The following is a 57,671-nucleotide window of genomic DNA, read 5'->3' as shown; positions in this document are numbered from 1 at the left end:
TAGGAAAGCACCATTGACCGAGAATCCTTCAATTGTTTCGAAGCAACCTGAGTTTGAGCTTCCAATTGTTTTATAATATTTTTATTTTCAGTCGCAGAATAGTACAGGTAATATTTATTGTATTGATTATCGCCACTCTTTGATTCTTCAATCTGAGTGATATCACGATCAAAAATGCATTTTTAATTGTTTTTTCGACTTGCGTTTCAAAATTTGTTTGTTCTTCTCCATACACTTGACTCATTAGGTACTTATACGTGACACCCACTACTAACGTAAGAATCAATGCACAGAATATAGCTATTAACAGTAATTTTTTTCTCATAGTATTTCCTCTCTTTCGTTGTTCTATAGGGTATGACGAAAGAACAGGTCAATTAGTTTCATTTATTAGCAAGTTTTTATCAATCGTGAACTTTCTTAATCGTGATTCCTTTATCTCCATAATGTTGCTGTCTAAATTCATTAGCGAAAAATAGTAACTTCCAAATTATTCGTTTTTTCCTATCTTTTCCTTTAAGGTTTAGCTTTGACATCAGACCTTTACGTTTTCCCTTAACTATGTCATTAGACAATAGCGTTAGTTCTTAATCTTAATACTTGCGGAAAACAAAAAAAGGCTTCAAAAAATTTTTTTTGAAGCCTTTTTTAAGATAATTTGTATTTATGCAAACTCTATGACACATTGAATACGATAGAATTCTTCTTTTCTACACTTAGATCATAACCACAGATTTCTTTGAAATATGTCTTGATTTGTTTGATATTTCCTTTAACTATTGGTGGCATGACGCTTAGTTTCTCTTTTAATTCTTTGTTCGTCATGGCTTGACTTTCTTTTGAATGAACCAGGATCATACACGAACTATTCATCTTTTTTCGAACCAATCTAGCCGTCTTATTAATAAATGGCAGAAAAAGGAAAAAAGAAATTTCTCTTTTAATTATCAGGAATAGCATTCAATTCCCATATCAGGGTTGTGGAATAGCTTGTGGCTTCAGGATTTGAACCTTTCGGTACGTTGAGCGTAACACTTTCCCTTGCTGTATGCTCATCTCCAAAACGATAGATCCATGTGCCTGTTCCTTCAGTATCTTCTGCACGAATCAGTGCTCGCTTGTTTCCTGGTACCAACGTTAACGGGTTGGCTGTCTGTAAAGAAGGGGTATCGCCACCTTGAGCGGTCACTAATTGTTGATTTGAGAAAGTAATACTCGCACCTGTAAGCTGTTGATTTTTTAATCCTTCAAATTGTTTCGTCTGGGTAACCGATAGCTGCCAGCCATTACGCTCAGTAGCTGATCGACGATCGCTGATCTGAACATAGTTAGGACGCTCTTCCATCTCATTTACAGTTCCGTCTTCATTCAATAAACGTTGTGGTTGCGCGTAATAGGTTTGGTCATGAACTGAGATAGGTTGCGAGCCAAAGTTAAAGGAGGAAATGAAGTCAATACTCAGAAGCCCTTGATTTTCTGGCAGCTCTGGTTTATTTTCTGGGCTCACTTCTATTTCAGGATCCAATGGATCTACTGGTGGCATGGAGCCTTGTAAGATATAAACGAGCCAATAATTTTGTTGCTCTCGAGTAAATACCGTATTCAATAATTGATTGTCTCTTTCAAATAAAAACTTGTAGTTTTCTATTTCTTTAATCGTTACTTCTAGCTCCTCATTCACATAACCAATGATTGTATCAGATGGCGAAATAACTGTCCCGGCATCATCAATGTAATGAATTGTCACCTCGGACTCAGCACGATTAAAAAAGTAAGTAACATTCCGACGCTCAGCCTCTGGTTTTATGGTATTGTTTGTTTCATCGAAATAAAGTGCATCTGTCTCAACATGAATATAGTCATAACCAAGAAGGTACGGTTCATCATCAATCCCTGAATTTGGATTAAGAACTGCCTCTGATTTAAAAGGAATTTCTAACAATTGACTAGGTATTATTTCTTCATTTGTAGCTGCATCACGATAACTGACTTCAACTTCTCCTGTCCCTATTACATAGTCCATCTGTTCAAATATAAAGCTATGAACATTGTTTCTTGCACCTGTACTTCCTGAGATTAAAAAAGATAATGCAGTAGTATCGATTCCTTGCCAATCGGATATATCTCGTTCCCAGGTTTCTCCTTTATAGTTAATACGGAAAATGTTTGCTTCTTCACTTGGCAGATACTCAATGACTATATCATCGTAAGCGCCATTCAATGTACCTGTTCGCTTTGCTGGAGCATCGCTTCCCATATAAGTAGTCAATAAACCATTCGTCTCATGATAAACGTATCCAGCAAAAGGAGCCCCACCTAAAGCAGCCGGATCTCTAGCTGCACCCGCTCCCTGAGTTGTATTAAAATTTGAATCCAATTTGAATCCAAAGCCTCCTGTTAGGCCAGCAATCCCCATACCGTTTCCACTATTTCCAACAGCAGAATTTTCAGATCTATGGAAACCAAAAGCCATACCATCTGCACCATTCGTATTAGAACCAATATTTGCCTTCCCTGTCAAAACAAATGGATAATTTACACTTAATTTTTCCTTCAATGTAACATTTCCAACTTGATTATTACTAGCTGTAGTTAAGGTTACTTCCCCTGTTTCTGAATCATACGTTGCAGAACCCTGTAAGTCAAAATGCTGCAAAAAATTATCTTTTGTGACGGTAGCATTTGAACTGTATTCATTATCTAAACTTTGCGATGGCTGCTCCTTCATTTGATTCTCTTCTATTGCATTCTCTTTCGCTTCCAGATCCGCTTGTACTGTTTGAGCATCATCAGAAGCTTCTATTCCTTCAGTAGGGTTCTCCACATTACTATCTTCTTGTTCACTGATTTCAAGATAAGCCGTTGCTCCTCCCACAGACAGTTCATAGCGTCCTGCTTGTTCAAATACTAAAGGAAGAACAAACGTATTTTGCGCCCGTTTTGACTGAACCAGCCATTCCTGAGACTGCTCTATCTGTTCGACTGATCCCCCTGCCGGTAACTGCTCGTTGATAAGCGTTGCTTCTTCAGGTAAAAATACTCGTGCCTCTGAAACTTCTTGATCAGAAAAGAAGGTTACTTGTATGGGTTCTTCTACCGTCCCTTGCATCCGCGCCTGAGTAAAGAAAAAGCGCGCATCACTAGCCTGTTCTTCTTTTTGAAGGTTTTTCATGGATGGGTGTTCTACCTGTTTTTGTTCCTCAGTGTCCATCGTTGTCTCAGCGTAGACCATGCCAATCGATAGAATTAATGCTTGCATCATTAGAATAGACGCCCCTAATAGAAGCAGCGGTCTTCTTAATCTCGTGGTCATTCCATTCACTCCTTTTTACTACTCTTGTTCGCTTCTGTTTGCTTTCTTTTTTTGAATAAGTAGATAAAGAATGACCCCCAGTAAAAGAACAAGTAAAATGATTGCGCCAATCATCCACCAATTCATACTTGAATCAATGGTCACATCTGCTTGATTCAATGCCCTGGCTTCATCTGCTTTAATTGTGAAGGGTCTCTCCCATACCCACTCATCTTCACCAGATATTGCTCTTAATTTCAATACATAGTCGCCACTTTGAAAGCGATCGCCTTCTAACGAGATTGGAAAATCAAAATTAGAATTAGGCGCCATTTGCATCATTTCTTCACTCGCTTCATAAAGAACCTCGTTTTCTCCTGCTCGTTGTACTGTCGCTTCCACCGCTATTCGATTGACAAAGGTAGGCGTGAAGTTTTGGATCGTTGCACTAATCACATTCCGATAATTCAACTGATCTGCAAAAACAGCTAATAAATCGAGATCCGGTTGAACTGAATCCCGAGAATTGCTGACAACAATCCCAATCACATAGGCAAATTCATTTTTGATCGCTACGCCTTCTTCATTGATTGCCGTTTCTTCTTGCTCCTCTTTGACTTCCGAAATCCGTAGACCTCCCGCTAAAAATCCCTCAAACGATTCTTCTGGCATATGTAAAGGAACACTAATTGTTTGGGTTTCATTTCCTGCCAGTTCAATGACGCCAGATGAGTCAATCAATTCGTCCAATGAATAAGTAAGGCTACTATCTGGTTCTTGGGCATCTTTTCCGTACTCAACGACTCCATGAACATTGGTATACGCTGTATGAGGGGTTACTTGCACTTGAATTGGGTCACTACTAACATTTTGCAGTTTCAATGCTAAGGTTTCTGTTGCTCCAGCTGCTAGATTCAAATCGAAATAACTATTTGATCCTTCTACCTGGCTTTCAGGAAATTCAGGCGTGACATAAAATGACAGTGTTTCCTCCGCTTGAGCTACTGATGGAAAAATTCCAAAAAGAAGAAAAAGAAGCGTAAGTACCCACCAAGAGGCTCTTTGAGAACGATGAGCTAAAGTTGTTTGTTTCAAGGTTACGTCTCCTTTCTTAGAAAAACAGCGTCACAATTTTACTGTGACGCTGCCGAGAGTTTCAAAACAAATGGTTACAAGGCTTTTATAGTTCGTCTCCAGGTGTTAAGTTTAATTCCCAAGTTAGCGTTGACGTATACGTTGTCGCATCTTTGGCTGTTGAACCTGGAATCGACAATTGTATTGCGTTGTTTTCTACAACGTCTGTCTCAGGATTAAAGTCCTCTGCTTCAAATTGGGCAGTCAAGTCTGCTTGGTCTCCCCAGATAACTGAAGAAGCTCCTGCACCTTGTCCTTGTGCCGCAGTCATCACTGAACGCGCTGCACCATTAGGAAGTAATGTTAGTCCAGCCTGGTGCACTGTAGGTTCGTTATCAGTATTGCTACCTTCATAATTTAACTGAGCATTAGCAAAGGTGATTTGCGCTCCCGTTAGAATTTTATTTTGTGCTTCTGGAGCTTCAAAATCACTTAAGCTCACTTTTAGATCCCATCCAGCATTGGTTCCACGAACGTCTTGTACTTGAGCAAAACTAATATATGGAACGTCAGTAGGCCCACCTTCTTCTGGATTAGCGAGTTCAGCAGTCTCTGCAACCATATTATATGTTTGATCTTGGTTGGAGATGACCTGAGTACCAAAGTTCATTGTAGGTGCCTGTACGATAGACAATGGACCTGTAACTGGATCGATAATTGGTGGAATAATCACATCCGGATCAGGTACAGGAGGGATGACTTCCAGATCACCGTCTTCATCCGCTGTAAACTGGATTTGACCTTCGGTTGTTACTTCTCTCATTTCATCGGCAAAAACAGAAGCTGCTCCTCCTGCTAAAATAGTAGTTGATAGTGCGGCAATTGTTGCTAAACGAATAAATTTCATTTGGTTATTCCTGCTTTCTTATTGTTTTAGATTTTTATTATGATTTCTTTTTTGTTTCCATAAGAGGAAGACGAAACTGATTAGAAAAACGCCTAGCCAAGCGTGCCATGAATGTCCTATTTCGTTTGTTTGTGGCAACGTACCATCTGGTTTGGCCACTTCGGTAATTGGTGATCTGACAATAGTTTCGGGCGGCGCTGGATCAGGTGTACCAATGGGTTCATAGACACCAGTAAATCCAATGGTCCCATTTGTTTCAACTTGCTGGACTTCTGCAGCGTTTACCAACGGTAATGATAAAACTGAGAGTATTCCCATAAATATTATCCACCTTTTTGTTTTCTCAATCATGATCCTCCCCTTTGTTGTATCTCAAAATTCTTCGTTTTTGGGTTGACGACAAAAAAAGACATTCGATCGGATCGAATGTCTTGGAAAGTTATTAGATTAGGTTTTCTATTTTAGAGAATACATAACAAATATCTATTCTAAAAAACGAAGGTTTTTGATACTTTTATTTGTAAGTTTGTATGCATACCTTTTTCTTACATGATTAAGGTTACCTGATTTTTTGGTCAAATTGGAATCAACATTTTCATAGACAGATGAAATAAATGAAAAAAACACTCGTTAATACTTTTAACGAGTGTACGGAGATTAGAGAAATGGTTTTCGATACGGATCAATTTTTCTTTCCAGATTCCGCCAGTCATGCTCATCTGGGACAGCTTTCAATAACAAGTAATCTGTTTCAATAATATAGTCTAAGAGGTACCGATTATAGTTTGTGACAATCAAATCAATATGATCGGCATTTAATATTTCTTGTGTCAGATGTTGCAATGGCAAAAAGGTCAACGTGTGCTTTGTCCCAAACTGTTGCATTGCACGAGTTCGAATCTGTTGGCAGATGAAGTGATCACCTTCTAGAAGAAAATAAATTCTTTTTGTCGGTGAATAAAAATCAAAAATCAAATCACTGTAGATCGTTAAACTCACACAAATATCTTCAAGATATGGCGCAGCCAAAAAGTCTTTTCTTTGATGCTTCTTTAAAAATCGTAAATTCCGTTGATAGTTTTCATTGTCAGAACGCATGAGAGATTCTTTGATGTCCTGTGCCTCTTTGTTCAATGCAGGAGCTAACGCATAGTTCACTTTTCTAGACAAAAAGAAGGATTGCAAGAAAATTTTTATCTTGGCATAGCTCTCATTTGTGAGCTCAAACTCTTGTAAGTAAGCCTCCGTAAGTTTGGCAATTTCTGATCCTTGATGAAACTGCTGGTAGAACTTTTCCTCCGATGCTTCTCGATCTAAGGTACGTTTACAAATAGTAACTAAATAAATCCATGCAAATTCTTCCTTCGCTAGTTCTACGCCGTAAAGCTTGTTGATTCCGTCTTTTAAAGAATACAGGAGGGAGAAGCTATTTCCTTTGTAGGCTAATTCAATCAAGTATTTCGGGACTGTTATCGGAAAACCAAGGCTCGCCCGTTTGATTGCAATAAAAAAAGTATAGTAAAAAGCAGCTGGTGTTGTTCCAGAGCCAATATCATATTGTCCTAGTTTGTTGTTTAACTGGGTTAAGACCAACTCATGCAATGCGGGGTCGGGAACAAGGGTATGGGCAGTATCAATCCCTTCGTAATAAAAGTCTTTGAAGAATTTCCGTAAATCCGCTTCGCTCCCTTCAATTGTCAATGGATTCGACACCCATTTTAACCGATAGCTGCTCAATATTTTGTTCGATTGACCCAACAACCGTCGAAACGTGCTCTCAGAAAAATGATAATGATGGGCCAACTCGTCAATATCCATCAATTCCCCTTGAAAAATATGACCGATGATTTCAAATAAACACTCATTTTCTAGCAAATCTTGTTTCTTTTCTTGGTACACGGAAGGTTTTTTCTCTTCAAAAAGAAAGCCACTATTCCCCGAAATTAGGGTGATACAATCACCAAAATAGTCTTTCACATACTTGAGATCATTTGCAATTGTGCGTTGTGTGACTTGCATCTTTTCTGCCATTTCACCAATTGTAAATAAACGATCTCGTTCCATCACACTCAAAACTCGAAATAAGCGCTTAGTTGTGCGATTACTGATAAATGCTAACTGTAAGTCTCTCATATTCTCCGCCTCATATCTCACTACGTCTTTTGTCTAGATGTTACATACATAACACAACAACAAAAAATGAGCAACACACGGCTCTTAACCACTTCATAAAAAAATAAGCTGCTTCTAAACACAAAAAGGCTCAAACGCTCTTATGCTTTTCCATTATTATCTATTTGCTTACAAAACATTCTAATCTCCTTAGCGATGGTGGAGAAGAGGAATGCTCTCGAGCTTCTTTCATTGCAAAAATCTCCTATAAATGGTTTAATGGTTTAAACTTTTAAACCATACAGGAGAGACAATTATGATAGATTATGCCAATCTGCAACAAGATTTTTCTGAATTAAGTGATTTTTTAATCGCGCTAGGTGACAAAAAAAGACAAGCTATCATCATTCGGTTGCTAGAAGAGGAAAATTGTGCTGGCTTACAGGTCACTTCCTTATTAGAGGCCACCAATTTATCTAGACCCGCCATTTCACATCATTTGAAAATCTTGAAAGAAGCCAAAATCGTGAATTTCAGGCAAGAAGGAACAAAAAATTATTACTATCTCGATCATGAGCAAACAGAAATAAAAAAACTCCAATCCTTTTTAACGAAAGTCATTCACATTATGAACGAGAGGGACCATTCATGAAGAAAGTATTAGTTGTTGAAACAAACATTCAAAAATATGCTGGCACGAACGAGGCTACCGGACTTTGGTTAGGAGAAAGTGCCGAGTTTCTAGATGAGGTCTATCAACAAGGGGTTGACGTTGATTTCGTAAGTCCATTAGGAGGCTTTGTTCCTCTAGATCCAAGAAGCATGAAATATATAGATCAAGCCATTATGAACATTTATCTGGAAGAAAATTTCATTCAAAACGGCTTGATTCAAACGAAAAAACCCGCAGAAGTAAATCCAAATGACTACCATGCGATTTATTTTACCGGAGGGCATGGTGTCATGTGGGATTTTCCTGATAATAAAGAGCTTCAAGAACTCGCTTTAGCTATTTATGAAAACAATGGGTATATTTTATCTGTTTGCCACGGAATCGCTGGTTTACTAAATATAAAAGATAGAGAAGGAAGCTTTTTGATTTCTGGAAAAAAAATCACAGGATTTACGAAAACCGAAGAATTTCTCGCCGGGAAAATGAACAAAGTTCCTTTCTTTAATCAAACCGCCGCAGAAGAAAGAAACGCTCAATTCAAAAAAAGACGCTTTTATAAAGCATTTGCCCTAAAAGATGGGCGGATCATCACTGGCCAAAATCCTTTTTCTGTACGTGCTGTAGCAAAACTATATCTTGAGGAGGTACAGTCATGCAAACAATTTTAGGAAGCAATGGACAAATCGGCTATGAACTAGCAAAAGAACTATACAAAAATTACACAAATGAGCTTCGGCTAGTTAGCCGGAAGCCTCAAAAAATCAATCCTACAGATCAGATCGTTTCCGCAGATTTGATGGACTTTTCGCAAACGAAAAAAGCGATTGAACATAGTGAGATTGTTTACTTCACTGTTGGGTTACCGATGGATGCGGAGCTGTGGGAAACCAATTTTATGAAAATCACAGAAAATGTCATTCGCGCTTGCCAAGAAGCACAGAGCAAACTGGTTTTTTTTGATAATACTTATATGTATCCAAAGGATCGTACACCCCAAAAGGAAGACACGCCATTTTCTCCAGCAGGCAGGAAGTCCCTCGTACGCTCTAAAATGGCTCAATTGGTTTTATCCGAGATGGAAAGTGGCCGTTTAGATGCGGTGATTTGTCGAGCCCCAGAGTTTTACGGCCCTGGCAAGACCCAGAGCATTACTAATACACTCGTCTTAAACAATATAGTCCACAATGCTCCCGTCAAAATACCTGTCAATAAGGACACTTTACGCACACTTATATGGACACCTGATGCTAGCCGAGCAATGGCCCTTATCGGAAATACGCCTAGTGCCTATAGCCAAACTTGGCATTTGCCCTGTGATACACCTCATAGTTTCCAAGACATGATCGATCTCGCCGAAAAAATTGAAGACAAACCATTGAAATACCGCGTCATTCCTTTGTGGCAATTTAAACTTGCTAAGCTATTCAGTAAAAACGCGCGCGAACTAAGTGAGTTATTACCTAGATACACGGTGGATAATCTTTTTGTCTCTGATAAATTCAAAAAGGCATTCCCTCATTTTAAGATCACAACGTTTGAAGAAGGCATTAGGCAGGTACTTGTTGAGAATAGGGCAGGATGACTGACAACACTTTATTAACCCCAATGAAGAGAATGACTGATGAGAAGCTACCCAGCTTTTAGTAAATCAAATTCAAAGGATGTTCGCGTTTGTAGAAAGTTGAATCTTTACCGTTAGCAAAACCGTTCATTACACCGTCACTATTATTAATAAAAAGGATATTCATCCCACCCAAACACAATTAGCACAGGAATATAGAAAGCCAATTAGGCGTAGGCCTAATTGGCTTTAATAAGACATTCTGTTTCCTTTTTCTTTGCTCGGGCTAATAGAAAAAAAACAAGCACTAAGAAGTAATTTTGAGGCAGCTAGACAACAATATAACTGAAGACGAGAACGAAAGAAAAAATTCTTATTTGCGACATTCGATTACGCAAAAAATATATATGAACATCTATTATTAGCCATCCTTTTTTCTAACTCACATTTTAGTTAACCTTTTTATCTATCCCAACTGCTATAAAAACTCTCTCACACGTTCTTTAACATGCTGCTATTGTTCCAACTTCTTTATTGCTAAAGCTAAGCAGCCGATCAAACCTGCATCGTCAGCAAGCATTGGAGTTAGTAAGTATTCTTCAAGAGCAGGGGTATCCACATAGGAACCCATTTTTTCTTTAAACGCTTGGCGAATCAACTCGAGTAGTTGCGGCTGTTTCATTACACCCCCACCTAAAATTATTACTTCCGGTGCATATAGTAACGTTGTGTTATACACACACTGAGCAAGATAATCTGCCTCAATCGCCCAATAAGGATGATCAAATGAAATGGTCTGGGCTTTTCTTCCAAAGCGTTTTTCAATCGCGGGGCCTGAGGCTAACCCTTCCAAACAATCATGATGAAAAGGACAGATTCCTTCAAATTGATCTTCATTATGACGTTGTAAGAGCATATGTCCCATTTCAGGATGACTGAAACCTGTGACTATTTTTCCATCGACTACAGCACCACCACCAACACCAGTACCAACGGTGTAATAAAGAACACTATTTTTACCTTTTCCATACCCTGCCATATATTCTCCATAACAAGCAGCATTTACATCGGTAGTCCAATAGATGGGAACCGACAAGGCGTTTTCCAAAGCTCCTACAAAATGATAATTTTGCCAAGCTACCTTCGGAGTGTTGGTGATATATCCGTAAGTTCTTGATTCGATTTGAATATCAATTGGCCCAAATGCTCCTACACCAATTGATGCGATATTTCCTTTGTACTTATCAAAGAAATCAAACACTTGCTTCATCGTTTCTTCTGGTGTTGTGGTAGGAAAACTTTTCCGTTCTATCACTTGTAATTGTTCATTACCAATCCCACAGACAAACTTTGTTCCACCAGCTTCAATTCCACCATATAACATTTTATCTACACCTTTCATTCACTTATCTTCAAAAAAAGAAACGTATTTGCACTAAGCAAAATCGTTTCTCACTAAAGGTTTCGTTGTGCCACCTTCGCCAAATTCAATCGGCAATACGGTACGTTTTTCTACTGTCTCTCCATTAATGACAGCAATTAATTTTGCCACTGCCACTTCCGCCATTTGCTTTGTAGGTTGGGCAATTGTTGAGACGAGATAAGGGTCTCCTTCTGTCATCTTTTGACCATCAAATCCGATAACTTGGACATCCTCTGGTACGTTTTTCCCTATTTTTTCAAGCATACCAATGACAGCTAATGCCATCGGATCGTTGATCGTAAAAATCCCATCGATATCAGGATTCTCTAACAAAAAATTTGTTACACGTTCTGAGAGATGGTCTAAAGGTTCTAACATATCTAACGCTTTATAGGAAATCCCCAGTTGACGGCACTCGATCTCAAAATATTTTCGACGACTCTTCGTTTCATTCGGTGTTTCTTGGTACCCACCGATATATGCTACATTCTGACATCCTCGGCGATAAAGTTCATTTGCAGCCAAACGTCCACCGGCCGCATTGTCAGCGGTCACATAAATCACCTCTTCAGTGAAATAACGGTCAATACTAACAAAAGGCAGATTACTCGAAATGTATTCATCGATATCTGAATAAGTAATTCCAATGATGCCGTCTACTTTATTTTGGCTGACCATCTGGATATATTCTTGTTCTTTTTCACTATTCCCACTGGAGTTACACAAATAAAGCTTGTAGTTTTGTCTTTCTAATGCTGTTTCTACATGGTAGGCAAATTCGCCAAAAAATGGATGCCATACAGTGGGTAGAATCAAAGCAACCGTATTCGTATGCTTCATCTTTAACCCCCGGGCATAAAAATCTGGTTGATAGTTTAACTCTGTCATTGCTGCTTCAACTTTTTCTCTAGTAGAAGCTTTAACAGAGCCGTTATTCAATACCCGGGAAACAGTTCCTACTCCGACACCTGCTAATTTTGCGACATCTTTCATTGTTGCTTTCATAGTTGATCCCTCACATTTCTGCACAAGTTTAGTATAATGAATTTTGTCATAAATTACTAATTTTTTCAAAATACTAATAGCAAAGCCATGGGAAATCTAGCTATCTGTTCTTTTCTAAAAATATTATCCTTCAAAACCTATTAAATAATTGATACACCGCCTAAGCAATCAAACATTTATTTCACACTCGCTGTTTCAAAAGCTTGAATACGACTTTCTCCAATCGAATGAAACAAGATATCTCGAGCTTTTTCCAGCTCATAGAAAGTAGCCGTCATAACTTCTAAACCATTAATAAAGACTTCAACTGATGAGGTATCTCTAAAAATCTCAAGAACGAGCTGATTATCAATCAAAGGTACTTCAACTTTTCGGACATTCAGAGATTCTTCTTCCGCCCCTGTAAGCTCTCTTCCTAGTTTCTGACGATCCAATTCAAAAACCTGTTTAGCAGTGTCATAAGTTAGTTTGAGACAATCCGTCTTAGACCGCAGTAATTCAATTGTAAAAACTTCTGCTTTCTCCAAATCTGCGACTAGATGTAAATATGAAGAATCCGACAGTGCGTTTCGAAATACGACTGATGTGTCAGTCACTGCGATATTTTCACTGCCTTGTTGATAAACTAAATGACTATATACAGTTGAGATGGGTTTTTGTACCAATCGATTTTTTTTCACTCTTAACTCTCGGGGCAAACTCATAGAGCCTGCCCAAAGATGGCCTAACTCATGTGTAGGCAATGTACGATCCCACATCTGCATCCAAGCAATCATCACCCGTCCACCATTAGGATCTGTTGTTGTTTGTGGTGCATAAAAATCCATTCCAAAATCCATTTCATGGAAATTATCAACTATCATCTGACCTGTTTCCCAGTCTACCTCACCAATACAAGCCATGGTAGAACTGATATTATGATATTCCAGTCCGTTCTTCTTGATTTGTATCGGTGACATGATTAAGACATCTCGTCCGTCTAAATGGAATAAATCAGGACATTCCCACATTATTCCTTGCTCTGAAGTCCCTTCTAGCAACACAGAGTAAAAGTGCCAAGTATACAAATCTGACGATTGAAACATCACTATTCTACCAGTAGACTGTGTAGATTTAGTAGCTACTACCATATAGTAAGCATCGTTGTGAACAATTACTTTAGGATCACGAAATTCTTGTATCAGCCCATTTTCACCTAGCTGTTTTTCTGCTACCACAGGATTACCACTGTATTTGCTAAAATGAATACCATCTTCAGAGACCGCCAAACATTGATGCTGATGGCTAATACCATCAATTTCTTGGCACCCTGTATAAAATAAATATAGTTTTCCGTCTCTTTCAATTGCACTTCCTGAGAAACACCCGCCACTATCATAAGGTTGATCTGGGGCTAACGCTACTGGTAGATCTTCCCAATGGACCAAATCACTACTGCGCGCATGTCCCCAATGCATAGGCCCCCATCGACTATCGTAAGGATAGTATTGATAGAAGAGATGGTAATGCCCTTTGTAATATATAAACCCATTGGGGTCATTTATCCACCCGACGGGTGCGGAAAAATGATAGTTTTGTCGATACTGAGGGTTAACTTTTCCTCGCATCATTTCAATAAATCGATTTGCTTTATCCAAAATCGCCGTTTCTTCTACTAACACTTATTGTGCTCCCTTCAAAAAATTATCATAGCCAGTTTGTTTTATTTGAATCCATTCTTCCAAACCTACACGTTCCAATTCAGCAAGGTATTCTTCCCATTCTTCATCGATTTTACCGCCGGTGATCCACTCTGCTCTTTTGCGATAGATGTAATCCCACATATCTGTTTCAATTTTTGCTAATCGATCTGTTTCTTCTTTTTCTAAAAAGACACGTGGATAGATATTGTCTTCTGTAATATATGGCAAATACGTGTCATGCATCAAATCTAAACGCCACTTCGCATCATCTGGCATAGTAGTGACTGTGCCGTAATAAGAATCAAGAACTGCTAATGGTCCTCCAGCTTCGGTCTTTTGTCTTAGTTCCCCCGGTGCTGTCCCCTCTAAAGGCAAATGTTTTAACATACCATCCTTTAATTCAAAAATATTCGCCTGTGCTTCATCACCGTAGGTTCCCCAGTTATTTTGGACAGACTGTAACGGTTCATACATTTTATCTATCCACCTAGCTGTAAGTTCCAAGTTTTTATTCGCACTAGTAATTACGAAACGATCTCTTGAGAAACCCATGCCATTCGTACGAGTAACGTGTTTCGTTCCATCTGGTCCCGCTAAGACTGGCAAGACGTCATAACTATCATCTGCACCCGTGATATTTGCTTTATCCCAAGTAAAGTACACGCCATACTTATGTTCTTTCCCTTTGGCAACATAAGTATTCCAATCTTGTTCGAAAGCCTCTTTATCAATAAGACCTTTATTATTCATTTCATTGAAATATTTGATGGCTTCTTTATACCCTTCTTTGTTAGCAGTAAATTGTACCTGGCCATCGTTATCAACGACTAAGTGGTCATCATTATCACCTAGACCGAATGCCCCCATTAAAAATTTTAAGTCTTCGTTTCCTCCATTGTTAATAAAGCTAAAAGGAATTTCATCTGCTTCACCATTACCATTTGGATCTTGCGTCTTGAAAGCCTCCAACACAGTCATCAACTGATCAGTGGTTTGCGGCATTTCAAGACCCAAATTATCCAACCACTCCTTGTTGATCCAAGCCATCCCATTTACTGTATGAATCGACTCTTTTCCTTCGCCTAATTCTTCAATCCAAGGCATAGAGTAAATGTGACCATCAGGTGCAGTAGACATTTGTCGGTATTCGGGGTTTTCATCAAAAATTTTCTTCAGATTTGGCATATATTCTTCGATCAAGTCTTCAATCGGTACAATAACGCCACTTTCCGCCCAGTTTAATAAATCATAGTCACCTGCAGCGGCGTTGAAGATGGCATCTGGTAAATCCCCACTAGCGATATCCAAATTTCTTTTTTCGGCAAAATCACTACTGTAGTTTGTCCAATCAATATGGAGATTGGTCTCTTCTTCTAATCGTTGGAAAATCAATTTGTCATTAGGATCATTGGGAGCCAAAGGGGCACTTTGAGACATCATTTTTAAAGATACTTTTTCTTTCAATGGAAAAGAGACATTTTCTAGTTCATAATCAGGGCTTGATTTACTCTTTTCTTTTGAGCCTCCACAAGCCCCCAAAATTAGTACGGAAGTAAAAACGATTGGCAGCATCCATTTTGCTTTCATCTTAAAATCTCCTTTATAATTTTTATTCATACAAATAGTGAACAATACTTACCCTTTAACAGAACCAACTAAAACACCTTTATCAAAATATTTTTGGAAGAAAGGATACATTATGATTAATGGCAGACTAGAAATGACGATCGTTGCGTATTTGATCAACTCAGCAATTTGTTTCATTTCTGCCATGGCAGTATTGGCTCCCACCATGTCTTGTGAAGGTTGGTTTTGGATCAAAATATTTCTTAATACGAGTTGCAACGGCTGTAAGTCGGGATCTTTGATGTAAATCATGGCATCAAAATATGAGTTCCATTGCCCAACAAAGGCATATAAAAACAATACGAACATAATTGGTTTAGCTAATGGAAGCATGACTTTGAACAGTATTTGCAAGTCATTGGCGCCATCGATAGTAGCAGCTTCAGAAAGTTCTTTTGGCAAAGCACTAAAATAGGTACGGGCTAAGATAATATTCCACACATTTATAGCACCTGGTACGATAATCGCCCATACACTATCTAACATGCCCAAGTTCTTTACCAATAAATAGGTAGGTATCAAGCCGCCACCCACGAACATTGTAATGACAAAAAAAGTCATAATAATCTTTTTCCCCGCCAAGTTAGGTCGAGACAAAGGATACGCAGTGATCATCGTAATAAATACAGTCAATAAGCTGAAGCTAAAAGAGTAAAACAACGAATTTACAAAACCGCGTAAAATGGAATCATCTGCAAATACCCGTTGATATCCTTGTATTGTCCAATCTTTCGGATTGAAGCTTATACCTTTATTGATCAAAGTAGCTGGGTCCATAAAAGAAGCTACCAGTACATAAATCAGCGGAACAATGGTGATGACGACTAAAAAAGTTACAATCACTCGATTCAACCATAAGATTTGACGGTCGATTTTTGATAAAGCACTATTCATAATTTTCTCCTTTCATTACAAGCCTTGACCATCGTTTAGCCGCTTGGTTATATTGTTGACAATCAGTAATAAAACGACATTAATAATCATATTGAACAGACCAACAGCAGCAGAGTAGGCATAATCACCTGATTGCAAGCCGACTTTGTATACATAAGTGGAAATGATTTCTGATGCAGGGATGTTCATTGAAGTTTGCATCAAGTAGGCTTTTTCATATCCTACATTCATAATACCGCCGGCGGCCAAGATGAAGCTGATCACCATCACAGGCCTCAATGCAGGCAAATCGATATGCCAAATCTTTTGTAAAATATTTGCCCCATCGATATTTGCTGCCTCATATAAATCGGTACTGACTCCCGCCAGTGTTGCGGTGTAAAGAATGGAGGACCAGCCGATTCCTTGCCAAATTCCCGATAAAATATAAATCGTTCTGAAATAAGCTGGATTAGACATGAACATAATTGGTTGCCCCGTAACCTTTTCTACTAACCCATTAATAGGTCCATTTGCGGATAGGAACAAAAACAGCATCCCCACGATAATAACTACTGAGATAAAATTCGGCGCATATAGAATCAACTGGATTTTCTGTTTTATTTTTTTATTGATAATTTGATTCAAGCTCAGTGCTAAAATAATTGGTGGAAAAAAACCTAACAATAAACCATAAATGCTAATTTTTAATGTGTTGCTCAGCAAAAGCGTAAAATTTGGTGAACTGATAAATTCCCTAAAGTGATCTAGTCCTACCCAAGGACTTTCCAAAATTCCTAGCATAGGATTATAGTCTTTAAATGCAATCACAGCACCGTACATTGGCACATACTTAAAGATAAACGTCATGATGATACCTGGTAAGAGCAACACGTACATCCACTTATCACGCCGCAACTGTTTCTTTAATTTTTCCCACTTCGAGATATTTTTTTTATCCCGTTGTACCGCCCTTATCTCACCACCTGGTCCCAATGTCTTTTCCAATTCAATCTCCTCCCAATACATTTTAGAAACGTTTCCATTTTCGTCTAAAAAAATAAAAATTTAACGAAGATGCATTTTGGAAACGTTCCCACTATTTTCGTTTATAGATTACCATAGCCATTTTTTTAAGTCAATATTTTTTTGTAATTATTCTTTCACCCACACTAAGCTTCCTTCAATTCATTTATGGTTTTCGAAAATTGTTAAAAAATAAGGATCTCGATTATTTCATTAATCCTATTTTTCTCTACTTTTCTAGCATTCTTCTTTTATGAGTTTACTTATCACAACTCGCATCCTCTAATCTCTTTTCTACCAATCATTCACTATTTAACCGTTCCAATCGGAAGATTATCTGGTTAATTATTTAAAAATAGCTCGGATTCACATTTATTTTTTGCTTTTTAACTAACTAAAAGCGAAAAGATAAGAGTTAGATATGTAAATGTATATAAGGTTAGGAGCTGGTAGATGAGCTTTTTAGGGGAATCTCGGAAAACTAAAGATATTCAAAAAAATTGTGAATTTACTCCAAATCAATACAAAGCTTTTCTTTCAAGTAATCAAGTTTTCTATAGAGACGCTTGCGCTTTCCTCCTATAGCAGCCCCATACTTAGTCAATCTCAATATACAGCCACATAATACTTTTGCATATGAATAATCTGTGATTAGATAACGAAGTACTTGTTTTCGTATCATTTCAGATTAGTATTAAAAGAAAGATTCGGTCTAAAATTTCTCAGGTTTTCTATTGAACGAACTTTTTGTGTTGGACCATTTTCTACGCAAGGACAAAAAAAATTCATCAACAAAGTGAACATCTTTGTGCCATAACTCCTAATATAACAACAAAAAAGAAGTGAATCTCAAAAATTATTTTACAATTTTTGAGTTCGCTTCTTTTAATAAACTTCCAGCAACATAACAATAGACTAAAGCCGAACCTTCTCTATTTGTACTCTGGCAAATAACCTGCATGGGCTTCAATTAATTCGTCCACTAGGCAAGTAATTGCTTCTATCGAGAGTTCTGAAGAAAGATGCGGATCTAGGTAAGCTGCTTGATAGATTTTCGACCGGTTCAATGTCAATGCAGCTTCGACTGTTAATTCTTGTACGTTGATGTTTGTTCGATTTAACGCTGCTAACTGGGTAGGCAGTTGACCTACATAGGTTGGTTGAATGCCGTTCTTGTCCACTAAACAGGGGACTTCGACACAGCAGTCTTCAGGAAGATTGGTTATGAGTCCTTTATTCAAAACATTCCCTGCGATAACAGAAGGAGTATCAGTCACAATTGAATCCATAATGTATGACGCATATTCATTACTGCGAGTATGGGTTAATTCCCCATTCATAACAATACTTTCCCTCATCTGATTCCAGTCACTAATTTGATTTTCACAGCGGCGCAAATACTCATCTAGTGGAATATCGAAACTATCGATTAATTCCGGGTACAATTTTTTAATAAAGTAGGGATGATATTCTGCATTGTGTTCACTGGATTCTGTGATGTAATAGCCAAAACGTTTCATCAGTTCAAAACGCACCGAATCTTGATGAGGATGTGGTTTTGCTGCTGCTAGTTCTCTGACTGTTGGATAAAAATCTTTCCCGTCTTTTGTCAATTCCAGTAAAAAAGCCATATGGTTGATCCCGGCGATCTTCCACTGAAATTCATCAGCATTATATTGTTCTGAAATCCCCAGTTGTTTAAACAATTCTGACACACAAACTTGCACACTATGACAGAGTCCAACAGCTTTAATCTTCGTTCCTTTCAAAACACCCATCGTCAACATCGCCATTGGATTGGTGTAATTTAATAACCAAGCTTGAGGGCAGACCTCCTCCATTTCTCTTGCAAACTCTAGCATCACTGGCAATGTCCGTAGGGTGCGGAAAATCCCACCGATCCCCATGGTATCACCAATGGTTTGTCTTAGACCGTATTTTTGGGGAATCTCAAAATCAATCACTGTAGATGGCTGGTAGCCACCCACTTGGATTGCATTGATGACAAAATCTGCACCGGTTAAAGCTTCTTTGCGATTCTGATAGGTTCGGATTTTTGCCCGATCATGATTGGCATTTTTATTGATCGTTCTCAACATCAGCTCCGATTCTCTAAGCCGCTGTTCATTGATATCGTATAACGCAATATCAGCCTCAGATAAACTTGGGGTCAGCATCGCATCCCCCAACACATTTTTTGCAAATATTGTACTTCCTGCACCAATAAATGTAATTTTAACCATATACTTGCTCCTCTCAATCTCTTTCATATTTTCTCGAAAAATCCATCTTCTATTTTCCTATTGATAACATTTACTCCATCGATTGTTTGTCTATTTTCATCTGTAGCAAGACATAATTTTTCAACACTAGATACATTGATACACTTCCAGAAAAGAACAACAGAAACATCGGAAAAAGAAACCCTATACACGCTATGAAAATAAGCAAAGCCAAGACCTTGGCTGTTTGAACTGGAAATGCCAGTGCAAAGCATCCTGCCGAAAAAAAGGTCTGACACATCGATCTTCCCCAATAAACACTGATAGGAAACACATAGACAAGCATGGCTAAAGTACCAATAATCGCTAATAGTATGGGAATGCGTAGACCGATAAACAGCGGCTCTTCGGAGGTTAGAACTATGTGAAAATTGATCCCTAAGCTGCCGAGAATCAACCAACAGATGAATCCTAACTTATTGCTACGAAAAAATATTTTTTATTAGCAACTAAAGAAATCCTGTACTGTCCATTCGGTTTCACCATCAACGATGAAGCTCTTTAACAGAATGAAGCTAGTCATCGTAGCTGGAAAAAATCCAAAGAGACCAACCCCTAAAAGGGTAGACCCTAACCAGAGAATGTTGAGGTACGCAAATTTCATTATCCACTCTAGATACTGTGCCAGTTGATTGATTTTCACTTATTAATCATCCTTTTTTATCTATCCCTTGATCCCTGTCAATGTGATTCCTTCGATAATATAGCGTTGGGCAAACAAATAGACCAGAATAATTGGAATCACCGAAATCGTGGCACCTGCCATCATGTAAGACCAATTTGTCACATAGAGTCCTTTAAAGTTATTTAGCAACAAAGGAACCGTGAATTTTTCAGGCGTTGAAAGATAAATCAATGCATCCATGAAGTTATTGTACGTGCCCATAAAGATAAAGATCGTCATGGCTGCAAGCGCCGGTTTGATCAATGGTAATATGACACTCCAATAAATACGCGGGATGCTCGCACCATCCATCACTGCCGCCTCTTCTAATTCTTTGGGGATTCCTCGAATAAATTGTCTCAATAAAAAAACTGCAAACGCGTTAAATAAAGCACCAGGAATGATCAATGGCAAATGCGTGTTTAACCAACCTAACTTGTCCATAATCAAATACAATGGAATCATGGTGACTTGCTTAGGAATCATCATTGTCGCTAAAAATAGCAGAAACAGAGCCTCGGAGCCCTTAAATTTCAACTTTGCAAAAGCATAAGCAGCCATCGATCCAGTGAAAAGCTGACTAACAACGACGATGATCGTAATGTAGAAGCTGTTCCAATAGGCGCGACCAAAAGGCATCGCTTGCAATGAATCGAGGTAATTTTGCCAGACAATCGGATTCGGGAACCAAACAGGTGGTATTGCAAAAATCTGTGTCATATTTTTTAAGGAACTGCCGATCGTCCAGAGAAAAGGAAAGACCATCAAAAAAGAACCGATTGCTAGTAATCCGTGTAAGCACAATTTGCCTACGCTAATTTTCTTATTCTTCATAATGAACCCACCTTTTTTGCGCATAAAATTGAATCAATGTAAGAACCAAAATCGCTACAAACAGGATAACCGCGCCTGCTGCACTTGACCCAAAGCGAAAATCAATAAAGGCCTGCTGATAAATGTGATAAACAAGTGTATAACTGGCTTTCCCCGGACCACCTCGAGTAAGAACAAATGCTTGGTCAAACACTTGAAACGAACTAATAATCGCCATAATGGATAGAAAGAATGTGGTTGGTGAAAGCATCGGTAAAGTGATTTTAAAAAATTGCTGCAACTTACTGGCACCATCCATTTCTGCTGCTTCATAATAGGATTTGGAGATATTTTGAATACCTGCTAAAAAAATCACCATATTGTAACCTAGCTGCCACCAGATACTTAACATAGCGATAGACAGCATCACGATCCGAGTATCCGTCAACCAATTAGGTCCTTGGATACCGATCATCCCTAATACCTGATTCAATATCCCAATATCACCATTTAAAATCCACATCCACATGACGGACACAGAGACTGAGCTTGTCACAACCGGCATGAAGAAGAACAATCGATACACATTTTTTCCAGTACGTTTATTCAAAACGACCGCTAATACCAGCGCCAGACACAGACCGATCGGAACAGTGAATAAGGTATAGAGTAACGTATTGTATGTTGCTGTCCAAAAATCAGGATTGGCAAATTGATTGACATAATTCTGAATCCCTACAAACGTCCGAGCACCAAACCCATCCCATGACATGAAGCTCAAGCCAATTGCTATTGCCACTGGAATCAGAGAAAAAATGATGAGCCCCACTAATTGTGGCGTTAGAAATAACCAGGCCCATTTTGTTGTGCTTTTCCTCATCCTACCACCTCCTCATATAATAAGTATTGCTATGGTTGATTGGCTTCGATCAATTCATTGGCTGTGTTTTCCAAGCGTACTACAGCTTCATCAAGATCTAACTGCCCTAAGAAGAGTAGATCCAGAATACTTTCTAATTGATCACTTAGTCCTGGAACCAATCCTGTTTATCTTCTACTTTACCGATATCTCTGGCATCGATTAAATAGTTGGCATGCTCAGGTATCGTGGCATTTTCAATGATGTCATCTGCTGTCGTCACAGAAGGAACAGCATTCCCCTCATCTTCTAATCGATCCCGTTGTCCTTGCTCCGAAGTATAATAGGATAGAAAGCGCAACGCTTCTTCCTTATTTTTTGAATGATCACCTACTGCTAAATACGCGGTTGCAATAAAGCTAGGTTCGATTTGTTCACCTGTGTTAGTAGGATATGGAATGTAATCAAATTCTAATGCCTCATTTTCGCTGAACATTGGTGTAAACCACCGTCCCGCTGACACAAAGGCTGTTTGGTTGGACATAAACATGGCATCCCCACCTTGCCCTTCTGGCAAAGCCCCTGCATAGGTAAAATTCCCGTCAACTACATTTTTCGTCAAATAAGCAAAGGTTTCTATTCCTCGTTCATTTTCAGGTAAAATAAACGAACCATCGTCCCCATACATTTCTCCATCATTTGACCACAACCAACTGAAGTAGTGATGTGCACCATTTTCTAGGACATGACCATATTTTCCATTAGCAGTGACCGTCTCATTTATCTTTTGGAAATTATCCCAAGTCCAATTTCCAGATTCATATAACTTTTGCGGTTCGTTAGGATCAAGTCCTGCTTCTTCTAGCACCTTTTTGTTGTAATACAACAACATCGGATTCGAATCGACAGAAACACCGTAGATTTGCTCTTCTCTTCGAGCAGGACCCCAAATTCCTGAGGCAAAGTCATCAACTTTGACGTAGCTATCCTCTGATTCCAAGAAATCTGTTAATTCAATCAATCGTCCCGTCGCAATAAGTTGCGCCATTTGTACCTCCCCTACATAAAATAAGTCAGGAGCTTGACTTCCTTGCAACTGCGTGAGTAATTGCTGCGCATACGTATCACCAGGAGCAGGAATAAGTTCGATGGATACGTTTTCATTTCGTTTCATATAGGCATCAATCGCTCGCTGGTATACTTCTTGTTCTGCGGGATTTCCCCAGGCTGTCATGGTTAGCGAAATTTTTCCTTCGTTACTGCCAGACTCCCCTTGATTTGATTCATTGGAACAAGCCGATAGAAACAGGATACTGACAAAACAAACTACCCCTAGTAAACAAAATCTTTTTCTCACATAAATTCCTCCTTATAATTGTTTGGTTGAAAATCAACTAAAGCCTAAGCCTTTCTCGCAAACTTTGTCTGGAAATCAAGTGGTAACGTTTATAAAATTCCTCCTTTCTCTTTCACTTACTATGATCGATCAAAGTTTTATCATTGGTGCTGTTAGGAAAGTCTTAGGTGTGTGATGAAACTCTTGTCCAGTTCATGACTATGAGCATACCCTATTGAACTTTATCTTAATCATGAAGTTCCTTGGTAAGTTTAAAGATTAGTGTTGTATATGGACTTGCATTATCTGATTGATTTGACAACTAATGATAAAAAAGTAACTGGCAACAGCTGATTCCCATGGAAATAGATTGATCGAATGTATTTCTCAGCACATAGTCTCATTTCCATTTTTCAACCTATAACAGATTTAATCAAAATAGTATCTATTTTGTATACAATTCATCTTATCACAACAAAATAGATATTTAAACACTAAAATCTATTTTATATACAAAACATACCTATTTTGTATTCTGTGATACGCTTTTATAAAATAGGTATGAGAGGTGCAGAATTTATGTCCAAGCAAGAGAACTTATACGAATCCTCAAGAATAGGGGAAAATGTGGTTAATCTCAGAGAAAGTAAAAATTATTCTCAAGCGCATCTGGCAAAGCTAATGAACCTTAATAAAAATGTTCTCGGCAGAATTGAACGAGGCGAGCGACCGTTAAGAGATACCGAGATTTTAAAACTAGCAGAAATATTTCATGTGTCTACAGATTTAATTCTTGATAATCAAACCGAAGCTATCCCTGATTTACAAAAGAATTTCTTAGACTATCGAAATAGCAGTCAAAAAGATATTTATAAACAAATGTCGAAGTTTCTTGATTTTCTAAAAAAAGAACCTAACTTAACCTTCTCAGGAAAAGTACTTTCTAGTGAAGAGCGAAAGAACATCACTACGGCGTTTGAAGTGACGAGTCGTTTGATTAGTGAACAGTTATCTCGAAAATAGGATAGCAGTATCGTTGCATAAGACAATTTGAGAAGATTTTGAAAGAAGTAAGATGCCAATACATAAAAAAATAAGAAGTACTCAAGGATATTTCTTTTTCTTGAGTACTTCTTATTTATATATATGGTTGGGTTTCTTGTTACTTTTTTCATATTGAATTCATGCTTAAAGAAGTTTGGCGATTGACAAGAAATCCTAGTAATAAGGAGAGATACTACTTGAATTTTAATAGATATCCCTTATTGTTCTGATATAAAAAACAAAAAAGACACTTTCCAAAAGTCGAAAGTGTCTCTAATCTTTAATTGAATGGTACTCGATTTCTGAGAAATCTCCATCACATACTGTATTCGTAAGCGAATAAATTCGCAACGACCCCAATTAACGTTTTGAAAACTATGAAACCTTAAGAGATTTTTTAAGACCTGGTTGGATTTGCTAGAAATTAAATGATGTTCAAAACATTTGAAAGTAATGGTGTCAATTTTATAAAATACTGCGAGCTGAAACTGCAATTGAATAGAAATTTTTCCCTTAATGTTAATTTTAAAGTAGATAGAAAAATTTTAATTTAATTACTTTTTTTAAATAATGGAGTACTAGAATCAGGTGTTACTATGGGTGGTATAACTTTTATACTTAACGGCATAGAGAAATCTACTCCAGTTAGAATAGCCTCACCTTCTCCTAAAACAGGAAGATAAGCTAGAATGTCTGAATTGGCAGAGGAACAAGATTGCCTTATAGCTTCTTTATCATTGTAATTAATTAAGCGATGAACTAAAAAAGTACCCATCTGAGATAAAGTTCCTACTGGGATATCCCTTGGCATTTGTGTAGATATACAGAGAAATAGTCCATATTTCCTACTTTCCTTTGCAATTTGATCAAAAGCAGTCAAGCTAGCTGATTGAAAATAGTCATCAACGATCACTTTATTCAAAAATTGATGAGCTTCATCTAAAACAAGTACAATAGGATTCTCTTTAAACTTTTGATTTCTTGCTAGTTTTAAAAGATATTTCCCAATTGCATTTGCTAAGATTTCTCGTGCTTGAAATTCATAACCTAAACCCTCAAATCCTATTCTAAGAACAAAATTTTTCTGCTGTTCATCAGAAAGAAATCCTTCAATAATCTCAATCAGGTTAGCTTCTTTTTCCTGAGTATCATTAAAATCAAAAGATCGATCATATATCTTCGTAGTTACCAGATTAGTTATTCTAGAAGATAGTCCGTAACAAAAATTGGCATCACGTTCACTAATTGGGCCAAAAAGCTTGCTGTCACTATTATCTGTTGGATAGATACACTCATAGATAATTTGTTTGCTTAATTTTTTTATATTGATATTGATATCTTCTGACTCAATTACTTCAAAATTTTGTAATTGATATCTCTCAAAACTTTTTATTATCTTTTTCGATTTCTTAAGATGTCCAGATTCAATGTCAATAAAATCCTTTATCTGATCTCTAGTACTTGGCTTGTCAATTTTATCTTGATATATTTTTACTATTTTCAATGAACGTATTGCCTCAAGTAGCTTAGGTTTTTGTACACCCTCAGATGGTTTAATTAAAAAGAATAAATCCTCTTTTGTTAGATTTCTATATGGAAAAAAGCACTTTTTCCTATAGCAACAGATTGCACACTTTTTTTTATAGCCGCATACTCTCCAGTAGGATCTAACAAAATGACTTTAGACTTGTTATTGATCATACTTTCAATTAATTTTGCGATAGTCCAGCTTTTTCCCCCACCAGTTGTTCCCACTACTGCACAATGACGATTAAATAATGCCTGTTGACTCACACAAACCTCAGTTTCTGAATTAGATGTTAAATGGCCTAATCTAATATATGGAACATCCAAATCATTTTTTTGCCCAAATTTCATTACATATTTTTGAATAAAACTACTTGGACAAACAAAAACTTTAGCTCCTATATTAGGAAAAGCATTCAAAGTGTGTTGCGCATTTCCACTAAAATAATCAAAAGAAAGTAAAATTTCTACTTTAGCAGTTGGATGAAAATCCGAATTTTGAAATGATTTTTCCGATAACGTCAGTCTCTCTTTTTCAGGTAAGTCAATTTCTGAAATTTTGCCAATAAATCCAGCATTCTCTGCTTCAATAGTAACAAAATTTCCTACTAACCCACCATTAAATTCTTCTCCAGAAAAAATCGTTTTATTAAGCAAAGTAGAAGATGGGAAATGAACCTTGACAAATTGAGGACTTACGTGGCTAATATATCCAATAAAATAGTTATTATCAAATGGATTTTTTTCATTCATCCGAACTCCCCCATTTAGCCGATGAGTAAATTTCAGAATACGGATAACTATCTACAAATTCCTCAAATGTTTGCTTAGTCAATATTACATTCCCGGTTTGAGATACTTCTTTTTTTAAATCTTCATATTGATCCTCAGCATCTATATTCGGAGCTACGAATACTATTGTTATACTCGAGTTAACACTTAATGCTTCATAAATCATGGCATTAATATGTGCATCTCCACAACTATATCCAACAATTATAAGTAGTGTATTCTTGGCTCTAGTTTCTTGCTGAAATCTGCTCATCATTTCAAAAAAAGGCTGTTGATAGGAACTTTCATACTTATTAGAGCTTGGATAAATCATAAGTGGGTCTTCGGATTCATCGCTAATAATTACTTCATTGTTTTTAGCTAACCAATTTACTGAGCCATGGGGTTTATAAACATGAACTACATTCGGAACAAAGTTATCCTCCAAAACATTTTTATTAGTTATTCTAGTTACCACATCTAAATCAAAATTTGTTCCTTTGAATTTTCGAGGAAAATTAAAAGAAAAGCCATCAATAATCATAAATCCATTCTTTTCAGCTGCTTGTTCAAATAACGTATCATAGTTCAACGTAAACACTTTTGGTCTTGCATACTTAGTTTTCTTTGCTGCTAGCTTTCTTAAGAATTTGCGATGTGCGCTATTCTTTGGTAACTTAAGTGTGCAACTTTCTTTTACCATATTTCTAAGTTGCTTTATAAATTCCTCTACGTCTGTATCTCCAGTAACATATTGATATAATTGAGCATGTGTAAGAAGGAATTCTAAGTTAGTAGTTTCATTTTTAGGTTTAAACTCCTTGAAATTTATTTTATTACAAAAATCTTGCAAATGAGAATAACCGAATTTATTTACCGCTTCTTCCCATAAACCCGACATTAATTTTCCTTTTTTATCACCAATTCCAACTCCAAAAGAACTTCCTGCACCAGTCAAAACGATTGTATTTTCATATTGACGTTTTAAGTGTTTCTGCAAGGCTTCACCTCTCAACCTGATAGCGACTTGCTCCCAAGTTTCATTGTCCTTTTTTTCTTCATTAGAAATTTTTTTACCGTTTACTTTAACATATTCTTCAGTGAACTCAATATCATTATTGTATTCAATATATATTTTCTCGCTCAACAACACACCTCCATTTTGTCATTTTAAAATAAGATTCGTATTTTCTTATTCTAAAATAATGACTTTCGTTATAGTTTCATTTGTAACAAAATCTATCTGACCCAACGGAATTCCAAACCATTCTCTTGGAACTATTATTCGACCATTTATTCCAACTTTCACAACATCTAATTTAAATTCTTTTAATATTTTATAAACAGTATTATCAAATTTTGCTAAATCTACATTGAAATCATGGTACTTAGTTATGCAAATTTCTGTTAAACATTTCAAGAAAGTGATTCATATTTTTAGAAATCCTTCATCCACAATTTTTTGTTTAATCACATCATTTTCTTTTAGCCAACCATGGAAAGTATTTTGTTTCAGCTTATATCTCTTTTTTATTTAGTGTATCTTCATTTACAATTTTGAAGCTTCTCCTTCTTTTCTTACCTAGTTTAATCAAAAGTAATTATAATTTGTTATATTAGTATAGTTAAAATTTATTCAATATCTTCGAATTGCTTTATAGTTTTTTTGTAGCACTCCTCTTTGAATATATCAAATGTTCTATATAACATTTGTTTTGCACTTTTACTGTTTATTTTATCCTTGCATTTTATATTAATAAACTTAAACACAAATTCCGACTGAGGTTCTGGTAATGGTTGACCACGCTTAGTTGGGAATTCAATCTCTACTATACATTCACCAGAATTAGATCTAGTTTTAAATTTATAATTTATCTTCAAAAGAGATATTACTAAAGAAGGATGGTATGTATTATCTTTTAATATATCTGTTTCATGAAGTGCCTTTCCTTCAAATTTCATGTTAGATACTCTATCTTCCATCCATTTAAAATCTCTCGGTAATTTTTCTTCCACTTCTGAATCTAAAGATATTTCAATGTTGGTGATTTCATCAAAAGTAAATGTATCTCCAATGTCTAAACTATCATCAACAAAATTCAGCAAAAAATTGATTCGAGAACTGTTTGTAAAATCTCCAAATTTTATTCCTATCCCTTTCTCATCTTCTATAAATGATTCTTCTTTTAGAACAGAAGCTACCTTTTTTATTAAAAGAGCATTTAATTCCCTAGTTTCTTCAGCTGAATGCTCACTAGAAATCATTAAACTGTTTTCGTCTTTATTTAAGCAAATATCCAATGAAGCTTCATGAATACTGACCTGATCAAACCAATCCTTAGTTAAATCTGTTCGCCTAATTTTATAAGACATATGAAGCTGATTATTATTGTTTTCATACCTATTAAACTTATTTATATCAAGGATTTCATAGTTTTCGAGCTCCCACTTTTTTAGGTCTGCCATTTCTATTTCATTTAGTTTTGGAACTATTTTAATGAGGTTATTATCAGTAGTATAAACATAATTTTTACTTTTTCTTTTTGGAATAGCTTCTTTATTCTTTTGTTTTTCTTTCAACTCTTCAAACTCTTTTGGTGAAAGTAAAGATGTTAAGAGCAACGGCAAAGTCTCATCCTTATTATAAGAACTTACAAATATCCCTTTCTGAGCCAGTGTATTTTTTAAATCACTTGGCGTTAAAACTTTTGATGATGCAACTAAAGGTTTCAAAGTATTCCCAAACGGAAGTATTGTCTCAACATTTTGCATTTCATCACTCATCTTAATTCCTCCCCAAAGATGCTATGTTCTCATTATAAGAACCTACTACTACTTTACTTGTAAAATCTTCATCTTGAAAATTTTTTTTAACTCTCTGGACGGTGTTTTTCCCATATAAATGATTATAGTCAGGATAGAGAACAAAAGTTTGAGCCGGCCAAGCTTTAGCTAACATTTTTGTAAAACCCAATGAACGTTTTAAAGAATCTTCACTAAAATTTTCATTTAAAAAAACAGCTAGATAGTCTTTTCCATCTTGTTGAGCTCTTATAGGTAATATATTTGTATTAATCAGCTGTACTGGTAAGATTTTTCCACACTCCCTTGACTCTGCTGGATTAGTGTGATTAAAACCCGTAAAATGATACTCAAATTGATAATCATCGTATGTTTTTTGCGCATACCTAATAGATCGAAGCATAAAATTCAATTTGTTATTATCAACTAAATACACTGGTCCATAATCTATCTTATCTGTATTATTAAAATTTGAAACATCCGCTATTATATCTCTAGTATCATCTGAGGCTTGAGAAATCCAAAATATAACCCCAAATGTTTTTCTTTCTTGAATATTTTGAGGAATTTTCCTATCTACATATTTACTGTCATATGGGAAACACTCCATTCCCTCGGAAATATCTTTTAAAAAACCTTTAAAGAGACTTGTAGGACTTGATGGATATTCATTTGTAGTATGTTTTACTGAAATTAAAATATCTTCTTGTGTATGTTGTTTTAACAACTCACTTTTATATCCATAGTATCCATCTATCCCATGTGATTCCGATTTCCTATTATGCTGTTCATGTACACAATCAATTGTAATTCCTTCTTCCAAACTACTCCATCCAATCAATTGTAAGAAATTTGATATAATTTTTTCTCCAAACTCTCCCGAATTTTTTGACTTTTCACCAGCCATTATTAAGCCCTCCTTACTTTTTAGAATTAAAGAAAATTTTCACAAAGCTCATTCCCGTATCATTATCGTATCCTTCTTCTAAATATTCAAAATTAGTAATACGTAAATCTACACCTGTATCTAGTCTCATCTTACTAACTATATTTTGTTTAGACTTTTGTAAAGCGCTTTTAGAAACTTCAAACCTCTCCATTGGCTGTAACTCGTGCTTCTCTTCATATTTCTGTTTGAATTCTGTATATTTCTTTTTATCTTCAATACTGGGTAAAACTTTTTCTAAGAATTCTTTATTATCAAATTCTCTATTTTCATTTATATATTCATATGTCTTTTTCTTAAATTCCAGGACTTTTTCCGGTTTCTTTTTCAATTCAACTTCAAGGATTTTTTTTGAGAATTCATCATTAATTTTAAGTAATTCTTTGGTTTTAAATTCAATATTTTGATGTCGCCTAACATTCAGAAAGTTTATTTCCCAATATTTTGCAATACTCTTATCTGTTTTTGCAGAAGAGTCTATAATCAAAACTTCATAATTAGTATCATAATCACTGCTAATGACTAAGCAGCCTTTGTCTATTTTATTCAGATTCAGACCTTTTTCATAAGAAAAAGAAAAGCTTCCTCCATCTTTATCAACTTTCAAAAAAGTATCTTTATTTTCTGCTTTAAATATACCTGCTACTTTTACAGTATTACTTTCATCTGTAAAATACACCATATAAAAATCCCCAGATTTTATATTAGGATGATCTGAAGAATTGTATAAATGCTTTACTATATTTACTGACTGCTCATAAAATGATGCTGAATTTTCAAAAACTAATTTCGTAAAATGATAAACTTCATTCAAACTGATCTCGCTATCGTGGTGAAAATTGTAGGTATCCTTATCTACAAACAATTGTAAAAAATATTTTTCTAGAATCATTTTTAAATTATTGTCCTCAATTGACACCAATTTTTCAGAAATTTGATATCCTTCATTTCGGACTTTATTTCCAACTTGATGTATGACTACTTTTTCTAAAAATAATTTATCAAAATCAATCATTTTCTAATCCTTCTCTCTTCTAATTAAATAACTAATATTTACCTTGAAATTTCTGCGATTTTACCATCCCCTCTTTTCAGTTTTAAATTGCTTGTGAAAACTTGTTTAAAAGTGCTTCATTCTTGCACTACATTATTATCTTATTTAACAAATATCCTTTTATTTTATATCTACTACCTATTATACCCTATAAACATTCATATTGAAGATAAAATTAATGATGTGACTTCATTGAATAAACTCAATAGCGTTGTCAATAATCAAAATTCCAGAAACTCTAATAGATAAATCAATACATAATTCGTATTTTTTCCGTTAACTAATTCACTTAATCACAATAATTTAATATTAGATAGTCTATAAATCTTATTCAAAGAAAATACCATACTTATAATGTTTTCTATCTCATAACCTAGTATTTCTTTCCATGATTATAGAATTTATTGTACACGTAACTAGTTATTATACTTTTCCTCTTTTATTCCAATCGACATTAGTTCACACTCATATCAAAACAATCGGAGACCTCAATAAATGTAGTAGCCATCCATTTCATGCTACTTGATGCTTTACCAAATCTTTTTCTTATCTGCTTGAACACATATTCTTATAGTTTATCTTGATCACCTAATTTTTATTAGTGATTACCTGTAATACAGACACTAAAATATTGAAGAACAAAAAAAAAGCACCCTCCAATGGAGAATGCCTTTGAAATCTTCGATAAAAAGATTAACGTTTTGAAAACTGTGAAGCTTTACGAGCTTTCTTAAGACCTGGTTTTTTACGTTCAACCATACGTGCGTCACGAGTAAGTAAGCCAGCACGTTTAAGAGCTAAACGGAAATCAGGATCAACTTGTAACAATGCGCGTGCGATACCGTGACGGATTGCACCTGATTGTCCAGCGTATCCACCACCATTTACGTTTACAAAAACATCGTATGAACCTTTAGTTTCTGTAACGCCGAATGGTTGGTTGATTACTTCACGCAAGTCTGCGTGTGGGATGTATTCTTCAACATCTTTTTTGTTAACAGTAATTTTACCAGTACCTGGTACTAAACGTACGCGGGCTACTGCATTTTTACGACGGCCAGTGCCGATATATTGAGCTTGTGCCAATGAAATTCCCTCCTATTAGATTAAGTTTGTGATGTCCAATACTTCTGGTTGTTGTGCAGCATGTGGGTGTTCAGCGCCAGCATAAACATGAAGTTTCATTCCTTGTTTACGGCCTAAAGTGTTTTTAGGAAGCATGCCTTTTACAGAAGTTTCGATCAAACGACGAGAATTTTTAGCACGTAATTCTCCAGCAGAGACTGATTTCAATCCTCCTGGGAAGTTTGAGTGACGGTAATAAATTTTATCGCTTGCTTTGTTACCTGTTAATTTGATTTTTTCTGCATTAATGACGATTACGAAATCGCCTGTATCCACATGAGGTGTGAATGTTGGTTTATTTTTACCACGTAAGACAGATGCTACTACTGCTGAAAGACGACCCATAGGAACATCTGTTGCATCTACTACGTACCATTTACGTTCTACTTCGCCTGGTTTGGCCATATATGTTGTACGCACAATTTTTTCCTCCAATTCAATTTCACGAATGTTTGACATACACTTGAGTTTCCGGGGCTCTTGTGGGGCAAACAATACCATATAACATAATACCTTCTATAAAGCCTAATGTCAACGTAATTCCGCCTCTTTTTGAAAATTTTCTCCATTCGTTTTCTGCCATTTTCTCTGAAAAACGAAACTTGTTGTTGCAAGCTTCTAAAACTGAATAACTTTATGAATATCATGTATAAACTTTCATTAACAAAGTGAGCATCCTCTTCTTTTCCTCAATCACCGATAATAGTATAAAAACCTGATAATCGCCACTTTTATGTATAAATATTTAATTTTGCCCTTGATTTATTATTTTTATTCTGATAAGATAGCTTCAATCACTTGAAAACACGCGGAAAAGGAGTTAATAAGTATGAAAGAAAAAGTAATATTGGCCTATTCTGGAGGATTAGATACCTCCGTTTCAATTAAATGGTTAACGGACCAAGGATATGATGTGGTGGCTTGCTGCCTAGACATCGGTGAAGGTCGCGACACCCAATCCATTAAAGACAAAGCTTTGGCAGTTGGCGCGATTGAATCTTATGCCATCGATGCCCGCGAAGAATTCGCCCAAGATTTTGCTTTGATCGCTTTACAAGGCAATACTTTTTATGAAAATTCTTATCCTCTTGTTTCCGCTTTGTCTCGTCCATTGATCGCCAAGAAATTGGTAGAGTTGGCATTAGCGACTGGCGCAACGACCGTCGCCCACGGCTGTACTGGTAAAGGCAACGACCAAGTTCGGTTTGAAGTGGCGATCGCTGCTTTAGCGCCTCACTTGAAAGTCATCGCACCGGTTCGGGAATGGAAATGGTCCCGGGAAGAAGAGATTGCCTATGCGGCTGAAAAAGGAGTGCCGATTCCCGCTGATTTGGACAATCCGTATTCCATCGATCAAAACTTGTGGGGACGTGCCTGTGAGTGTGGCGTCTTAGAAGATCCTTGGGCAACGCCGCCAAAAGGGGCCTACGCTATCACGCAAGAATTAGAAGATACTCCTGACGTACCAACGATCGTTGAGATCACCTTTGATCAAGGGGTACCGACCGCCATTGATGGCGAAACGATGAATCTAGCAGAATTGATCATGAAACTGAACCGGGTGGCTGGCGAACATGGCGTTGGTCGGATCGACCATATCGAAAATCGTCTGGTGGGAATCAAATCACGGGAAGTTTATGAATGTCCGGGAGCGATCGCTTTGATGACGGCTCATAAAGAATTGGAAGATTTGGTCTTTGTACGGGAATTGGCGCATTTCAAACCAATCATTGAGCAGCAATTAGCCCAAGTCATCTATGATGGTCTTTGGTTCAATCCATTGACGGAAGCCTTGATTACCTTCCTGAAAAGCACGCAAGTCTACGTCAACGGGATCGTGCGTTTGAAATTATTCAAAGGCAACGTCATTTGTGAAGGACGGAAATCTGAAAACAGCCTGTACGATGAAAACTTAGCAACGTATACTTCTGCAGATACCTTTGATCAGCATGCGGCTATCGGCTTCATCAAATTATGGGGACTGCCAAGCAAAGTGCACGCTGAGATCCAAGCACAACAGCAACTAACAGAAACATTGATTTAAGTATGCACGGCTGAAGCTGCCGCTTCAGCCGTAATCTTTTTTTGAGGTGAGAATATGGCAAAATTATGGGGCGGACGTTTCGATGGGAAAAACGAAGCATGGATCGATGCTTTTGGGGCTTCCATCACGTTTGATCAAAAGTTAGCAAAGCAAGACATTCTTGGCAGTTTGGCCCATGTCAAAATGCTGGTCCATACGGGCATCATCAGTCAAACCGATGGCGAAGCGATCATTGACGGCTTGACCACGATTCAGCAGCAATTAGCCGCTAGCGAGTTGACCTTCACGATTGAAAATGAGGACATCCATTTAAACATCGAGACATTCTTGCATGAATTGATTGGACCAGTGGCAGGCAAATTGCATACTGCCCGTAGTCGTAATGACCAAGTGGCGACCGATATGCATCTGTATTTGAAAGAAGTCGTGCAAGACGTGATCACTTTGATCGCTGAATTGCGAGAAGCGCTGGTTTTACAAGCCGAAGCCAACATCTACACCATCATGCCCGGTTATACCCATCTGCAGCATGCACAGCCGATTTCTTTTGCCCATCACCTCTTAGCCTATTACAGTATGCTGACACGTGACCAAGAGCGTTTCAGTGAGAGTTTGAGCCGCATCGATGTGATGCCTTTAGGCAGTGCCGCTTTAGCAGGAACTACCTTCCCCATCGATCGCGCCTTCACAGCTCAAGAATTGGGGTTCAGCAATATTTACAGCAACAGCCTAGATGCGGTCAGCGATCGTGATTTTATCTTGGAATTTTTAAGCAACGCCTCTTTATTGATGATGCATCTGTCTCGTTTTTGTGAAGAGCTGATTCTTTGGTGCAGCCACGAGTACCAATTTGTGGAACTGACCGATACCTTCTCCACCGGCAGCTCCATCATGCCTCAAAAGAAAAACCCTGACATGGCGGAGCTGATCCGTGGAAAAACAGGACGTGTCTATGGGAACCTCTTTGGTCTTTTGACGGTCATGAAGGGCTTGCCGTTGGCGTACAACAAAGATTTCCAAGAAGACAAAGAAGGCATGTTTGACAGTGCCGAAACCATCACGAAAAGCTTGCAGATCATGACGGGCATGATCGCAACGATGAAGGTCAATCAAGCACGGATGCAAGAATCCACTGAAAAGGATTTTTCCAACGCAACAGAATTAGCAGATTACTTAGCTGGCAAAGGCGTGCCTTTCAGACAAGCACATGAGATTGTCGGCAAGCTCGTCAGCGAGTGCTTGACCAAAGGCATCTATCTGCAAGATGTTTCCTTGGAAGACTACCAAGCGATCCATCCTGCCATCGACAGCGATATTTTTGAAAAACTTGACTCCTACACCGCCGTCAAAAATCGTCATTCCTATGGCGGCACCGGTTTTGATCAAGTGGCACAACAAATTGAAGCCGCCAAAGGGTTATTAGCAAGCAAGTAAAAAAACCAGCGAAGAAAATTCTTCGCTGGTTTTTTGTTAATTAATGACGTACGCGAGATTTCGCTGGATCGATCAATGGCGCTTCGCCTAAGTGCGCTTGGATCATCCAAATACGTTTTTCGATGGCTGTTTTGAAGCCGATGAAGATATCTTGGGTTGGATCGTCGCCTTCTTCACCAGATACTTCGATCCCTTTTTGGTATAAGTCCGCTAAGTAACGGTAACCTTCCACCAATGTAGCTAAGCGTTCTGGAATCGTGCGGTCCCAGTTGCCGACTTCATCAGGGATTTGAGTGTGTTCTGCCATTTCACGCAAAGTTGAATATGGTGAACCGTCTAATGTAATCAAGCGTTCAGAAACTTCATCCAATTGCTCATTTAGATCATCCATGAATTCGTCCATCATTGGATGCAATGTCAAAAAGCCAGGTCCACGCATGTACCAGTGTGTTTGGTGAACGACCATAGCCATTTGGCTTAAATCAGCAACAAGTTGGTTTAATACTTCTTTTGTTTGTTCAAATTTCATAACGATTCCTCCTCTAAATTATCTATTTTAAGGATAATACGAAACAATTAAAAAGTACAACAAAATCATCTATTTGAGAAAATTTCTCACTCTCTTACGTATTTCTTTATAAGGGGGGACGAAAAATGACGATTTTCGTGTTTTTTTTAGGCGCTTTACTCGGCTTCTTTTGGCTTTTGCTCTTACAAACCCTGTTTTGGAATCTGCCAAAAAGTGATTCTCGTTCTCACTACCAGAAAGTGAACAAAGTTTCGGATAACCATTGGTTTCTTCTCCTTCCTACAAGATGGCTTTCACCCCCGTTTTATTGGGTTTTCGCCTGCTTGTGCTATGGCGGACTTTGCGGGGTTGCCTTTCATGATTCCGAAAGCTTCCTGACCTTTGTCTGGCTGACCAGTGCCTTTTTACTCAGCTTGACCGACTTGATAGACTATAGCGTCTACCCGCAACAGCTGTACCCCTCCCACCTGCTTCTCGCGCTGGCACAGCTTAGAAGCGGCGCTTCTTTTCAATGGCTGTCTTTAGGCTTGCTGGTTCCACTGGTCTTTTTTGTCTGGCAGGAAAAAATGGGCGGCGGCGATCTCTTAGTGCTGGCAGGCTGGAGTATTTGGCTAACGCCGACGACCCTTTTGGCCCTCTTACTGGTAGCCAGTAGTCTTGGGCTCCTCGCTTTTTTTAGCTATCAAGGCATTTGGAAGAAACGATTGGCGCAGTTGCCCTTCGTCCCCTTCTTGAGTCTTGGTTTGCTGATTGTTCGCTTCCTAGCATTTCATACTTTTGACGCTTTTTTTCTTTGAAGTGAAGAAAAACAAGGCAGGAAAAAGCGGGACAAGTTGGCCTCATCCCGCTTTCTCTTTCTGCTCTGTTGCTTCCCCTGCCTATGATAACGGCGTCCGTTTTTTGCGATCAAGGTAGATGCCTACTGCGATCACTACTAACAACAGTCCCAAGACGACCCAACCAGCGGTCGTGGTGTCATTGGTTTTCGGTAAATTGCCAGTGCCCGGCTTCGTTGTTTTGCCTTCCTTGACACGGTTGTTGAATACCATCTCTGCCGTTTGTTCCGCTTCAGCCACTAATTTTCCTGCTTGATCTTTGACTGTGACCGTTACTTGATAGGTGGTTTCATCATAGATGATCGTTGCGTCATTGCCAGCTTTTTCACGAATCGTGTAACGATGTTCCCCAGCATCGTCATACGTCAATACATCAAAGGTAATCGTTCCATTTGCGTCATTGCGTTGGGTTTGCAGAACCTTTCCAGCTTCATCCACTAATTCAAATATGAATTCGTTGGCTTGCAAGTCTCTACCCGTCAAGACTTTCTTAGCACTTAGTACGACACTGCCAGCTTGTGGCTGGTAGCTGTTTTCAAAGACTTGACTGCCTTCGTACTCCGCCACTGCCGTCAACTGTCCAGCTTCATCGGTGACCGTTACGACTACTGCCAGTTCTTTCGTATCGTAGGTGATGGTACCGTCAGTTCCTGCTTTCTCACGAATGATGTAGTGGTACTCACCTGTTTCATCATAGGCGAGAGCGTCAAAGTAGATTTGTCCGGTTGCATCATTGGCTTTTGTCTGAAGTACAGTTTCGTCTTCATCGACTAGTTCAAAATCGAATTCATTTGCTTGTAGTGTACGACCAGTTAAGACTTTCTCGGCATTCAATACGACACTACCAGCCTTTGGTTGATAGCTGTTTTCAAAGACTTGATTGCCTTCGTATTCTGCCACTGCGGTCAACTGTCCGTCTTCATCGGTGACGGTAACGACTACCGCTAGTTCTTTTGTATCGTACGTGATAGTGCCATCGCTGTCTATTTTCTCACGAATGGTGTAGTGGTACTCACCTGTTTCTTCGTAAGGGAGCGCGTCAAAGTAGATCTTGCCAGTTGCATCATTGGCTTTTGTTTGAAGAATGTTCCCTTCTTCATCGACTAGTTCAAAGTCGAATTCATTTGCTTGTAGCGTACGACCGGTCAATACTTTCTCGGCACTTAGTACAACACTGCCGGCTTTTGGTTGGTAGCTGTTTTCAAAGACTTGGTTGCCTTCATATTCCGCCACTGCGGTCAATTGCCCGTCTTCATCGGTGACGGTAACGACTACTGCCAGTTCTCTCGTATCGTAAGTGATGGTGCCATCGTTTCCTGCTTGCTCACGGATGGTATAGCGGTATTCGCCAGCTTCCTCATAGGCGAGAGCGTCAAAGTAGATTTGTCCGGTTGCATCATTGGCTTTTGTTCGAAGAACAGTTCCTTCTTCATCTACCAGTTCAAAGGCAAACTCGTTGGCTTCCAACGTGCGGCCGGTCAATACTTTTTCGGCACTCAGTACGACACTGCCAGCTTTTGGTTGGTAGCTGTTTTCAAAGACTTGGTTGCCTTCGTATTCTGCCACTGCAGTCAATTGTCCGTCTTCATCAGTGACGGTAACGACTACTGCCAGTTCTCTCGTATCGTAAGTGATGGTGCCATCGTTTCCTGCTTGCTCACGGATGGTATAGCGGTATTCGCCAGTTTCCTCATAGGCGAGCGCGTCAAAGTAGATTTGTCCGGTTGCATCATTGGCTTTTGTTTGAAGAACAGTTCCTTCTTCATCTACCAGTTCAAAGGCAAATTCGTCAGCTTGTAAGGTGCGTCCGGTCAAGACTTTCTCGGCACTCAGTACGACACTACCAGCTTTTGGTTGATAGTCGTTTTCAAAGATCGCATTGCCATCATATGTTGCTTTTGCCACCAGTTGCCCGTCTTCATCGGTTACTTTCACGACAACGCCAATTTCTTTCATGTCATAGGTAATGGTACTATCTGCGTCAGCTTTTTCTCGAATCGTGTAGCGGTATTCGCCGACTTCGTCATACGTTAATTCATCGAAGTAGATTTGTCCGGTTGCGTCATTGGTTTTCGTCTGCAACACGTTACCTGCTTCACCGACTAGCTCAAAGGAAAACTCGTTGGCTTCCAGCGTGCGACCGGTCAATACTTTCTCAGCATTCAGCACCACTCCGCCGTCTTTTGGCGTATAGTCATTTTCAAAAACTTGGTTGCCTTCATATTCCGCAACTGCGGTCAACTGTCCATCTTCATCCGTCACGGTCACAACTACCGCTAGTTCTTTTGCATCGTAAGTGATGGTGCCGTCAGTTCCTGCTTTCTCGCGAATGGTGTAGTGGTATTCGCCTGCTTCATCATATGCGAGAGCGTCAAAGTAGATCTTGCCAGTTGGATCATTGGCTTTTGTTTGAAGTACAGTTCCTGCTTCATTGACTAATTCGAAGTCAAATTCTTCTGCTTTCAAATCACGACCGATCAGCACTTTCTCAGCATTCAAAACGACACTACCGGCTTTTGGCGTATAGTCATTTTCGAAGACTTGATTGCCTTCATAGACTGCTTTCGCAATCAACTGGCTGTCTTCTTCAGTGACGGTCACGGTTACCTTTAGTTCTTTGTCGCTATAGGTGATTGTTGGATCATCGCCGGCTTTTTCCCGAATCGTGTAATGATATTCGCCAGGCTCGTTGTAAGTGATGGCGTCAAAGGCAACTTGACCGTTGCCGTCATTGGTTTGTGTTAAAATCACAGAGCCAGTTTCATCCACTAGTTGGAACGTAAATTCGCCGTCTTTTAGCTCGCGCCCATCAAGTAGTTTCTGAACATTCAAGGCGTGGGTCGTTTCTTTGATTTCCCGCTTGTTGGCTAGTTCAAAGACATAATTGACTTGCTTATCAGAAATAGTGAAGGTGTACTGAGTCGCATCTCGTTCGTATCCTTCCGGTGCGGTGATTTCTTGGATCATATAATCGCCGTAACGCAGATTGTCGATCCGATCAATGGTGTTGCCGTTTTCCATGATCTGATTGTTTTTGACCACCAGATTCGACAAGATGACTTCATAGGTGTTTTGCGCATTTTTGCGGCTTAATTGGAAAACCGCTTCTTTATCGATCCCTCGTTCTTTGGTGCCGTCTGCATCGTATTTCATGATCGTTAAAGAGCCGTTCGTCCCAGAAGACGTTCCGCTGCCATCTGTCGATTTGATGGTGATTTCTTTGGTCACTGTGTGAATCTCGATCTCACTACCCGTCAAATTGACACTGTTGGCCACCCGTTCATTGTTCAAAATCCCGGGGTCAAGCTGTGTTTGATAAACAATAAAGTATGGTTTATCAATCATTTCTTCAAAAGCGATCACTAACGATTGCGTCCCTGCTACCACATCCGAGGTGATTTTCGGATTGTCCTCGTTGGTGAAGGTGACTTTTTCTCCTTTTTCCCACGTGCCATTGTGTAAGACCGCTTCATACACGTCTACGATCACGGCATCGTCAGCATCTCGTAAAAAGGTGTGCTGATTGTAGTTGATGGTATCGGTGACCACCGCATTGTGGATTTTGCGACTGTCAGCGTTGATCATGATTTCCCAATCGATCAACCGATTGTTGTCGGCATTCTGGCTACCATTTTTCATCAACCAGTCCGTTTTCGCAGACTTGTCGACTTGGCCATCGGCAGTCAACGTTGTGTCATTGTCCGTCAATGTAATAGTATTTTTGTAGGTAAATACTTCTTCCGCTGCTTCCGTTGCCAAGAAGACCGCCAGTGTTTCTGACGTTTCTTTCAGCAAGGTGATCGTAACTTTTTTCGTGTCAGGGTCATAAGTGTAACTGTAATCCTCGTTTAGCACCAATTGCTCTTTCAGTGCTCTGACTTGCGTCGTATACCCAGTTACTGTGACCGTGTAAAGCGCCAAGTCTTTCAAGGTTTGGCCTTCTTGCAGCTGGTCCGTGATGATTGCATCTTTGTTGATTTTTTCTTTGTACGTATTGAATAGCCCCATCCAATAGACTTGATCGCTAGAGGCGGTCTGCTCATCAAAAATAGTTCCTAAGTTCCGACCTAATACGGCAGTAATCGCTTTGGCGACATCTTCCCCTTCACCAATAAATAGGCCGTATTTCAAGGCATTTTTTAACCAGTTGGTATCCATCCAAGTATTGGATTCAGAGGCTTCCGTGAACGTATTGCCGGCTTCGTCTTTATAATGGACAAACGCTGCATTACTAAAACGACTGCTAGAACTTCCTAATGCGATCTGCTGTGAAACATCGAAGCTAGTTTTGAAATTAACCGTGATCGTTGCCGAGGTCGTTTGGTACGTCCCTTGCAGCTTGATCCGAAAACCAGTCTCAAGTTCCTTCGTTGAGCCATCGGCTAGCGTTTTCGTTTCTGTGATTAGCTCTAGCGTATAATCGGTATTGAGCTCTAAAGGCTCGGTCACGCCGCTGGCTGTCACTACTAGCGTATCCGCCAATAAAGCTGACGCACTACTGTTTGCGCCAGAGATCAATTGATAGCGGTCTTCTATAATCAGGTCGCTAACTTTTTGCTGATTGGTATTGGCATCAATTTTCCATGCGACAGTCTTCGTTTCATAGTCTTTGGTGCCAGCTGTTTTGACGACACCGATCATTTTGGTTGGCGTCACTGTCCCACTGCCCGTCAATGAGGTATTTTGATTGTCGCGGATCGAAGCGTAGTTGTAAATACGAGTATCAGCTAGAACAGATTCATACAACTGGGTGTCGTATTGGATCTTGTAGTAACCAGCTTTGGCAAACGTGATGCCAAAGCGGACGATTTCCCCCTCTTTATCCAGCTGGTACGTCCCATCAAAGGACCAATCTTCTGCTGGGATCGAGTTACCATCTTTGTCCGTGATCACCAAAGTCTCTGGCACAAAAAAGTGTAGGGCTTTTTCAGGATCCGTTCCTGAATAGGTTTGATCCAAAACTCTGGCTTGGTCTTTGTCCAATGTGACGGAAATTTCCCATGATGCTCGTTTCGTTTCTTGATCATAGCCTTTGAACCGTTTGTATTCCGATTGCTCATCGTAAGTAACCGTTGCTTCTGCAGTTTTTTCTGTAAAATCGCTGCCGTTGATTGTTGCCGTGTTTTTGAAAGAAGAAGCCGTTGGATCGGTGACTGCACTATTGATGACGATTCGAACCGGTTGATTAACCGTTTGATTGAAGGTAAACGTGTTGTTGACGCTGTTAAAAGTATATAAGCCATCGGTACGAACCCACTCCTCGGTGGCTTTATCGTACAAGTAGCCTGTCGAAATACTATAAGACAAACCTTGAGGCATTTTATCGGTGATCACCACATCATGCAATTCACGACTGGTTTGGTTAAAAATAATTTCCCAAACCACTGAACCGCTGGAAGTCACGTTACCAGTCTTAATGATGTCGACTTCATAAATAGGCAATGTAATGATGATCTCATGACCATCTTCATCGTAGATCCCAGTATGAATCGTCACTTCTTCGGTGACAGTGCTCACACTTAATTCCGTAATTAGATCGATAGTCCCTGAGCGGTTGGAAAGTGTTTGTGCCGCTTCGTTAAAAGTAACAGTCAACGTGCCATCGAGTGCTAAGGTAAAGGTTCCGATCGATTGCCCGCCAGAACGGGTCAATTCGCCGCTAACGGTGTTATGAATAGCAAAATATTCCGGCAATTGATACGTATAATAATCGCCTGCGCGAATTTCTTCCGTATCTTCTAACGACCAGTCAAAATGAATTTTGATGTTGCCGTTATACATCGGTGGATTTTCGGCAGTGAAGGGTTGATCGTTTAAGTCAGTAATTCGGACATTGTCAAAAAGTTGTACTCCCCGTTCGTTTAGGTTGGCACTAAGATTCTCAGCGGTAGTAGAAGCTTCCGTTTCCGCTTCAGTATCTGGTGCTCGGGGTTGAATGCTGTTTTGATTCAGTGTCGAAGATGCTTGGGTTGCTTGACTTTCACTAGGGACGGTTGCTTGTTCTTCTTCTGCTTGACTCATTTCTGACTGAACTGCTCCCGCTGTCGATGAATCCGTAGGTGCTTTTTCCGTATCGATCGTTCCCGTCTCAGGTTCAGTACTTTCCAGCGTTTCAGCCGTTCTTTCGGTACTATCAGTTGCGTTGATTGCTTCTGCTAGTATGATCGTTGGTTCACAAAAAATGGATCCAAGCAAGACTAGCAAACATATATAGATAGAAAATTGTTTTTTCATAATTGTTCATTCCTTTTTATTGAAATTTTTTCAATTGATCTCGGAAGCGCTCGACGAATAACATTGTTCAACAGTGAGCAAGATATCCCAACAAACAACTGCTTTTTGCCTCCTCCCCATGATTCAAAAATTTTGGTCTTTGCTACTTGTATCAAACGTATTACTACTATTCCACACTTCTATTTCCAAAATTTGGGGTGGGATGTATTCAAAAAAAATACAACACGCAATTTTTTTGAATACATGTAAAAACGTGATACTATTTACTTAAAAGGGGGCTCGACGGGCATCATGTTACGGAAATTGTTATCATCTACAACACAAAAGAAACTACAGCTGATTGAGTATTTATTAGACGATCAGGGAACGAGTCTTCACGATTTGGCAGTGAAATTTTCCATCTCAATGTCTGCAGCGAAAACCTATATCGCGGAAATCGACAATGAATTTTCGTTTCTGGACTTACAATTTGACGATTATTCAGCTGTTCGCCTACACTTGCATCCTTTCGCTACTCGACTAGACGTATACAGCCATTTTTTAAATCGCTCGTCTGCGTTTCAATTGTTAGAACTACTCTTCTCATCAAGTTTCACTAGTTATGACATGCTGGCACTAGAATTAAATTTAAGCAAGTCATCGATCATTCGTTTGATCAAGAGGATCAATTTGGTTCTGGCACCGTATGATTTCTTCATCGCAACCAAGCCCATCCAGTTAAAAGGAAATGAACACAACATTCGGCAATTTTTTCTGATTTTTTTCTTAGAGAAGTACCAGTATGAATTTGTGGATGCCAACATTAACCAAGAACAGGATTTCTTGAAGATCGCCCGTATCATGGCAGCTGCGACGCCCCTAAAACTTTATTTTTCCGACATCAAAAAAATTGCTTTTGTAATCTACATCAACACGAAGCGCGATCGCCTATACGCTTCTAATCCCAATGGGAACCACATCGAATATTTCTTAGAGAAAATCGATTTGAGCGAATTTACTGGCTACAGTCGGGCTTATGTCGAGAAAATGGTCGGTTATGTCACGTCCCACATTGGTCAAGACCCTGATGTCTTTCGTAAGACCAAACAAGAGTTTTATCAAATGACCAAACGTATATTTAAAAAATACAACTACCATGAAGCCAATTTTGAAGAGAAGCTCGACGCCGTGGTCTTTTCTTATTTTCTTGGGATCAACTTGCAGGTTCCTTACTGCATCTTGGATGATCGCTTTGCTCGTTTTGTTGATAATTGTGATTTAGTCCAACAGACAGTCAATCGCGACATCGTTCAGCTTTTGACCCATTCGAATTTGCCAATCATTCGACCAAGTACGATCAATTACCTGATTTATATTTTCCATATATCTTTCCCCAATTTTTCCAAAGAAATCATCGACGCAAACGCTGACTTTCGCTTAGCTTTGTTTTATGATACGAATAGTTACCATACGGAATTTATCCAAACGAAAATCCAACAGTTTATTCCGTACCAGCTAACGATCACGATCTTAAATCCTCTAGACTCGTTTTCTCTGACCAAACTGGACGAGACTTATGATTTGATCATCGGCAATCTGACTCCCTCCTGCAGAAAAAACTTGTTTCATTATGCAGACATCAACCTGACTTCGAATGACTTGGCGTTTATCGCTCGGCAGGTTCAGGAAAAGGGGATTCGGATGCTGCAAGAAAAGAATGCGCAATAAAAAAACACCCTCGAAAAGCCGCAATTTAGCGATTTTCGAGGGTGTTTCCATTATTTGTTTGCTGTTTAGTTTTGTTCACTACGCCATGGCTGGATATTTTGCTGGCGATACAAAGCTGCTTTCCCAATTGCATTGAAGAGGGTCATTTTTTGCGTAACCACTGCTTTAGCTGCCTCAATGCATTCTGGGTAAATAGCATTTGGATCCCATAATTCTGTTTCAGCTAAAATTTGACGGCATTTTTTGTAAAAGGCGTATTTATAATCAGAGGAGATATTTACTTTTTGGATACCGATTGCCACTGCCTGAGCGATTTCTTCATCGGGATTGGCCGATCCGCCATGCAACACCAACGGGATATCGACACGATCTTTGATTTCTTGCAAGACATCCATTTTTAGTTCCGGTTTGATATCTTTCGGATAAATACCATGGGCAGTTCCAATCGCAACTGCTAGTGTATCAATGCCTGTCTTCTCAATGAATTCTTGTGCATCTTCTGGACGAGTATAAATCACTTCGGAGACGCCCCCTTCAACGGAGGTTCCGGTATTGCCGATCGTTCCCAGCTCGCCTTCGACAGATACCCCAATCGGATGGCAAATCTCGGTAATCTGTTTTGTCAGAGCAATATTTTCTTCAAAAGGCAGCAATGACCCATCGATCATCACCGAGCTGAACCCGCAATGGATCGCCCGCATAATACTTGCCAGACTGTCGCCATGATCCATATGGATCACGATTGGCACAGAACTGTTTTTCGCTCTGGAAACTGCATAATGGAAAAATTCATCCTTTGTAAAGGCCAATTCTGTTGGGTGGACCGCAATGATGGCTGGTGCATCGTTTTCTTCCGCTGCTTCGATAACGACGCGTAAAAAGTTACTGTCTGCGACGTTAAAGGCACCAACGGCAAATTGATTTTCTTTGGCAACGGTCAGTAATTGTTTCATATTGATCAACATATAAGTGTGCTCCATTCTTTTTTAAAGTGATTTGTTTTTTGATCCAGATAATTCGATATACTCTTTGACGACTGCTTTTCCTGCTTCGATGGTTTGGTGGATCAGGGTCGGATAATCGCTTTCGGGACAAGCATCCAGCTGTTGGTGCAGGGCATTTCTTTGGGCTTTCATAAAATCAGCCCCTACATTGATTTTATTGATTCCTAATGCCACGGAACGTAAGATATTCTCTCTACCGGCTCCCGAGCCACCATGCAAAACCAGCGGTAGGTCAGTGGCTTCTTTGATTGTTTGAACGATATCAAAGCGAAATGCCGGGCGGTACCCTTCTGGATAATCCCCATGACTGGAGCCGTAAGAAAGAGCGAGACAGTCGACCCCGGTTGCTCGAATAAAATGGATGGCTTCCTCTGGATCGGTATACATCCCATCGCTAGTATACTGATCCCCAGCCACTGCTCCCATGTCCCCAACCTCTGCTTCGACACTGGCATTATAGGCTTGCGCAAATTGCACGATCTCTTTGGTGATGGCGATGTTTTTTTCTAAAGGATGCATAGAGGCATCCATCATGACGCTTGAGAACCCTTCATGGAGACATTGTTTGACGAAGGCGATATCCTGTCCGTGATCCAGATTGATGGCAACCTCCACATTGACATTTTCCGCCATCCGAATGATCGGCTGGGTTAAGTAACGATGATCCAGATGGGTTTTTAAATGGTCTTGCAACAAATCCACGATGATGGGTGCATGAGATTCTGCAGCGGCATCGATCACTGCTTTAGCGGTTTCTAGGTTAAAACAATTGATAGCCATAACCGCATAGTTTTCTCGATTGGCTTTTTGCAGCATCTCTTTCATTGATACATACATCTTCTTCGCTCCTTTTCTTAAGAAATTTCAATCGACGAAAAGTCAATGTCTTCTTCCTCTTCCACGATGGGCGTTTCAACGGGTGCCTTTTTCAATGCAAAGAGCAAAACACCGGTGATGGCAGAACCAATCAAGAGTGCGATGGTAAATTTCAGTGGATCCGTCATGGCAGGAATGATGAAGACCCCTCCAGATGGTACCGGTGAACCGACGCCCCAAACCATGCTTAGACCACCGCCGACGGCTGCTCCGGCCGTACAGGAAAAAATGACGCGAAACGGATCGACGGCAGCGATCGGGATCACCCCTTCTGTGATCATGCAAAGACCCATTGGAAAAGCGATCTTGATGTTGTCTTCTTCTTCCGTAGAATATTTGGGTCGGCGTAAGAGACGAGAGAGGACCCAAGAGATCGTAACACCAAAGGGCGGCACCATTGAGGCTAAAATTTTCACGGCTTCGGGTTCTTGAATGCCTTCCAATAATAGCCCATCAGCAAATAGCGAGGCGACTTTGTTGACGGGTCCGCCAAAATCAAAGGCAGCCATACCACCGACAATCGCGCCAAATAAGAAATTCCCCGAGCCTTGCAGATTCGTTAAGAAGGTAGTCAACGCGTCAGTGGCCCACACGATCGGTACACCGATGACGAAGAACATCAAAGCACCGACGATCAGTGTCGACAAAACTGGAACGATCATCATTGGCATCAGACCTTGTGCCCAACGTGGTACTTTAAGGTTTTTTACTAAGAATAAGACCAGATAACCTGCGAGATAGCCTCCTAACATTCCCCCTAAAAAGCCTGCGCCAATCGCATTGGCAATCAGTCCTATAAAGAGTCCGGGAGCGATTCCTGGACGATCGGCAATGGAGTAGGCGATCGCGGCAGCGATCACTGGCGCCAGCAGCCCCATCCCTAAAACGCCCAGCGAGACCAGTGCATCCGGGATCGTATAGGCAGCATCGTAATTTTCAATGACTGTGCCGTTGGTAAGATTTCCGATCGCAATCAAAAGCCCGGCTGTTACAACGACCGGCAGCATATACGAGATGGCGGTTAAGGCATGTTTTTTCAACTGCAGCTGTTTCATCATTTGTTTCATCCCCCTTTAAATTTGCATTGTCAGAACATTCATTGATTCATCCCTGATTTAATTTTTCTTCAATCGTTTCAAGCAAACGCTTAGGCGCTTTGATCACCATACTAGTTGGAATTTCTACTATTCGCTTGCCTTCAAAGCGGTCTCTGCCGCCGATTTTGATATCTGCCGCAATAATGACAACATCAGCTGCATGAATATCTGCTTCTGTCAATTCACTTTCTGTCCCGATGGTTCCTTGGGTTTCGATATGGACTTCATGACCAAGTTCTTTCGCAGCTGTTTCAATTTTTTGCTTAGCAATATACGTATGCGCGATTCCTGAAGTACAAGCAGCTACACCAACGATTTTCATCTCTTCTCCCCCTTTCTTAGTTTTCTGCCATTGGATCTTTAGCAAGCAAGGCCATCATTTGATCCTTTGTCCCTGACGCAACGAGACGATCAATAAACGATTCATCTGCTAGTAGCATCGCTACCTTTTGCAGCAGCTTGATATGCATCGTATTGGCATCGGTATTTTTGACTGCAAACAAGATAATTACTTGAACGGGCGCTTCATCGATGGACTCCCATTCAAGCGGACGCTTGGTTTTTCCGATCACTAAGGAAGTCTTTTTCACACTGTCTGACTTTCCATGTGGGATTGCTAAGCCATGTCCGATACCGGTCATTCCTTCCATTTCTCGGGCAAAGACATCTTGGGTGAACCCTGCTAAATCGGTAATTATCTGGTTTTCATATAAAAGTTCAGAGAGTTCAGTGATCGCCTCTTCTTTTGAATTCGCTTCCATTTCCATCTTGATAAGATTGGGATTGATTACATCTGCGATACTGAACGCTTGGATCGTTTGGCTTTCGTTTTTCATCTTTACATCTCTCCTAATAGTTGTTTGACTCGCTTCTCATCCTGTTTGGTAAATACCGAATTGACTAAAATCGTCGGCACCTTCGTTTCTACTGGCAAATTAATGGTGGTTAAGATCAGATCGATATCCTGGTAGTCTTGCGCATGCTTTCGGTACATACGAGCGGAAAGCACATCCACGATATCCAACTCTGGAAATGCCCGTTGGACTTTGACTTTCAGCAGTTCAGAGGTTCCTACGCCGCTACTGCACATGATTAAGACTCGCTGTCTGCGCCGTCGAATGACTTTAAATTTCACAAAATACAGCACCAAGAAACCAATCTCGTCTTCCGATATGGGATTCGTTCCATAGGTTCGCTCCACTTCCTTGCTGACTTGTGCCACTTGCTCAAAAATCCTTGGGTACTCTAGTTGAATGTCATTTAGCAGACCGTTTTTCACGATAATTTTATTCTTTAGCCGATAGAGCATCGGCTGAATATGGCAAAGTAGATCGGTCTTGTCTGTTTGCTGGTTCAATTTAATACCCAGTGCTTTTTCCATCTGCTTAGTAAAAAACTCCGTGATTTCGCTGGCTTCTTTTGTCAGATTGGTCATTGCCAAGGGTTTGTTTTCTACTCTGGAAGACACTAGATACTGGTAGAGATAAAATACCTCACTTTCTGGCAGCTCCGTCACGAGATAGGCATTGATTCTTTCAATCACTTGTTGGGCAATTTGATAAAACTCTTGGTGCTGTTCAATCAAATGCTGTTCTTCCTCATCTAAACCCTCAATTATCTCTTCACGGTCAATTTCTCCTTCCCTCATTCGTAAAATCAGAATATACAGATGCGAGAAAATATTCATGTTGTAAGGATACGCAATACTGTTCGCGAGTTTTCGCTCAATGAATTCAAGAATTGAGGTAATAAAGTTGATATCAAAGGCATTGATGGGATATTTTTGCGTGACCATTTCTTCATTCCACACATGGGTTTTCGTAAAGAGATCATTGACACAGCGACGGATATTTTTTTCGGTACCAATCACTGCAATTCTCTTATCGGATCGGATCAACTGGAGTTCAAAGTACTGAAAATATTCCGAAAGACGATTGATATCACTACTTATCACTGCTTCACTCAAATAGTAATGAGCGAACAACTCTTTGATCATTAAACGCTTTGGTGATTTAAACAATACATGCAGGGCAATCGCATGACGTCGCTCAAGCGGCTCATCATGTTGATCCGTTTCTTGATTTTCAATCGTGCCTCTTAGATACGCTTCATAGTCCAAACAAAATCCTTTGCCGATTTCAGACCGAATGATTTCTGAACCAGCAGCCTCATTGATCCGCTTGATCGTCCGATAAATGGTTTTTGTTGAAACCTTAGCAGCTGTGGCTAGTTCATTAGCGGTCAAATTCATCCCCTGTATCATAAACTGCTCAATCAAACGTGTTTCTCTCTTGCTCAGCTTCATACTGTCTCCCTCCGTATCTTTACTATAGCCTTCTTTAGCTCGAGTAATTCTTAATCGATGTCCACTGATTTGGACATTTTAAAAATAACGCTTTCATTAATCGTCCCAAATGCCCCTTTTCTAAGATGAAAGAAGGGCGCATTCTTTTTCGTGACATCTCCTTTTGCTAAACAAAAAAAGCTTGCCATTCCGAAGAATGACAAGCTTTTCCTTCACACTGAGTCAATCAGGTGCTGGGCATTGATTAGTTTTGGCTGTTCAATGCGTCTTCAGCAGCCATTTGTGCTTCGATGTCTGAGATGCTGTAGACATTTTCGCTGGCAACTGTTACTTCTTTTGGTTCCATTTCACGGTAACGAGGCATACCAGTACCAGCTGGGATGATCTTACCGATGATAACATTTTCTTTCAATCCAAGAAGTGGATCTTTCTTGCCGCGGATCGCTGCATCGGTCAACACACGAGTGGTTTCTTGGAAGGACGCAGCAGACAAGAAGCTGTTGGTTTCCAAGGATGCTTTCGTGATCCCTAATAGGACTGGACGGCTAGTTGCAGGAACGCCGCCGGCTACCAATGTGTCGTAGTTGCGGTCTTTAAAGTCGGCGATATCCAACAATGTTCCTGGCAAGATGCCTGAATCACCTGGATCCATGACGCGGACTTTACGCAGCATTTGACGAACCATTACTTCGATATGTTTGTCGCCGATTTCTACCCCTTGCATACGGTACACGCGTTGAACTTCCCGTAATAGGTAGTTTTCAACAGACAAGACATCGCGAACTTGTAACAGTTGTTTTGGATCGATCGATCCTTCTGTCAATGGTGCACCACGATGGATAAAGTCGCCTTCTGCTACTTTCATCCGGGCAGTATAAGGAACGGTATACGTACGCGTATCGGTTTCCCCTTTGATGGTCACTTCTTTGGTCCGAGTTGAAGGATCTTCTGAGATATCGATGACTTCTCCGGTAACTTCGGTAATGACCGCTTGTCCTTTCGGATTACGGGCTTCAAAGATTTCTTGGACACGAGGGAGACCTTGCGTGATATCGTCTCCGGCAACCCCGCCGGTATGGAAGGTACGCATGGTCAACTGAGTACCAGGTTCACCGATTGATTGGGCAGCGATGGTACCGACTGCTTCCCCAACTTCAACTTCAGAACCAGTGGCTAAGTTGCGGCCATAACAATGTTTACATACACCATGTTTGGTGTTACATGTAAAGACAGAGCGAATCGATACTGTTTCGATGCCAGCATCTACCGTTGCTTTGGCTAGGTCTTCGGTGATCAATTGGTTGACCCCAAGAATCACTTCGCCAGTTTCCGGATGGATGATTGATTTACGAGTGTAACGACCAACTAAACGTTCTTCTAAGGATTCGATGATTTCGTTTCCTTCGCGAATTGCTTGAATATCTAAACCACGGTCAGTGCCACAATCGTCTTCACGGATGATGACATCTTGGGCAACGTCAACGAGACGACGTGTCAAGTAACCGGAATCGGCTGTTTTCAAGGCGGTATCGGTCATCCCTTTACGGGCACCATGGGTCGAGATAAACATTTCCAAGACAGATAGACCTTCACGGAAGTTTGAGATGATCGGCAATTCCATGATACGTCCGTTAGGCGCGGCCATCAATCCACGCATCCCAGCAAGCTGAGTAAAGTTGGAGATGTTACCACGGGCACCGGAATCAGACATCATGAAGATTGGGTTTTTCGCTTCCAATGATTCCATCAGTTTTAACTGAATTTCATCTTTGGCTGCATTCCAAACACCAATAACTCGTTCATAACGCTCGTCATCGGTAATCAATCCACGACGGAATTGTTTCGTGATCGTTTCTACTTGTTTGTGGGCATTGTCGATGATTTCATGTTTTTCGTGCAAGTTCATGATATCAGCGATACCAACGGTGATACCCGCCATTGTTGAGTGGCTGTATCCTAAGTCTTTCATGCGGTCAAGCATGCGTGACGTTTCAGTGATGCGGAAACGTTTGAAGACTTCTGAAATGATGTTTCCTAAGTTTTTCTTCTTGAATGGGCCAACAAGCTCTTGTTCTTTGATGAAGGCAGGCACATCTGTACCAGCTTCAATAAAGTACTTGTCTGGTGTTTGAACCGTCAAGTTGTAGTCTGTCGGTTCGTTCAAGAATGGGAATTCTGGGGGCATGATCGAGTTGAAGATCACTTTACCCACTGTTGTTACCATCAAACGTTGTTTTTGTTCAGACGTGAATGGTTTGTCCCCTAAAGTGTTTGGATTGATGGCGATCCGTGTGTGTAAATGCACGTAGCCATTGCGCCATGCCGTAACTGCTTCGTCCATGTCACGGAAGATCATGCCTTCCCCTTCACGGCCTTCTTCTTCCATCGTCAAGTAGTAGTTCCCTAGGACCATATCCTGAGATGGTGTTACAACTGGTTTTCCGTCTTTTGGATTCAAAATGTTTTGGGCTGCTAGCATCAGCATACGTGCTTCTGCTTGCGCTTCTTCGTTCAATGGTACGTGAACGGCCATTTGGTCTCCATCGAAATCGGCATTGTAGGCTTCACAAACAAGTGGGTGCAAACGAATGGCACGGCCTTCAACTAAGACTGGTTCAAATGCTTGGATACCTAATCTGTGCAGCGTAGGTGCCCGGTTCAATAGCACTGGATGTTCTTTGATGACATCTTCTAAAACATCCCAAACTTCGTCTTCTTGACGTTCGATTTTGCGTTTGGCATTTTTAATGTTTGACGCGATTTCACGAGAAACAAGCTCCCGCATCACGAATGGTTTGAACAATTCGATCGCCATTTCTTTTGGCAGACCACATTGGTACATTTTCAGGAATGGACCAACGACGATAACTGAACGACCTGAGTAGTCGACCCGTTTTCCTAGCAAGTTTTGACGGAAACGACCTTGTTTCCCTTTCAACATGTGAGAAAGAGATTTCAATGGGCGGTTCCCTGGCCCTGCAACTGGACGGCCACGACGACCGTTATCGATCAAGGCATCAACTGCTTCTTGCAGCATCCGTTTTTCATTTTGAACGATGATGTTTGGTGCATTCAAGTCTAACAAGCGTTTCAAACGGTTGTTACGGTTGATTACACGACGATACAAGTCGTTCAAGTCACTTGTGGCAAAACGTCCACCTTCTAATTGCACCATTGGACGCAAATCAGGCGGGATAACTGGGATAACGTCCATGACCATCCAGCTTGGTTTGTTTCCTGAAGCACGGAATGCTTCTAAGATATCCAAACGGCGGATCGCACGGGTCCGTTTTTGACCAGTCGCGTTTTTCAATTCTTCTTTTAATTCAGCAACTTCGCCTTCAAGATCAACGCCATCTAATAATTGTTTGATGGCTTCGGCACCCATCGCTGCTGAAAATTCTTGACCGTATTGGTCACGTTTTTCACGGTATTCCCGTTCAGTCAATAGTTGTTTTTTCTCAAGGCTGGTGTTTCCTGGTTCAATCACTACGTATGAAGCAAAGTAGATGATTTCTTCCAATGCACGTGGGCTCATGTCTAGGACAAGACCCATCCGTGAAGGAATGCCTTTGAAGTACCAAATGTGTGATACTGGTGCTGCTAATTCAATGTGTCCCATGCGTTCACGACGCACTTTTGAACGTGTTACTTCCACGCCGCAACGGTCACAAACGATGCCTTTATAGCGGATCCGTTTGTATTTGCCGCAAGCACATTCCCAGTCTTTGGTTGGACCGAAAATACGCTCGTCAAACAACCCTTCGCGTTCAGGTTTTAACGTACGGTAGTTAATGGTTTCTGGTTTTTTTACTTCACCATAAGACCAGCTTCTGATTTTTTCAGGAGAAGCCAAACCGATTTGCATACTTTCGAATTTATTTACATCGATCAAAAAAGGTTCCCTCCATTTCATTTCATGGACATATCCGATAGAACGGGGGCTATTTCCGCTAGTGGCGGAAATAGCGAGGGCCGTCTATTATTGCAAGCGATCTTCTGCTGTCTCGATTTGTTGGTTCAACGCGTCGGCGGCATTTTTAGCTTCTGTTTGTGCTTTTTGTTCTAATTCACGGGCTGTTTGTTGCTCCGCAAATTTTGTTAAGGCATCAACGGTGATCAAATCATCATCGTCATCATCCATATCGCGCAGTTCAATCTCTGCATCATCGATATCTAGGACACGCATGTCTAGACCCAGTGATTGCAATTCTTTTACTAATACGCGGAATGATTCTGGTACACCTGGTTTTGGAATTGGTTCCCCTTTGACGATCGCTTCGTATGTTTTCACACGACCAACCACGTCATCTGATTTGTAGGTCAAGATTTCTTGCAAGGTGTAAGCAGCACCGTATGCTTCCAGTGCCCAAACTTCCATCTCTCCGAAACGTTGTCCACCAAATTGGGCTTTTCCTCCCAATGGTTGTTGAGTAACCAATGAGTAAGGTCCAATGGAACGGGCATGCAATTTATCATCGACCATGTGGGCCAATTTGATCATGTACATGACACCAACGGAGATGCGGCCATCAAATGGTTCGCCGGTACGTCCGTCGTAAAGCACTGTTTTGGCATCGCTGGCCATTCCTGCTTCAGCAACCGTTGCCCAAACATCTTCATCACTGGCACCATCAAAGACTGGTGTTGCCACGTGAATGCCTAATTGACGCGCAGCCATTCCTAAGTGTAACTCTAATACTTGTCCAATGTTCATCCGAGAAGGTACCCCTAATGGGTTCAGCATGATATCGACTGGTGTGCCATCTGGTAAGAAAGGCATGTCTTCTTCTGGCATAATGCGAGAAACGACCCCTTTGTTTCCGTGACGTCCGGCCATTTTATCCCCTTCATGGATTTTCCGTTTTTGAACGATATAAACGCGAACCAGCATGTTCACACCTGGTGACAATTCATCGCCAGCTTCGCGGGTAAAGATTTTGACATCGTGGACGATTCCGCCGCCGCCGTGAGGCACGCGTAGAGAAGTGTCACGCACTTCGCGGGCTTTTTCACCAAAGATTGCGTGCAACAAACGCTCTTCTGCTGAAAGTTCCGTTACCCCTTTTGGAGTGACTTTCCCAACAAGCAGATCGCCATCTTTGACTTCCGCACCAATGCGGATAATGCCCATTTCGTCTAGGTCTTTCAACGCGTCTTCCCCAACGTTCGGGATTTCGCGAGTGATTTCTTCAGGTCCTAATTTTGTGTCGCGGGCTTCTGATTCATATTCTTCAATATGGACAGAAGTGTAAACATCATCTTTCACCAAACGACGGCTCATGATGATGGCATCTTCATAGTTGTACCCTTCCCAAGTCATGAATGCGACTAAGACGTTTTGTCCTAATGCCATTTCACCTTGTTCCATAGATGGGCCATCTGCTAAGATATCGCCTTTTTCCACTTTTTCACCAAGTGCCACTAATGGACGTTGGTTGTAGCTGGTTCCTGAGTTTGAACGACGGAATTTGGTAACAGAATAAACGTCTAATGCGCCATTGTCACGACGAACGCGCACTTCGGCTGCATCCACGTATTCTACGATCCCATCATGTTTACATAACAAAGCAGCTCCTGAGTCATGTGCTGATTTGTATTCCATACCAGTACCAACCCAAGGTGCTTTCGGATTGATCAATGGTACTGCTTGCCGCTGCATGTTGGCACCCATCAAGGCACGGTTGGAGTCATCGTTTTCCAAGAAAGGGATACATGCGGTTGCGACTGCGACTACTTGTTTTGGTGATACGTCCATGTAGTCGACTTTATCGATCGATACTTCCAAGTTTTCAGAAGTAGCACGCGCCATAACAACGTCGTTTACGAAAGAGCCGTCTTCATTTAACAAGCTGTTTGCTTGGGCCACAACGTAGTGGTCTTCGGTATCGGCAGTCAAGTAATCGATCTTGTCAGTAACACGGCCTGTTTCGCGGTCAACTCGACGGTATGGTGTTTCAATGAAGCCATACTTGTTGACTTTGGCATAAGAGGCCAAGCTGTTGATCAACCCGATGTTTGGTCCCTCAGGCGTTTCGATCGGACACATACGGCCATAGTGGGAATAGTGAACGTCTCGGACTTCATAGCCGGCACGGTCACGCGTCAAACCACCAGGTCCTAAGGCAGATAGACGACGTTTATGGGTCAACTCACCCAGTGGGTTTGTTTGGTCCATGAACTGTGACAACTGAGAAGAACCAAAGAATTCTTTGATACTTGCGACAACTGGACGAATATTGATCAATTGTTGCGGTGTTAAGGTTTCGGTGTCTTGGATCGACATCCGTTCACGCACGACACGTTCCATCCGAGCAAGCCCGATCCGGAATTGGTTTTGCAATAATTCACCAACAGAACGAATCCGACGGTTTCCTAAGTGGTCGATATCATCGACATTGCCGATGCCTTCCATCAAGTTGAAGAAGTAGCTCATTGAAGCAATGATGTCTGCTGGACGAACGGTACGTGTAGCAGTATCTGGATAGCCATTACCGATCACGTTGACTTCTTGTTCTGGATCTTTTGGTGAAAAGACTTTGATGACTTGGACGGTCATTGGTTCGGTCACGACCCCATCTTCTGATGGATAGTACGTTACGCTGTTTAGGCCATTATCGATAAATGCGCCTAATGTTTCCATGACTTGGTGAGTCAAAACAGTGCCTTTTTCAACAATGATCTCGCCTGTTTCAGGGTCAACCAAGGTTTCTGCTAAGGTCAAGTTCAATAGACGTGTTTTCAAGTCTAATTTTTTGTTTACTTTGTAGCGACCAACATTTGCTAAGTCGTAACGTTTTGGATCGAAGAAACGTGCGTTCAGCAAGCTTCGTGAGCTGTCTGCTGTTTTTGGCTCGCCTGGACGAAGACGTTCGTAAACATCTTTCAATCCTTCTTCGGTACGAGAATCGCTTGCGTTTTTATGCAAGTCTTTTTCGATCGTGTTGCGCAATGATTCACTGTCGCCGAAAATTTCAAAGATCGTATCATCAGAACCAAACCCTAGGGCACGGACTAAGACCGTCAAAGGAATTTTACGGGTACGGTCAATCCGTACGTAAGAGATATCTTTGGCATCAGTTTCCATTTCTAACCACGCACCGCGGTTAGGGATAACAGTTGAACCAA

At 40.0% G+C, this 57,671-nt stretch carries 45 protein-coding genes (2 of these 45 only partly in view); 8 read left to right on the top strand and 37 right to left on the bottom strand.

Annotation, left to right across the window (positions count from 1 at the left end; all coding sequences use genetic code 11):
- The 6 genes from FJU10_RS12385 to FJU10_RS12360 form a co-directional block, all read right to left on the bottom strand.
- Nucleotides 1–14, bottom strand: the beginning of a protein-coding gene (locus FJU10_RS12385; protein WP_223273054.1) for a polysaccharide deacetylase family protein. It extends 1,072 nt beyond the left edge of the window; only the first 14 of its 1,086 coding nucleotides appear in the window; its start codon is at nucleotides 12–14; its stop codon lies off the left edge, out of view.
- 926 nt (nucleotides 15–940) lie between these two features.
- The gene (locus FJU10_RS12380) at nucleotides 941–3,313 is read right to left on the bottom strand and encodes a WxL domain-containing protein (protein ID WP_140966061.1); all 2,373 of its coding nucleotides are present in this window, start codon (nucleotides 3,311–3,313) and stop codon (nucleotides 941–943) included.
- An 18-nt stretch (nucleotides 3,314–3,331) separates the two neighbouring features.
- Entirely contained in the window at nucleotides 3,332–4,387 is a 1,056-nt protein-coding gene (locus tag FJU10_RS12375; protein WP_061053444.1) for a DUF916 and DUF3324 domain-containing protein, read from the bottom strand.
- Nucleotides 4,388–4,472: 85 nt separating this feature from the next.
- The gene (locus tag FJU10_RS12370; protein WP_061053445.1) at nucleotides 4,473–5,273 is read right to left on the bottom strand and encodes a WxL domain-containing protein; all 801 of its coding nucleotides are present in this window, start codon (nucleotides 5,271–5,273) and stop codon (nucleotides 4,473–4,475) included.
- 18 nt (nucleotides 5,274–5,291) lie between these two features.
- Entirely contained in the window at nucleotides 5,292–5,591 is a 300-nt protein-coding gene (locus FJU10_RS12365; RefSeq protein ID WP_140966060.1) for an LPXTG cell wall anchor domain-containing protein, read from the bottom strand.
- Between the two features lie 339 nt (nucleotides 5,592–5,930).
- Nucleotides 5,931–7,406, bottom strand: a complete 1,476-nt coding sequence (locus tag FJU10_RS12360) for a helix-turn-helix domain-containing protein (protein ID WP_008381810.1) — start codon at nucleotides 7,404–7,406, stop codon at nucleotides 5,931–5,933.
- 295 nt (nucleotides 7,407–7,701) lie between these two features.
- On the opposite strand from FJU10_RS12360, the gene FJU10_RS12355 reads away from it, so the two are divergent.
- The 3 genes from FJU10_RS12355 to FJU10_RS12345 are packed head-to-tail and all read left to right on the top strand — an operon-like array spanning nucleotide 7,702 to nucleotide 9,640.
- Nucleotides 7,702–8,037 carry an ArsR/SmtB family transcription factor gene (locus tag FJU10_RS12355; RefSeq protein WP_016621152.1) on the top strand — a complete coding sequence of 112 codons (336 nt, stop codon included), beginning with the start codon at nucleotides 7,702–7,704 and terminating at the stop codon, nucleotides 8,035–8,037.
- Nucleotides 8,034–8,726: a type 1 glutamine amidotransferase domain-containing protein gene (locus FJU10_RS12350; protein WP_008381806.1), complete on the top strand. Its 693-nt coding sequence runs from the start codon at nucleotides 8,034–8,036 to the stop codon at nucleotides 8,724–8,726. Before FJU10_RS12355 ends, FJU10_RS12350 begins: the two co-directional genes overlap by 4 nt.
- A complete protein-coding gene (locus FJU10_RS12345) occupies nucleotides 8,711–9,640 on the top strand; it encodes an NAD-dependent epimerase/dehydratase family protein (protein WP_086298873.1) in 930 nt (309 codons plus the stop codon). Before FJU10_RS12350 ends, FJU10_RS12345 begins: the two co-directional genes overlap by 16 nt.
- A gap of 493 nt (nucleotides 9,641–10,133) precedes the next feature.
- On the opposite strand, the gene FJU10_RS12340 is transcribed toward FJU10_RS12345, so the two are convergent.
- The 13 genes from FJU10_RS12340 to FJU10_RS12290 form a co-directional block, all read right to left on the bottom strand.
- Entirely contained in the window at nucleotides 10,134–11,003 is an 870-nt protein-coding gene (locus tag FJU10_RS12340) for an ROK family protein (RefSeq protein ID WP_061053450.1), read from the bottom strand.
- A gap of 51 nt (nucleotides 11,004–11,054) precedes the next feature.
- Nucleotides 11,055–12,047 (bottom strand): LacI family DNA-binding transcriptional regulator, encoded by a 993-nt coding sequence (locus FJU10_RS12335; protein WP_002323463.1) that lies wholly within the window; start codon nucleotides 12,045–12,047, stop codon nucleotides 11,055–11,057.
- A gap of 176 nt (nucleotides 12,048–12,223) precedes the next feature.
- The gene (locus tag FJU10_RS12330; RefSeq protein ID WP_140966059.1) at nucleotides 12,224–13,708 is read right to left on the bottom strand and encodes a glycoside hydrolase family 32 protein; all 1,485 of its coding nucleotides are present in this window, start codon (nucleotides 13,706–13,708) and stop codon (nucleotides 12,224–12,226) included.
- The gene (locus tag FJU10_RS12325) at nucleotides 13,709–15,316 is read right to left on the bottom strand and encodes an ABC transporter substrate-binding protein (RefSeq protein WP_061053451.1); all 1,608 of its coding nucleotides are present in this window, start codon (nucleotides 15,314–15,316) and stop codon (nucleotides 13,709–13,711) included.
- A 48-nt stretch (nucleotides 15,317–15,364) separates the two neighbouring features.
- Nucleotides 15,365–16,249 carry a carbohydrate ABC transporter permease gene (locus tag FJU10_RS12320; protein ID WP_005230433.1) on the bottom strand — a complete coding sequence of 295 codons (885 nt, stop codon included), beginning with the start codon at nucleotides 16,247–16,249 and terminating at the stop codon, nucleotides 15,365–15,367.
- 15 nt (nucleotides 16,250–16,264) lie between these two features.
- Complete coding sequence (locus FJU10_RS12315; RefSeq protein WP_086372459.1) at nucleotides 16,265–17,257, bottom strand: ABC transporter permease; 993 nt, start codon at nucleotides 17,255–17,257, stop codon at nucleotides 16,265–16,267.
- A 929-nt stretch (nucleotides 17,258–18,186) separates the two neighbouring features.
- Complete coding sequence (locus tag FJU10_RS12310; protein ID WP_140966058.1) at nucleotides 18,187–19,497, bottom strand: alpha-glucosidase/alpha-galactosidase; 1,311 nt, start codon at nucleotides 19,495–19,497, stop codon at nucleotides 18,187–18,189.
- 23 nt (nucleotides 19,498–19,520) lie between these two features.
- Nucleotides 19,521–19,775 carry a hypothetical protein gene (locus tag FJU10_RS19410; RefSeq protein WP_223273053.1) on the bottom strand — a complete coding sequence of 85 codons (255 nt, stop codon included), beginning with the start codon at nucleotides 19,773–19,775 and terminating at the stop codon, nucleotides 19,521–19,523.
- A gap of 203 nt (nucleotides 19,776–19,978) precedes the next feature.
- A complete protein-coding gene (locus FJU10_RS19405) occupies nucleotides 19,979–20,140 on the bottom strand; it encodes a YesL family protein (protein ID WP_223273060.1) in 162 nt (53 codons plus the stop codon).
- A gap of 60 nt (nucleotides 20,141–20,200) precedes the next feature.
- Nucleotides 20,201–21,034, bottom strand: coding sequence for a carbohydrate ABC transporter permease (locus FJU10_RS12300; protein WP_005233037.1), 834 nt, complete (start codon nucleotides 21,032–21,034; stop codon nucleotides 20,201–20,203).
- A complete protein-coding gene (locus FJU10_RS12295) occupies nucleotides 21,024–21,893 on the bottom strand; it encodes a carbohydrate ABC transporter permease (RefSeq protein WP_005230425.1) in 870 nt (289 codons plus the stop codon). Before FJU10_RS12295 ends, FJU10_RS12300 begins: the two co-directional genes overlap by 11 nt.
- 29 nt (nucleotides 21,894–21,922) lie before the next feature.
- The gene (locus FJU10_RS19715; protein ID WP_262984564.1) at nucleotides 21,923–22,054 is read right to left on the bottom strand and encodes a hypothetical protein; all 132 of its coding nucleotides are present in this window, start codon (nucleotides 22,052–22,054) and stop codon (nucleotides 21,923–21,925) included.
- A complete protein-coding gene (locus FJU10_RS12290; RefSeq protein WP_223273052.1) occupies nucleotides 22,039–23,229 on the bottom strand; it encodes an ABC transporter substrate-binding protein in 1,191 nt (396 codons plus the stop codon). The genes FJU10_RS19715 and FJU10_RS12290 overlap by 16 nt, the downstream gene beginning before the upstream one ends.
- A 558-nt stretch (nucleotides 23,230–23,787) precedes the next feature.
- Between FJU10_RS12290 and FJU10_RS12285 the strand changes: the two genes are divergently transcribed.
- A complete protein-coding gene (locus FJU10_RS12285; RefSeq protein ID WP_223273051.1) occupies nucleotides 23,788–24,231 on the top strand; it encodes a helix-turn-helix domain-containing protein in 444 nt (147 codons plus the stop codon).
- 571 nt (nucleotides 24,232–24,802) lie between these two features.
- Here FJU10_RS12285 and FJU10_RS19400 read toward each other — a convergent pair.
- The 8 genes from FJU10_RS19400 to rplM form a co-directional block, all read right to left on the bottom strand.
- Nucleotides 24,803–25,756: an ATP-binding protein gene (locus FJU10_RS19400; RefSeq protein ID WP_223273050.1), complete on the bottom strand. Its 954-nt coding sequence runs from the start codon at nucleotides 25,754–25,756 to the stop codon at nucleotides 24,803–24,805.
- A gap of 77 nt (nucleotides 25,757–25,833) precedes the next feature.
- Nucleotides 25,834–26,532: a helicase HerA domain-containing protein gene (locus FJU10_RS19395; RefSeq protein WP_223273049.1), complete on the bottom strand. Its 699-nt coding sequence runs from the start codon at nucleotides 26,530–26,532 to the stop codon at nucleotides 25,834–25,836.
- Nucleotides 26,525–27,697: an SIR2 family protein gene (locus FJU10_RS12275; RefSeq protein ID WP_223273048.1), complete on the bottom strand. Its 1,173-nt coding sequence runs from the start codon at nucleotides 27,695–27,697 to the stop codon at nucleotides 26,525–26,527. Before FJU10_RS12275 ends, FJU10_RS19395 begins: the two co-directional genes overlap by 8 nt.
- A 485-nt stretch (nucleotides 27,698–28,182) precedes the next feature.
- On the bottom strand, nucleotides 28,183–29,334 hold the full coding sequence (locus FJU10_RS12265; protein ID WP_140966055.1) for a hypothetical protein: 1,152 nt from the start codon (nucleotides 29,332–29,334) through the stop codon (nucleotides 28,183–28,185).
- 1 nt (nucleotide 29,335) lies between these two features.
- Entirely contained in the window at nucleotides 29,336–30,259 is a 924-nt protein-coding gene (locus tag FJU10_RS12260) for a hypothetical protein (protein WP_140966054.1), read from the bottom strand.
- A gap of 13 nt (nucleotides 30,260–30,272) precedes the next feature.
- Nucleotides 30,273–31,313, bottom strand: coding sequence for a nucleoid-associated protein (locus FJU10_RS12255; RefSeq protein WP_140966053.1), 1,041 nt, complete (start codon nucleotides 31,311–31,313; stop codon nucleotides 30,273–30,275).
- A 732-nt stretch (nucleotides 31,314–32,045) separates the two neighbouring features.
- A complete protein-coding gene (rpsI, locus tag FJU10_RS12250; RefSeq protein WP_003128901.1) occupies nucleotides 32,046–32,438 on the bottom strand; it encodes a 30S ribosomal protein S9 in 393 nt (130 codons plus the stop codon).
- A gap of 15 nt (nucleotides 32,439–32,453) precedes the next feature.
- Nucleotides 32,454–32,900 carry a 50S ribosomal protein L13 gene (rplM, locus tag FJU10_RS12245; RefSeq protein WP_301280258.1) on the bottom strand — a complete coding sequence of 149 codons (447 nt, stop codon included), beginning with the start codon at nucleotides 32,898–32,900 and terminating at the stop codon, nucleotides 32,454–32,456.
- Nucleotides 32,901–33,306: 406 nt separating this feature from the next.
- On the opposite strand from rplM, the gene FJU10_RS12240 reads away from it, so the two are divergent.
- Complete coding sequence (locus FJU10_RS12240) at nucleotides 33,307–34,521, top strand: argininosuccinate synthase (RefSeq protein WP_005230386.1); 1,215 nt, start codon at nucleotides 33,307–33,309, stop codon at nucleotides 34,519–34,521.
- Between the two features lie 54 nt (nucleotides 34,522–34,575).
- Nucleotides 34,576–35,955, top strand: coding sequence for an argininosuccinate lyase (argH, locus tag FJU10_RS12235; RefSeq protein WP_140966052.1), 1,380 nt, complete (start codon nucleotides 34,576–34,578; stop codon nucleotides 35,953–35,955).
- Nucleotides 35,956–35,995: 40 nt separating this feature from the next.
- Here the strand turns inward: argH and FJU10_RS12230 are convergent, their stop codons facing one another.
- The gene (locus FJU10_RS12230) at nucleotides 35,996–36,484 is read right to left on the bottom strand and encodes a Dps family protein (RefSeq protein ID WP_005230382.1); all 489 of its coding nucleotides are present in this window, start codon (nucleotides 36,482–36,484) and stop codon (nucleotides 35,996–35,998) included.
- Nucleotides 36,485–36,609: 125 nt separating this feature from the next.
- Here FJU10_RS12230 and FJU10_RS12225 point away from each other — a divergent pair, with 125 nt between their 5' ends.
- Nucleotides 36,610–37,281 (top strand): peptidase A24, encoded by a 672-nt coding sequence (locus FJU10_RS12225; protein WP_086298892.1) that lies wholly within the window; start codon nucleotides 36,610–36,612, stop codon nucleotides 37,279–37,281.
- 81 nt (nucleotides 37,282–37,362) lie between these two features.
- Here FJU10_RS12225 and FJU10_RS12220 read toward each other — a convergent pair whose 3' ends face one another.
- Nucleotides 37,363–43,554: a Spy0128 family protein gene (locus FJU10_RS12220; protein WP_140966051.1), complete on the bottom strand. Its 6,192-nt coding sequence runs from the start codon at nucleotides 43,552–43,554 to the stop codon at nucleotides 37,363–37,365.
- 291 nt (nucleotides 43,555–43,845) lie between these two features.
- On the opposite strand from FJU10_RS12220, the gene FJU10_RS12215 reads away from it, so the two are divergent.
- Nucleotides 43,846–45,261: a helix-turn-helix domain-containing protein gene (locus FJU10_RS12215; RefSeq protein WP_140966050.1), complete on the top strand. Its 1,416-nt coding sequence runs from the start codon at nucleotides 43,846–43,848 to the stop codon at nucleotides 45,259–45,261.
- 65 nt (nucleotides 45,262–45,326) lie between these two features.
- On the opposite strand, the gene FJU10_RS12210 is transcribed toward FJU10_RS12215, so the two are convergent.
- From FJU10_RS12210 to rpoB, 8 genes are all read right to left on the bottom strand, one after another.
- Nucleotides 45,327–46,226, bottom strand: coding sequence for a ketose-bisphosphate aldolase (locus FJU10_RS12210; protein ID WP_034871971.1), 900 nt, complete (start codon nucleotides 46,224–46,226; stop codon nucleotides 45,327–45,329).
- Between the two features lie 21 nt (nucleotides 46,227–46,247).
- Nucleotides 46,248–47,102 (bottom strand): class II fructose-bisphosphate aldolase, encoded by an 855-nt coding sequence (locus tag FJU10_RS12205; RefSeq protein WP_086291469.1) that lies wholly within the window; start codon nucleotides 47,100–47,102, stop codon nucleotides 46,248–46,250.
- A gap of 17 nt (nucleotides 47,103–47,119) precedes the next feature.
- Entirely contained in the window at nucleotides 47,120–48,199 is a 1,080-nt protein-coding gene (locus FJU10_RS12200) for a PTS fructose transporter subunit IIC (protein ID WP_140966049.1), read from the bottom strand.
- A 46-nt stretch (nucleotides 48,200–48,245) separates the two neighbouring features.
- Complete coding sequence (locus tag FJU10_RS12195) at nucleotides 48,246–48,560, bottom strand: PTS fructose transporter subunit IIB (protein WP_140966048.1); 315 nt, start codon at nucleotides 48,558–48,560, stop codon at nucleotides 48,246–48,248.
- 16 nt (nucleotides 48,561–48,576) lie between these two features.
- Entirely contained in the window at nucleotides 48,577–49,074 is a 498-nt protein-coding gene (locus FJU10_RS12190; protein WP_086291466.1) for a PTS sugar transporter subunit IIA, read from the bottom strand.
- Nucleotides 49,075–49,076: 2 nt separating this feature from the next.
- A complete protein-coding gene (locus FJU10_RS12185; RefSeq protein WP_140966047.1) occupies nucleotides 49,077–50,543 on the bottom strand; it encodes a BglG family transcription antiterminator in 1,467 nt (488 codons plus the stop codon).
- Nucleotides 50,544–50,787: 244 nt separating this feature from the next.
- Nucleotides 50,788–54,438 (bottom strand): DNA-directed RNA polymerase subunit beta', encoded by a 3,651-nt coding sequence (gene rpoC / locus FJU10_RS12180; RefSeq protein WP_081119190.1) that lies wholly within the window; start codon nucleotides 54,436–54,438, stop codon nucleotides 50,788–50,790.
- An 87-nt stretch (nucleotides 54,439–54,525) separates the two neighbouring features.
- A protein-coding gene (gene rpoB, locus FJU10_RS12175) for a DNA-directed RNA polymerase subunit beta (RefSeq protein WP_008381746.1) crosses the window boundary here: on the bottom strand, nucleotides 54,526–57,671 show its 3' portion. It continues 472 nt past the right edge of the window; the window shows 3,146 of its 3,618 coding nt (coding positions 473–3,618); the start codon falls outside the window, past its right edge; its stop codon occupies nucleotides 54,526–54,528.

The organism is Enterococcus sp. OL5 (assembly GCF_006491895.1).
In the GTDB taxonomy this organism is placed as follows: domain Bacteria; phylum Bacillota; class Bacilli; order Lactobacillales; family Enterococcaceae; genus Enterococcus_D; species Enterococcus_D innesii.
The sequence above is the reverse complement of the archived record's forward strand: the minus strand, read 5'-3'. Positions and strand labels throughout refer to the sequence as shown.

Coding starts and splice junctions, on each gene's coding strand:
- FJU10_RS12185 (WP_140966047.1), bottom strand. CDS start 50,543: ATGAAGCTGAGCAAGAGAGAAACACGTTTGATTGAGCAGTTTATGATA.
- FJU10_RS12315 (WP_086372459.1), bottom strand. CDS start 17,257: ATGTATTGGGAGGAGATTGAATTGGAAAAGACATTGGGACCAGGTGGT.
- FJU10_RS12295 (WP_005230425.1), bottom strand. CDS start 21,893: ATGAGGAAAAGCACAACAAAATGGGCCTGGTTATTTCTAACGCCACAA.
- FJU10_RS12240 (WP_005230386.1), top strand. CDS start 33,307: ATGAAAGAAAAAGTAATATTGGCCTATTCTGGAGGATTAGATACCTCC.
- FJU10_RS12350 (WP_008381806.1), top strand. CDS start 8,034: ATGAAGAAAGTATTAGTTGTTGAAACAAACATTCAAAAATATGCTGGC.
- FJU10_RS12320 (WP_005230433.1), bottom strand. CDS start 16,249: ATGAATAGTGCTTTATCAAAAATCGACCGTCAAATCTTATGGTTGAAT.
- argH (WP_140966052.1), top strand. CDS start 34,576: ATGGCAAAATTATGGGGCGGACGTTTCGATGGGAAAAACGAAGCATGG.
- FJU10_RS12365 (WP_140966060.1), bottom strand. CDS start 5,591: ATGGGAATACTCTCAGTTTTATCATTACCGTTGGTAAACGCTGCAGAA.
- FJU10_RS12265 (WP_140966055.1), bottom strand. CDS start 29,334: ATGAGTGATGAAATGCAAAATGTTGAGACAATACTTCCGTTTGGGAAT.
- FJU10_RS12285 (WP_223273051.1), top strand. CDS start 23,788: ATGTCCAAGCAAGAGAACTTATACGAATCCTCAAGAATAGGGGAAAAT.
- FJU10_RS12335 (WP_002323463.1), bottom strand. CDS start 12,047: ATGAAAGCAACAATGAAAGATGTCGCAAAATTAGCAGGTGTCGGAGTA.
- FJU10_RS12215 (WP_140966050.1), top strand. CDS start 43,846: ATGTTACGGAAATTGTTATCATCTACAACACAAAAGAAACTACAGCTG.
- FJU10_RS12220 (WP_140966051.1), bottom strand. CDS start 43,554: ATGAAAAAACAATTTTCTATCTATATATGTTTGCTAGTCTTGCTTGGA.
- FJU10_RS12360 (WP_008381810.1), bottom strand. CDS start 7,406: ATGAGAGACTTACAGTTAGCATTTATCAGTAATCGCACAACTAAGCGC.
- FJU10_RS12230 (WP_005230382.1), bottom strand. CDS start 36,484: ATGAAATTTGAACAAACAAAAGAAGTATTAAACCAACTTGTTGCTGAT.
- FJU10_RS12310 (WP_140966058.1), bottom strand. CDS start 19,497: ATGGTTAAAATTACATTTATTGGTGCAGGAAGTACAATATTTGCAAAA.
- FJU10_RS12345 (WP_086298873.1), top strand. CDS start 8,711: ATGCAAACAATTTTAGGAAGCAATGGACAAATCGGCTATGAACTAGCA.
- FJU10_RS12325 (WP_061053451.1), bottom strand. CDS start 15,316: ATGAAAGCAAAATGGATGCTGCCAATCGTTTTTACTTCCGTACTAATT.
- FJU10_RS12380 (WP_140966061.1), bottom strand. CDS start 3,313: ATGACCACGAGATTAAGAAGACCGCTGCTTCTATTAGGGGCGTCTATT.
- FJU10_RS12210 (WP_034871971.1), bottom strand. CDS start 46,226: ATGTTGATCAATATGAAACAATTACTGACCGTTGCCAAAGAAAATCAA.
- FJU10_RS12355 (WP_016621152.1), top strand. CDS start 7,702: ATGATAGATTATGCCAATCTGCAACAAGATTTTTCTGAATTAAGTGAT.
- FJU10_RS12340 (WP_061053450.1), bottom strand. CDS start 11,003: ATGTTATATGGTGGAATTGAAGCTGGTGGAACAAAGTTTGTCTGTGGG.
- FJU10_RS12260 (WP_140966054.1), bottom strand. CDS start 30,259: ATGGCTGGTGAAAAGTCAAAAAATTCGGGAGAGTTTGGAGAAAAAATT.
- FJU10_RS12225 (WP_086298892.1), top strand. CDS start 36,610: ATGACGATTTTCGTGTTTTTTTTAGGCGCTTTACTCGGCTTCTTTTGG.
- FJU10_RS12300 (WP_005233037.1), bottom strand. CDS start 21,034: ATGAAGAATAAGAAAATTAGCGTAGGCAAATTGTGCTTACACGGATTA.
- FJU10_RS12370 (WP_061053445.1), bottom strand. CDS start 5,273: ATGAAATTTATTCGTTTAGCAACAATTGCCGCACTATCAACTACTATT.
- FJU10_RS12195 (WP_140966048.1), bottom strand. CDS start 48,560: ATGAAAATCGTTGGTGTAGCTGCTTGTACTTCAGGAATCGCGCATACG.
- FJU10_RS12190 (WP_086291466.1), bottom strand. CDS start 49,074: ATGAAAAACGAAAGCCAAACGATCCAAGCGTTCAGTATCGCAGATGTA.
- FJU10_RS12200 (WP_140966049.1), bottom strand. CDS start 48,199: ATGATGAAACAGCTGCAGTTGAAAAAACATGCCTTAACCGCCATCTCG.
- FJU10_RS19405 (WP_223273060.1), bottom strand. CDS start 20,140: ATGAAATTTGCGTACCTCAACATTCTCTGGTTAGGGTCTACCCTTTTA.
- FJU10_RS12255 (WP_140966053.1), bottom strand. CDS start 31,313: ATGATTGATTTTGATAAATTATTTTTAGAAAAAGTAGTCATACATCAA.
- FJU10_RS12205 (WP_086291469.1), bottom strand. CDS start 47,102: ATGTATGTATCAATGAAAGAGATGCTGCAAAAAGCCAATCGAGAAAAC.
- FJU10_RS19395 (WP_223273049.1), bottom strand. CDS start 26,532: ATGAATGAAAAAAATCCATTTGATAATAACTATTTTATTGGATATATT.